Genomic DNA, 45,289 nt, shown 5'->3' with positions numbered 1-45,289 from the left:
GTGACGCTGCTGCACGAGATGGTCAAGCGCGACGCGAAGCGCGGGCTGGCGTCGCTGTGCATCGGCGGCGGGATGGGCGTGGCGCTCGCGGTCGAGCGCGGTTGAGCAGGGTCTGACGAGATTGCGCGTGTGCGGCGCCGGCCTGCGCCGCACACGCGCGAAGCAAACTTCGCGCAAAACAAGCTACCAACAACAAGCGTGATGTTCCGGTGCGCGCCGTGTCCGCCTTGCGGACGCCAGCGCACCGCAGCGGTGGGGCGGCAGCATGTGCGATGCCGCCGCCCCGCACCATTGACTACTTTATTTGTCTGTAACTTATAGGATGACTAAGCGAATTGCAGTTGTGACAGGTGGGATGGGCGGCCTCGGCGAAGCAATCAGCATCCGGTTGCACGATGCGGGCCACCGGGTCGTGGTCACGTATTCGCCGAACAATGCGGGCGCCGATCGCTGGCTGACCGAGATGCATGCGGCCGGCCGCGAATTCCACGCGTATCCGGTGGACGTGGCCGATCACGATTCGTGCCAGCAGTGCATCGAGAAGATCGTCCGGGACGTCGGCCCGGTCGACATCCTGGTGAACAATGCCGGCATCACGCGCGACATGACGCTGCGCAAGCTCGACAAGGTCAACTGGGATGCGGTGATCCGCACCAACCTCGATTCCGTGTTCAACATGACGAAGCCGGTTTGCGACGGCATGGTCGAGCGCGGCTGGGGGCGCATCGTCAACATCGCGTCGGTCAACGGCTCGAAGGGTTCGGTCGGCCAGACCAACTACGCGGCGGCGAAGGCCGGCATGCACGGCTTCACGAAATCGCTCGCGCTCGAGATCGCGCGCAAGGGCGTGACGGTGAACACGGTGTCGCCGGGCTATCTCGCGACGAAGATGGTGACGGCGATCCCGCAGGACATCCTCGATACGAAGATCCTTCCGCAGATTCCGGCGGGACGGCTCGGTCAACCCGAGGAAGTCGCGGCGCTGGTCGCGTATCTGTGCTCGGAGGAGGCCGGCTTCGTGACGGGCTCCAACATCGCGATCAACGGCGGCCAGCACATGCACTGACGCGCGGCGGCCCGGGCGGCGTTCGCGCGCGCGTCCGGGCCGTGCTCCCGCTGTATCCAGCGCCGGGGCGGCGCGCACGCGCGCGGTGACGGATCACGGACGCAGGCTCGCTGCGCGTGCGGCGGGCAGTGTGCGCCCGCGGTCCGGCCACCGTGTCGCGGCAGGCGCGCCGTACCGGCCTCGCATTCCGGAGGAGGCATGGGTGAGACCTGGATGGGACTCGCGATCGGCGGCTCGGCACTGGCCGTCGCGCTGACGATGGCGATCGCGCTTCACTGGCTCGAGCGGCGCCGCGCGCGGCTGCTGCGCAACTTCGATCATCGCGATTGCTGGCTCGTCGCGTACGGCAAGTGCCTCGCACGCAGGCCGGCGCGCCGCACGCGCGGCAGCGCGCGATGACGGTGGCGGTGCGGCATCGGCGCGCTCAACGGTCGTGCCGCATCCCGCGCATCCCGTCTGCGGTGCGCGGGCCGCCTACACTCAATCGTGGCTTTTCTCGGCGCCTGCGCCCGAATCGTTCTTGTGGAAGATCCGCTTCGTCGTGCGCTTGGTGGCATCCCAGCCCTCGCGCGACGCATGTGCGATGCCGTGGCCGACCGTCTTCGCGGCGCTCGCGGTCGCATGGCCGAAGCTGCGCGCGGCCTCGCCGGTCTTGTGCGCGGCTTCCTTCGAATCGCGCTTGATGTCCTGCTTCACTTCCGACATGTCCGCGTGCGCGATCGGGCTGATCAGCGCGAGAACGAACGCGGTGCAAATGAACTGACGTGCTTTCACGGCCTGGTTTCCTTGGGCAAATTCATCGAGGGTCCGCGCGGCCGGCAGGCGGCGGAACGAGTGGGCCGGCCGCCGATGCATCGAGCATCACCGCGGCGCGGCCGCTGAGCAGCACGCGCTCGCCGCAGCGCAGCGCGAAACCGTACAGCACGGAGCGGTCGTCGCCGCCGATGCGTTCGGCGTCGACGATCAGCGGCAGCGCGAACGTGTCGAGCCGATCGACGAACGCGTCGACGTTGCGCACGCTCGCGAGATAGCCGGCGCGCGGCCGCGCATGTTCCGTCCGCGCCGGTTGCGCACCGAGCAGCGCGCCGTGCACGGCCATCGCCTGCGCCGCGTATTCGATTCCGCAAACCGCCGCGAGCCGGCCGCGCGAACGCAGCGGGTTGTGCGGATCGCGGTGGCTCGTCGCGCTGCAGCGGATGCGCGCGGCATCCCATGCTTCGACGCGGTCGAGCACGCACATCGCGCCGTCGTGCGGAATGTGCGCGGCGATCCATGCGCGATCGAGCGTCGTCATCAGCGGCGGTGTCGGAGTCGGAGTCGAGACGGACGCAGTCATTGCGCGTGCTCCGCGGCGGCATCCGGCAGCGCGATATCGACCTGCACGCGCGCATCTTCCAGATAGTCGAGCACGACGCGCGTCGCACGCCGCGCGGCGAGCGCGTCGAGCAGCGGCAGCGCACGCGCGGCCGGATTGCCGGTGCGCAGCGCGTCGAGTTCGCGGTTCGCGAGCGTCGTCGCCGGCGCGTCGGTGAGCTGCACGTCGATGCGCGCGAGCGCGCGTTCGCTTGCGTCGGGCGCGAGCACGAGCGCGACGCCGAATGCGTCGACGATCGGCCGCACCGCGCGCAGCGGCTCCGGATAGTCGGTGTCGTAGGCGATCAGCAGGCTCGGCACGCGATCGACCGCGACCTGGCACAGGCTCTCGAGCAGGCCCGCGGCAAAGCTGCCGTCGTACGCGCACAGCACGTTCGACGTCGCCATCGCGCGGGTCGCGATGCTCCAGTAGCCCGCCGGCGCGTTGTGCACGGAGTTGTGAAAGCGCGTGGGCGACAGGTGGCGATCGTCGCCGGCGAGGGTCTCGCAGATCGCGTGGCAGTTCTGGCCGTCGCCGCCGGACGCGCTGAACACGGTCGCGAGCGTGGCGGCATCGCGCCCGCTCGCGGCGGCCGCTTCGAGCCCGACCGCGAGCGCGACGCGCACGACGGGCCCCGTGCGGCGGCGCTCGGCCGGCGGCAGGCCGGCCGGCGGCGGCAGCACGGTGCGCGCGCTGGCATAGGCCGCGCGGCCCGCGAGCACCTCGGCCGCGTGCGGCCAGTCGTTCAGTCCCGGCCCGACGAGGCCGACGCTTTCGATGAAGGCGGTGAGTGTCATGTCGGCTCCCGGCGGCGGGCGTGCTCGGCGCGGCCGAGGATCAGGCTGCAATTCGTGCCGCCGAAGCCGAACGAATTGGACAGGACCGCCCGCACGCGGGCGTCGCGGCTCGCGAGCACGTAGTCGGCGGCCAGCGTCGGGTCGGGTTGCGCCGTGTTGACGCCGGCCGGCACGAACTGCTCGCGCAGCGCGAGCGCGGCGACGACCGCTTCGAGCGCGCCGGCGGCGCCGAGCGTGTGGCCGGTCGCTCCCTTCGTCGAGCTGCACGGCGTGCGCGCGAGCAGCGTGCCCACGGCGCGGCTTTCGGCGGCGTCGTTGCTGGGCGTCGCGGTGCCGTGCAGGTTCACGTAGTCGATGTCGCTTGCATCGAGGCCGGCCGACGCGAGCGCCTGTTCGATCGCGATGCGCGCGCCGAGCCCTTCCGGATGCGGCGACGACATGTGATGCGCATCGCTCGATTCACCGAGGCCGAGCAGCAGGATCGCGTCGTCGTCGAGCGCGGCGGGCGCATCCGGCACGCGTTCGAGCAGCGCGAACGCCGCAGCTTCGCCGATCGAGATGCCGTCGCGCGAGACGTCGAACGGCCGGCACGGCCGGCGCGACAGCAGCTCGAGCGAATTGAAGCCGTACAGCGTCGTCAGGCACAGCGAATCGACGCCGCCGACGACGGCTGCATCGATCAGCCCCGCCTCGATCATCCGGCGCGCGGAGCCGAATACCTTCGCGCCGGACGAACACGCGGACGAGATCGCCATCGCTGGCCCGCGCAGCGCGAAATACGCGCGCACGAACGCGGCCGGCGAATACGGGTTGTGCGTATGCGCGTAGCGGAACCCGGCGGGCAGCGCGCCGCTCGCCGGATCGCGCTGCTCATACGCGCGTTCGGTCTCGAGGATGCCGGACGTGCTCGTGCCGACGAACACGCCGACGCGCGCAGCGCCGTGGCGCGACACGGCTGCCGCGACGCGCGCGGCGAAACCGTCCTGGACGAGGCCGAGCTGCGCGAGGCGGTTGTTGCGGCAGTCGAAGTCGGCGAGATCCGCGCGCACGGGCTGTGCGTCGACGCTGTCCACCGAGCCGATCCAGGTGTCGAGTTCGGCGCGCTCGAAGTCGCACGGCGTGAGTCCGCCGCGCGCGTGGCGCAGCGCGGTGAGGGTCGCGTCGAGGCCGCGGCCGATGCAGCTGGTGGCGGTGAAGTGCGAGAGCAGGAGAGGTTTCACGAGGGTCGCATCCGGTGGCCGGAACGGGCGCCGCAGCGGGGCTGGCGGGCGCGCCGGGCATGGTCAGATTTTATCAAACGGGGGTGCCGGCATGCCCGGCCGGCCGGGCGGTGCGGGCGGCTCCGGCGCGAGCGCGGCGCGCAGCGTGGTCCACTGCAACTGTGCATCGGCAGCCGCGCGCAGCAGCGCCGGCAGCACGTCGAGTACGACCGGTTCGCCGCGCGCATCGCGCGCCGCGTGACCGTCATGCACGAGCAGGATGTCGCGGGGCGCCAGGCCGTTCAGCAGGCGGCGCGTAACGATGCCCGCATCGTGCGCGCGCGTGTCGAAGCCGCGCCGCGTCCAGCTGGCGAGTTGCAGGCCGAGCTCGCAGAGCACCGGCTCGAGAAACGGATTGCGCAGGCCGGCCGGCGCGCGGAAGAAGCGCGGGCGCGTGCCGGCGATCTCGGTCAGCGTCTGCTGCGCCGCCGCGACTTCGCGCCGCAGTGCGGCGGGGCCCGACAGCGAGAACGTATGCCGGTGCCGCTGGCTGTGGTTCTCGACCGTGTGGCCGCGCGCGACGATCGCCTCGATCCACTGCGGATGGCGGCGCGCGAGATCGCCGATGCAGAAGAACGTGGCGCGCGTATCGTAACGATCGAGCAGGTCGAGCACGCGCGGCGTGACGTCGGGGTCCGGGCCGTCGTCGATCGTCAGCGCGATCCGGCGGCCGGCATCGGCCGGCAGGCGAGTCCAGTTCGGCCCGAGCAGCGCGCTGCGCGGCCACAGGCCCGCGGCGGTCAGCGCGAGATGCGACGCGACCACGCCGCCGGCGGCCCACGGCCAGGCGGCCGGTTGCGCGACGACGGCCGCGAGCGCACCTGCGTGCAGCGCGGCCGTGCCCGCGATCAGCGGCGTCGGTTTCCAGCGGCGCGTATCGCCGGGCTGGCGCGGCGGAACGGACGACGGTGCGTTCATGAGCGGGCTCCTGCCGGATCACGAGGACGGCTGCTGGCGGCCGCGGCACGCGGCGCGAGAATCGCCGCGAACGCAAGCGCGAGCATCGCGCCGGGGCCGACGGTCAGACCGAAGGTTTCGAGCAGCGGCACCCGCGACAGCGCGAGCAGGCCGAAGCCGGCGACCGTCGCAAGGTTCGCGATCAGCAGCGACACGAGCGTGTGCGGCGTGACCGGTTGCGCGTCGTCGCGCTTGCAGAAGAACAGCGCGTAGTTCGAGCCGACCGCCACGATCAGCAGCATCCCGACGAGGTGCAGGATCGTCAGCTGCACGCCGGCGAGCGCGAAGCCGGCCGTCACCACGAGCACGGCCGCGACCAGCGGCGCGAGCGCGCGCACGACGCGGCGCGGCGAGCGTAGCGCGATCAGCAGTAGCACGGCGATCGCGGCGAAACCCGCGAGCGACAGCCGGATGTCCTCATGCACGTAGTTCACGTACAGGCGATCGGCCTCGGCCTTCATGTCGACGAACAGCGCGTCGGGTACGCCGGCGCGCGCGACGGCCGCGCGGATCGGCGCGGCATCGAGCGCCGGCGCAGCCGCCGACGCGGTGCGTGCGACGTCCGGCGCGCGCAGCGGCAGCATCGCGCTCCAGCGGCCCGCGCGCTCGGTCAGCAGCGCGTCGACGGCGAGCGCCATCGACGTGCCGTGCAGGTCCGCGCGCGTGAGCAGCGGCGCGTGGCGTGCGGCCTCGACATCGGCGATGAACGGCGCGAACAACGCGGGCCTGACCGAGACCGGCTGGTCCGCGACGGCCGCGCGCATGCGCGCGGCAAGCACGTCCGCGTCCGGCAGGCTCGCCTGGCGCGCGTGCTGCGCGGCGTCGCTCGGCAGGTAGCGCGCGGGACTTTCGAAACCCGCGAGCGTGCCGCGATCGACGAGCGGCTGCAATTGCGCGGCGACCCGTTCCGCGCGTTCGAGCGCGGCCTGTTCGGTCGGTGCCGAAATCACGACGAGGTAGCGCACGTCCGGTGCGCCGATATCGGCGCGCAGGCGTGCGTCGAGTGCCTGCGCGCGGGCGGGAACCGGGCTCAGCGCCGCGAGCTCGCGGCTCCACAGACCGTCGCGATGCAGCACGAGCGTCGCGCACGCGACGAGCACGAGCACGGCGAGCGGCCAGCGCAGCCGCGGCGCCGCGCGGGCCGCCCGCGCGAGCCCCGCGCCGACGCGCGACACGTCGCGAATCGCGACGTGCTCGCCGCGCAGGTGCGGCAGCACGAAGCGCGTAACGAGCGCGGCGGCCGTCAGCCCGACGATCGAGTACAGCCCGAGCTGCACGAGGCCCGGAAAGCCGGAGAACAGCATCGACGCGAAACCGCATACGGACGTCTGCACGCCGAGCCGGATCGTCGGCCAGTACGCGGCGACCCACGCGCGCGTCGCGTCGGCGGGCCGTGCGGCGCCGCCGCGCGAGCCGGCCTGCGCCGATTGCACGAACAGGTAGATCGAATAGTCGACGGCTTCGCCGATCAGCGTCGTGCCGAAGCCGAGCGTCAGCCCGTGGACCGTGCCGAACGCGACACTGACCGCCGCGATGCCGGCCGCGATGCCCGTCAGCACCGGCAGCAGCCCCAGCGCGAGCGTGCGCGGCGAGCGGTACAGCGTCAGCAGCAGCGCGACGATCAGCACGACGCTCGCCGTCGACAGCCGCTCGACGTCATGCCGGATCGTGTCGCGCGTGTCGACCGAGAACACGCCGGGGCCGGTCATCGCGAGCGTGTATGCGCCCGGGTTCGGCAGCGTCTGCGCTGCGGCGGAGAATGCGCGGCGCACCGCGTCGATCGCGCGGGCCTGCGCGTCGGTGTCGGAGCCGGCAGCGGCTGTCTGCACGACGAGCACCGCGCGCGTGCCGTCGCGCGACGCCCACACGCCGTCGCGGACGGCGGGCTGCGCGCCGCTGTCGAGCTGGTCGACGAGGGCGGTCACTTCGCCGGTCGGGTCGTGCGGCAGCATCGCCTTCGCGACGAGGCCCGCCGACGAGCTCAGCAGGTCGAGGCTGTCGCCGAGCGCCTGGTGCAGGCCGTCCGCGCTGAAGCGCTGCGGCGTGACGGCCGGGCTCAGCAGGTAGCGATGGTCGAACACGAACTGCCGGTCGCGCGTGTCGTTGACGGCCTCGCCGTTGTTGACCGCCGCGAATTGCCGGTCGGCGCGCAGCGTGCCGGCGACGCGCTGCGACAGCGCGGCGCGCGTGGCCGCATCGCCGCCGTCGATCGCGACGAGGATCAGCCGCGACACGATGCCGTCGCGCAGCTGATCGACGAGCACGCGCTGGCCGGCGCTCGGCGCACTCGGCAGGAACGCGGACAGGTCGGCCGTGAAATTCGCGCGGGCGATCGCGATCCCGCATGCGACGAGCGCGACCAGCCACACGAGCACGGCGCGTTGCCGCAACGCGGGCAGGCGCTGCGTGACGGGGGCGGGCGGCCGGGTGCGTTCGTCCATCAGTTCGCCGGGACGGGTTGCAGGCGCATCATCGAATGGTCGCCGTCGGCCTGCCGGATCGCGACGCTGCGCAACACGTCGCGCGTGCCTTCGAGCGTGATCGTGCTGATGACCTTCAGCATCCGCGAATCGAGCGGCGTGAGCGTCAGCGTCCAGTCGTCGCCGCGACCGGCGAGCGCGACCTTGTAGACCTGCTCGAGCGCGTAGCGGTTGCCGGCGAGCGTCGCGCGAATGCTGTCGATGAACGCGCCGAGTTCCGGATAGCGTGCGAGCGCGAGCGTGTACTTGCGATTGGTGCGCTCGACGGTGAGCATGTCGCCGTCGACGACGAGATGTTCGGGCTTCGGGGTCAGCGTGTGCTTCTCGAGATGGTCGGGTGCGACGAACACGAGCTCGCCCGACGATTCGACCGGTTGCGTGGCGATCGACAGCGTCTTCGTCTCGGTGAAGGTCGCGCGCCCGGACTTGTGCTGCGCGAGCGTCGACATCAGCCGGTCGAGGGTCCACGCCGAACCGGTGTCGGCCGCATGCGCGGGCAGCGCGAGCGCGATGGCGGCCGCGACGGCGAACGCGCGCGCGGCGCGGCGCGGCACGCGCGCGCACCGCAACGGGAACAGCAGCAGCGGCAGGAAGCGGCGAACGGCGGTCATGCGTCGGAATTCCTCGTGGCGGGCAGGTCGGTGCAGGCGCGCGCATCGTCGCGGCGTGCGGCGGCCTCGCCGGTCTGCCAGAAATCGAAATAGTTGAACCAGTTGTACGGCGCCGCACGGCAATACGCGTCGAGCAGCGCGACGTAGCGCGCAAGTGCCGCATCGACGGCCGCCGCGCGCGTATCGCGGCGCACGTCGGAGAAATCGGCGATCGTCTCGAAGTGCACATCGTAGCGGTTGCCGTCGCGATAAAGGCCCGTCATGAACAGCACCGGACGCCGCAGCATCGCGGCCATGTACAGCGGCCCGAGCGGGAACGCGGCCGGCGTGCCGAGCAGCGGCAGCCGCCGCAGCGACGCGGCCGCGTCGTCGAGCAGCGTGCGGTCGGCCAGCATCCCGACCATGCAGTTCGCGTCGAGGCGCTCGCGCACCTTCAGCATCGAGTCGACCTGCCCGAGCGGAATGACTTCCGGCTTCGCGGCCGGATTCACGGCGGCGAGCGTCGCGTTGATCTTGCGTGCATTCTCTTCGAACATCGTGACGACGACGCGCAGGTCCGGACGCGTGCGGCCGATCGCCCGGACGACTTCGAAGCTGCCGAGGTGCGCGCCCATCAGGAATGCGCCGCGTCCGCCGGCGAGCGCGTCGTCGACCCGCGTTTCGCCGTGCAGCCGGATGTCGAACAGGTCGAAGCGGCCGTTCATCAGGTAGATGCGGTCATGGATCGTCGCCGCGAACGTGAACACGTGCCGGTACACGTCGCGCCAGCGCGCGGGACGGCCGAGCACGCGGCGCAGGTAGTCGCGCGACGCCGCGCAGGCGACCGGCGAGAACAGCACGAAATAGGTCGCGACGGCGTGCAGCACGACGCGCGACGGCCGCCGGCCGAAACGCAGCGAGATCCAGGCCATCGCGCGCAGCAACCCCGCGTTGCTGCGTTCCTGGCGCTCGGCCCACCCGGTGCGCTTCATGGCTGCGGGCCGTCCGGTGCGGCCGGCGGCGCGGCCAGCACGCCGGTCGCGACGTCGCGCGCGCCGGCGCGCAGCGTGAAGCGGATCGCACCGCCGGCCGCCGCATCGAACGCGAGATCGAGCGGTTCGCCGGGCGCGACCGGGCTCAGGAATTTCGCGGACGCCAGCCGCCACGTATCGAGCGGGCGGTTCAGCGACGCGCCGAGCGCGGTGATCGCGTGATCGAGCAGCACGACGCCCGGCACGATCGGATGACCAGGGAAATGGCCGGGCAGCGCCGGGTGATCGGCGGGAATCGTGAACGCGAGCGGCGCATCCGTTTCGCCGCGATCGCGCACGTCGGTCGCGGCGGCGCGCGTGTGCCGTGCGACGAGCGCGGCGAGCACGTCGCGCGGCAGCTTGCCCGTTTCGTTGCGCGGCAGTGCGTCGACGAACATGAGCGGACGCGGCATGAACGCGGGATCGATCCGCTCGCGCAGCGCGCGCTGCAGATCGGCTGCGGCGAGCGTCGGTGCGACCACGAGCGCCACGAGGCGCGTGACCGGTTCGCGGGTCGCATCGGCGTCGGCCGGCGCGGCTTCGTCCGGCATGAAGAACACGCCGTCGGCGACGCCGGCGATCGCGTTCAATTGATGATTCAGATAGGCGAGCGACGTGCGCTTGCCGGCGATGTTGACGAGGTCCGCCTTGCGGCCGTGCAGCAGGAACCGGCCGTCGCCGAGCAGCTCGAGCGCGTCGCCCATCGGCACGGGCGTCTCGACGTGTCCGCCCGACACCCACACGGTCGGGCCGCTGTCGTCGCCTGCGGCGTCGCGCTCCGACGCGTCATGCGCATCACTCGCGTCACGCGCGTCGAGCCGGATACCCGGGAACAGCTGCCACGTCGCGCCCTGCGACGTGCGGCGCGTCGCGATCTGGCCGGTCTCGGTGCTGCCGTAGATCTCGACGAGCGGCGCGTCGAGCGCGGCCTCGGCTTCGCACGCGAGTTTTTCCGACAGCGGCGCGGTGGCCGACAGCACGAGCGCGGCCGGCGGCAGCGCGTGGCCGGCCGACAACAGCGCGCGCAGGTGGATCGGCGACGTGACGAGCACGCGCGGCTGCGGGATCGCGTCGAGTTCGTCGCGAATGTCGACCGGATAGAACGGCTGGCGGTTGCTGAACGCGAGGCCGCCGATCAGCGCGAGCAGCACCGTCGATTCGAAGCCGTACATGTGCTGCGCGGGTACGGTGCCGATCAGCGTGGCCGCGCGGCCGTCGAGCAGGCCGAGGCGGTCGGCCGCCGCGCGCACGCAGCCGACCAGGAAGCCCCAGGTCTTGCGGTGCGGCACCGGCGCGCCGGTCGAGCCGGACGTGAACACGTACGCCATGATCCGCGCGGCGTCGATCTGCGGCACCACGCACGGCGCGTCGTCGGCGAGTTCGCCGGGTGCGGCGTCCGGATACGCGAAGCGCGGCAGGTCGATCGTGCAGTCCGGCGCGTCGTGCAGGCAGAACGCGTCCGGTGCGAACGACGCCAGCTGGCGCACCATCTCCGGCGTGTGCGTCGACGGCAGCAGGCTGATCTTGCCGGAGACGAGCGCCGCGCACAGGCTGACCGCGAAGCGGTAGCGGTCGCGGCACACGTTGAACACGTGGCCGCCGGCAGGCAGCGCGGCGGCCACGCGCGCGACGTCGGCGACGAACGCGCGCACGGTGACGGGCGTGGCGTCGCGCCAGGCGATCGTCTGGTCCGGCGAGGAATGGAATACCAGCGGGTGAGTCGGCATAAATCGGCAAAAGCGGGAAGCGGTTGCCGGCGCGGCCGCGATGCGGCGCGGCGCCGGCCATGAATTCATCGTGACGGCTGCGTCGACGCGCGATACGCGCGCACCGCGTCGACCATCCGCGGCCGCGCGTCGTGCGGCAGCGCGAAGCGCCGGCACGCGTGCTCGGCGGCGAACATCACGGCGACGAGCGGCAGCGACAGGTAGTTCGCGAACGTCGACCACGCCGCGATCGGCGCGGTCGCGAACATCAGCGTCGACGCGGCGGCGATCGCGACGAAGAACAGCGTCCACGCGAGCGTGATGCGCCGCGTGTAGCGCGCGACGGCCGGCGTGATCGCACCGTGGATCATCGTCGCGAAACGCGTGCACAGCGGCACCTGGCCGGCCGCCAGCGTGCGGCCGAACAGCAGCGCCATCGCGAGGTTGAAGCTCGCGTGCTCCAGATACAGGCCCCATTCGAAATGACGCGCGAGCGGGATGCGCGCGGTCCACAGCGCGGCGGCGGCCAGCAGCCACGCCGGCACGAGCCAGGCGCGCCGCGGCGAGCGCAATGCCGCGCCGAGCGCGAGCAGCAGCGGCGGCACGAGCGCCATCGCGAGGCCGAAGCCATGCGCGCCGGGCGTCGCGGCCGCGTAATGCGCGCCGATCTGGTACGCCGCCACCGCGGCGAGCGCGCCGACGCCGCGCGCGATGTCGAGCGGCGTGCTCATCGCGGCGCTCCGGGCGCGCGGCGCGCACGCACGTTGCCACAGGCCGCCGCGGCACGGTGGTGGCGGACGGGCGGGCAAACCGGGGCGAGACAAACGGACGGGCGCGGCATGGCTGCTGGAAACATCGGGCGGATCGGGGCCGGACGCATGCATCGGGCCGTCAAACATCATATGAATGGCGGCCGGGACGCTAGTCCGGGCCGGCTGTCGTGCACGCCCATTTTAGGGCCCCGGCGCGGCGGTTCGAGACGGGCGCAGCCAGGTTTTGTAACCGAATGTATGGCTGCGCACCGAAGCTTTCGCGGCGGCGATCCATTTCCATCCGAAGCGGCTCAAGCGTCTGCTGCGATCGGGTCCCGAAACCGGCCGTGGCCGGGGCCCTTCAGTCTGTAACCATTCGCGGTATACGCACCGATACCCATCGTCTAGAATCCGCGTAACTTTTACAAATGATCCCCAATAACGCAGGCGGGGAAGCCGGCAGACGCCGGAGGGACGGAGATTCGCGCGCGCTTCGCACGCGCCGGGCGTGCACGACGGTTGCCGTTTCCGGACGCCTCCCGCTGCCATGGGCCGCCTGCCCGCAAGCATGATGAACGCACTGGAACAAGAGCTCGCCACGCTGATCATCGGCGAACTGAATCTCGAGGACGTCCCGCTCGAAACGGTGACGGCCGGGACCCCGCTGTATGGCGAGGGCTTCGGGCTCGACTCCATCGACATCCTGGAAATCGCGCTGCTGATCTCGAAGAAATACGGCTTCGAGCTGCGCTCGGACAATCCGGACAACCAGAAGATCTTCGCGACGCTCGGCGCGCTTGCCGCGTACGTCGCCGCGCATCGCACGAAGTGACGGTGGCACGCAGATGATGACGGCACGCGGCGGCGGTCGCTGGACGATACGCCGCCGCGTCGATCGAGGTGAAACGCGATGAACGGAGCAATTCGATGCGGGCGCTCGTAACGGGCGGCAGCGGCGCACTCGGGCAGGCGATCTGCACGATGCTCGCGCAGGCCGGTCACGAAGTCTGGGTGCACGCGAACCGGAATCTCGCGCAGGCGGAGACGGTCGCGCGGCAGATCGTGGCGGCCGGCGGCACCGCACACGCGATCGCGTTCGACGTGACCGACGCCGACGCGACGCTCGCCGCGCTCGCGCCGTTCGTCGACGACGCGCCGGTGCAGATCCTCGTCAACAACGCGGGCATTCACGACGACGCGCCGATGGCCGGCATGTCGCGCCGGCAATGGCACAGCGTGATCGACGTGACGCTCAACGGTTTTTTCAACGTCACGCAGCCGCTGTTGCTGCCGATGATCCGCACGCGGCGCGGCCGGATCGTCAACATCGCGTCGGTCGCCGGCGTGACAGGCAACCGCGGGCAGGTCAATTACGCAGCCGCGAAGGCGGGGCTGATCGGCGCGACGAAGTCGCTGTCGCTGGAGCTCGCGTCGCGCGGCATCACGGTGAACGCGGTCGCGCCCGGCATCATCGAATCGCCGATGGCCGACCACGCGTTTCCCGCCGAACGGATCAAGCAGCTCGTGCCGGCGCAACGCGCGGGCCGGCCCGACGAAGTCGCGGCGATGGTCGCGTATCTGGTATCCGATGCGGCCGCCTATGTGACGGGACAGGTGCTGTCCGTCAACGGCGGGCTCGCATGACGACACGCGCCGCGTCGGCTTGACGCGAGGCAACGGCGCGCGGCCGCGGTGCCGCGGTGCCGCGAGCCTGCGCCGCATAGTGAGGAAATCGAAGTGTCAGTGCATCCAGTCGACGCCGAACGGCGAGCGTGTTCCCCGTCGTCCGCCACGACCGCGGTCGCGCGCGGCCACATGGCAGCCGGGCCCGCCGCATCGCGAGCGGGCATCTCGCCCGCAGCGCACGGCGGCAACCGTGCGCTGCGACTCGTCCAGGTCGATCATGCGCGGCTGGCCGCGCTGCTGCACGATGCGCAGCAGCGGGGCGACGCATTCGACCAGGTGTTCCCCGGCGCGCTGGGCGCGGTGTGCATCGGCGCGGCCGGATCGCCGGTCGATGCGATGGCACGCATGCTCGCCGTCGCCGCGCCCGGCCTGCCGATCGCACCGGTGCCGATGGCGCTGCTCGACGCCGGCGGCCACGCACGCGCCGGCGCGGTCTGCGAAATCTGGCAGTGCGGCGCGCACGACCTGCGCAGCGCGCGACGCGGCGCGCTGCAGTACCGCTACAGCGAAACGGCAGGGCTCGTGTTCGGCAGCATCGTCGTGCAGGAAGCGCAGGAAGCGACCGACGTGGATCGCGACGGCGGCACGCCGCTCGAACGCGCGACACACGCTGCCTACCGCGCGCTGTTCGACGTGCTCGACACGCTTGGTCTCCCGCATCCGCTGCGGATCTGGAACACGGTGCCGGCGATCAATGCGCAGCAGTTCGGGATCGAGCGCTATCGTCAGTTCAATATCGGCCGGCAGCGCGCGTTCGATGCGTGCCGCCGCGTGCTGACGGGCGGCGTGCCGGCCGCCTGCGCGCTCGGTTCGGTCGTGCCGGTCGCGGGCGACACACCGCCGGCCGCGCCGCTCGCGATCCATTTCATCGCGAGCCGCACGCCGGCCGATCCGGTCGAGAACCCGCGCCAGGTCAGCGCGTATCACTACCCGGCGGAGTACGGCCCGCGGGCGCCGACGTTCGCGCGCGCGGCCGCATGGGCCGACGGCGATGCGGCACCGCTGCTGTTCGTGTCGGGTACCGCCAGCATCGTCGGGCACCGCACCGTGCATCGCGGCGACGTCGTCGCGCAAACGCGCGAGACGATCGCGAACCTGGCGGCCGTGCTCGAGCAGGCCGCACGGCAGGGGCACGGCCCGTTCACGCTCGCCGACCTGAGCTATCGCGTCTACGTGCGCGACGCCGGCGATGCCGCGGCGCTCGCCGCGATCGAACGCGAGTTGCGCGCCGCGGCCGGCCCCGGCGTGCGGACGCTGTTCGTCCACGCGGACGTGTGCCGCGACGATCTGCTGGTCGAGATCGAGGCGAGTGCCGGCCATCCGCTGGAGCAGTTGTCGTGAAGCGCGCGGGCCTGTCGCTGCGCGAACCGGCGCCGCATGCGGGCGGTGTCGACGAAGCCTGTCGGCGGTCGCCCGCAGGTCATAAACTTTTGTCAGGATCATCGTCTTCGCAATCGGCCGTTCCCATGTCCAAGCCGCACGCCTCGTCCACCCATCTCGTGCTGATTCCGAGCTACAACCCGGGCGTCAAGGTCGACACGACCGTGCGCAACGCCCGCGCGCAGTGGAATCCGGTGTGGGTCATCGTCGACGGCAGCACCGACGGCAGCGCCGAGCGGCTGCAGGCGATGGCCGAGCGCGATCCGGGGCTGCGCGTGATCGTGCTGCCGGAGAACCGCGGCAAGGGCGCCGCGGTGCTGGCCGGCCTCGACGCGGCGGCCGCGAGCGGCTTCACGCACGTGCTGACGATGGATTCCGACGGCCAGCATCCGGCCGACCTGATTCCCGAATTCATGGCCGCCTCGCAGGCGAGCCCGGACGCGATGGTGCTGGGTCTGCCGAAGTTCGACGCGAGCGCGCCGCAGCTGCGCGTGCAGGGCCGGCGGCTGTCGAACGGATGGGCCGACCTCGAGACGCTGTGGGCCGGGATCGGCGATTCACTGTACGGCTTTCGCGTGTATCCGGTCGCGCCGCTCGCGGCGATCATGCATCGGCAGCCGTGGATGCGCGGCTTCGACTTCGATCCGGAAGCGGCCGTGCGGCTGTGCTGGGCCGGCGTGCGGCCGATCCGGATCGAAGCGCCGGTGCGCTACTTCGGCGCGCACGAGGGCGGCGTGTCGCATTTCCACTATGGCCGCGACAACGCGCTGCTCGCGTGGATGCACCTGCGGCTGTTCGCCGGCTTCGTGGTGCGCCTGCCGATGCTGGTCGCGCGGCGGCTGACGCGCCGGTCGCGTTCCGCGTTCGGCCGGTCGCCCGGCCGCGGCGATTGACGGCCTGTTTGTCGTCAGTTTGCTGAACAATCGCATCGTTCATTTCGAATGGCGCGGTAATCAAGCTGTCATTCGATGTAAACATCTGGTAATTTTCTGCCGGATTATGCAAAATCGCCGCTCCCAATACTAACTACCGAGGGATCCGGGATGCATATCAAGAAAGCGGCGGCAGCGTGTGGCATGGCGTTCCTGTTGAGCGCATGCGGCGGCGTGCAGAGTCTCGACGCAAACAGCCTGACGTCGGCGGGGACCAACCTGGTCAAGGCGGCGACGCTGTCGGACAGCGACATCGCGGCACTGTCGAACGACTCGTGCAAGGCGAGCGACGCCGAATCGAAGATCGCCGCGCCGAACAGCGCGTACGCGAAGCGCCTGACGAAGGTGATGAAGGGCTTTGGCGACATGACGCTGAACGGCCAGAAGATCAACTACAAGGTCTACATGACCAAGGACGTCAACGCGTGGGCGATGGGCAACGGCTGCGTGCGCGTATACAGCGGCCTGATGGACATGATGAACGACGACGAACTGCGCGGCGTGATCGGTCATGAAATGGGCCACGTCGCGCTGGGTCACTCGAAGAAGGCGATGCAGACCGCCTACGCGGTCAGCGCGGCGCGCAGCGCGGCCGGCGCGGCATCGCCGGGCGTCGCGGCCCTGACGAGCTCGCAACTCGGCGACATCACCGAGAAGTTCATCAACGCGCAGTTCTCGCAGACGCAGGAAAGCGCGGCCGACGACTACTCGTTCGACCTGATGAAGCAGAAGAGCATGAGCCAGAAGGGCCTCGTCACCGCGTTCCAGAAGCTCGCGCAGCTCGACGGCGGCAAGAGCTCGATGATGAGCTCGCACCCGTCCTCGGCGAGCCGTGCGCAGCACATCCAGGATCGCATCGCGAAGGGCAGCTGATCGAGGCTCGAGGCGCCGGATTCGTCCGGCGCCCGGGACGAAGAAAACCCCGCGCTCTTTCGAGCGCGGGGTTTTTGTTTTTCGCGAGCAGGAAAAACGGCCGCGCCGCTTACGGCACCATCCCCGGCAGCACGTAGGCCTGCACGAGCGTGATCAGGCCGACGACCACCGCGAACAGCAGGCTGTGGCGTACCGTGAAGCGGAACAATTCAGACTCCTTGCCGACGAGGCCGGTCGCCGCGCATGCCACGGCGATCGACTGCGGCGAGATCATCTTCGCGGTCACGCCGCCGGTGGTGTTCGCGGCGACCGCGAGTGTCTCGGGCACGCCGAGCTGGTGCGCGGTCGCTTGCTGCAGCGAGCAGAACAGCGCGTTCGACGACGTGTCCGAGCCGGTCAGGAACACGCCGAGCCAGCCGAGGAACGGCGAGAAGAACGGGAACGCGGCGCCGGTCGCGGCCAGCATCAGCGCGAGCGTCGACGACATCCCCGAGTAGTTCGCGACGAACGCGAATGCGAGCACGAGGCCGATCGACAGGATCGGGCGCGTGAGTTCCTTCAGCGTTTCGCCGAACGTGACGAGCGCGTCGCGCGGCTTCATCCGCAGCAGCGCCATCGAGATCAGCGCGGTCACGAGGATCGCGCTGCCCACCGCCGACACGAGGTCGATCTTGAGCACCGCTTCGAGTGCCTTCGGCGTCGCGGCGATCGGCGCGGTCTTCACGACGAGCTGGTCGAGCCCGGCCACATGGAACTTCAGGACGGTCGACGCGAGCGCGCCGTGCGCGGCGAACAGCGCCTTGAACGGCGCGATGCTCCACACCGTGACGACGGCCGTCAGGATCAGGAACGGCGACCACGCGCGCACGGTCTGCGCGAGCGTGTACGGCGACGCCTGGCGGCTCGTGGCCGACCCGTTGCCGCCCGCGCAGAACCCCGCGAGCGCCGCACCGCCGCCGGACGCGACGAGGCCGCCTGCCGCCTGCTTCGCGCTGCTCGGCTGCCAGACCTTCAGGAACGCGGCAAGCGACACGAGGCTCACGAGCGACGACGTGATGTCCGGCAGCTCGGGCCCGATATGGTTCGACGTGAAGTACTGCGTGATCGCGAAGCTGCCGCCGGCGACGAGCGCGGCCGGCCAGGTCTGCCGCACGCCGCGCAGCCCGTCCATCATGAACACGAGCCAGAACGGCACCGCGAGCGACAGCAGCGGCAACTGGCGGCCGGCCATCGCGCCGATGTGGAACGCGTCGATGCCCGTCACCTGCCCGGCGACGATGATCGGGATGCCCATCGCACCGAACGCGACCGGCGCGGTGTTTGCAATCAGACACAGTCCGGCCGCGTGCAGCGGCTTGAAGCCGAGGCCGACGAGTAGCGCGGCCGTGATCGCGACAGGCGCGCCGAAGCCGGCGGCGCCTTCGAGGAATGCGCCGAACGAGAAGCCGATCAGCAGCATCTGCAGCCGCTGGTCGTCGGTGATGGCCAGCACCGATGCGCGGATGATGTCGAACTGGCCGGTCTTCACGACGATCTTGTACAGGAACACGGCCGCGACGATGATCCACGCGATCGGCCACAGGCCGTATGCGAAGCCGAAGCCGGCCGCCGCGAGCGCTTGCGGCACGGGCATCCCGTACGCGAGGATCGCGACGCCGAGCGCCAGCAGCAGCGTGATCGCGGCCGCGACGTGCCCCTTCATCCGCAGGGCGGCGAGCGCGATGAAAAAGAAGATGATCGGAATTGCGGCGACGAGCGCCGACAGCCCGAGGCTGCCGAGCGGCGTGTAGATCTGATGCCAAACCTGCATGGGTGTCTCCTCCATGGATTTCTATCGGTACGGGTTTTAAAGCGAGGTGGTCTATTCGGGCTGGCCGCGTGCGCGCAGCAGGTCGGACAGGCTGCGCGGCGCCGGTTCGAGCGGTGTGCGGTGCTGCGTCCAGCCCATCTGCTTCGCCGGCGTCAGCGCGCGCAGCCGCGTCGCGGTCCAGCGGAACGCGCGATAGGCGCGCGGATGCGCGAATGCGCCCGACCAGAAGCGCCACACGAGGTCTTCCGCGCGGTTGTAGTTCGCGCCCTGGCCGCGCAGCGGATGCGCGACGGCTTCGTCGGGCTTGCGGTTCGCCTCGGTGCGCAGCCGCACGAGCAGTTGCGGGATCGGAATTCGCACGGGGCACACCTCGCCGCAGGCGCCGCACAGCGTCGACGCGGTCGGCAGGTCGGCCGTCGCGTCGAGGCCGAGCAGGTGCGGCGAGATGATCTTGCCGATCGGGCCGGGATAGGTCGTGCCGTATGCGTGGCCGCCGATGCGCGTATAGACGGGGCAGTGGTTCATGCACGCGCCGCAGCGGATGCATTGCAGCGTCGCGCGCAGCTGCTCGTCCGCATAGGCCTGCGTGCGGCCGTTGTCGAGCAGCACGAGATGCAGCTCGCGCGGGCCGTCGCGCTCGCCGTCGCGGCGCGGGCCCGAGATCAGGTTGAAGTAGGTCGTGATCGCCTGGCCGGTGGCCGAACGCGTCAGGAGGCTCGACAGCGGCACGATGTGCTCGAGCTTCTCGACGACCTTCTCGATGCCCATGATCGCGACGTGCGTGTCGGGTACGGTGGTCGACAGCCGGCCGTTGCCCTCGTTCTCGACGAGCCACAGCGTGCCCGTGTCGGCCGCTGCGAAGTTCACGCCGGACAGGCCGATGTCGGCTTGCGCGAACGCGCGGCGCAGCGCGCGCCGGCCGGTCTGGATCAGCTCGTCGACGTCCTCCGTGTAGCGCGTGCCGGGGATGTGCTCCTCGAAGAGTGCGGCGATGTCGCCGCGCGTCTTGTGGATCGCCGGCATCACGATGTGCGACGGCTTCTCGCCCGCGAGCTGCACGATGAACTCGCCCATGTCGGACTCGATGCAGTCGACGCCGTGATCCGCGAGGTAATGGTTCAGCTCGATTTCCTCGCTCGCCATCGACTTGCCCTTGATCACGCGGCGCGCCTTGTTCGCCTGCGCGATGCCGAGCACGATCGCGTTCGCGTCGGCGGCCGTCTCGGCCCAGTGCACGTGCACGCCGGCCGCGGTGAGCTTTGCCTCCAGCCGCACGAGCAGCGCGGGCAGTTGCGCGAGCGCGTGCCGCCGCACGGCTTCGCCGAGATCGCGCAGCTGCTGCAGCTCGGTATCGTCGGGGAACTGGGTCGCGCGCTTGCCCTGCAGGAAGTCCATCGCGCCGCGAAAGCTCCGGCGCAGCGCGGGATCGTCGAGCGCGGCGCGCGCGCGGGCCTTGAAGTCGCCGGGGGCGACGAATTGCAGTGGCTGGTCGCTCATTGCGGCAGGTCCTGGCAAGCGGTTGCGGTCGGTTCGGTGACGATCACGACCCAGAGGTTGCGCGGGCCGTGGGCGCCGTACGCGAGGGTCTGCTGGATATCCGACGTCTTCGACGGGCCCGACACCAGCACGACGTTGGTCGGCATGCCGGCGTGCCAGCGCTCCGCGTGCACGGCCGCGTGAAGGTCCGGATGCAGCGTGTTCGCATGAACGAGCGCGACGTGCAGCGGCGGCACCAGCGACACCGTGCGTGGCGTGCCGGCATCGGGCGCGAGCACGACGGTGCCGGTCGCCGCGATGCCCGAGCGCGCGACGGTGAAGCCCGCATCGATCGTGTCGAACAGCTCGGCTTTCCATGCGTCGATCGGCCGGTCGAACGGCACCGGCGCGACCGCGCCGGGCAGCGCGCGCGCGAGCGCCGCGGCTTCGGGGCGGGCCGGGTCGAGCAGCACCCGGCGCACGCCGGCGTCGGCCAGGCGCGCGGCAAGCTGTGCGGGCCATGCATCGGCGGTGGCGCACCAGACTTCGGCGTGCGACGCGGCGAGCGCGGCCTGCATCGTCTGCGCGAGCGCGTGAGGATCGGTGGCGACCGGCTCACGCCGCGCCGCGTAATGCGCGTCGATGCGCGTATCGAGTGCGGGCGCGGCGTGCGCGGCGACGCCGGGCGCGGCGGTGCGCAGGCGCGCGAGGATTGCGTCGCGCGCGCTCATTGCGCGTCTCCGCGCAGCGACGCGGCATCGGCCGTGCGGCGCCACAGGAAGCTCGCGAGATGCTCGACGGGTAGCGCCGCGCCGGCCTTGTCGGCAGCGTGACCGATGTTCAGCAGGCAGCCGCAGTCCGCGGACACGAGCCGGTCGCAGCCCGTCGCGCAGGCCGATGCGACCTTGTCGCGCACCATCGCGCCCGAGATGTCCGGATGTTTCAGCGAAAACGTGCCGCCGAAGCCGCAGCATTCCGATTCGCGTTCATGGTCGATGCGCGTGACGCCCGGCAGCGCGTCGACGAGCGCGACGCCGTGCATGCGGGTGCCCATCTCGCGGCGGGCCGCGCACGACGTGTGCAGCACCACGCGCTCGTCCGGGCCGGCGTTCGCGGTGACGGCGTCGAGCCGCACGTCGAGCACGTGGACGAGGAATTCGGCAAGTTCATAGGTGCGCTCCGCGATCGCGCGGGCCTTCGGGCCATGCACGGGATCGTCGGCGAACAGCGCCGGCCAATGGTGCCGGATCATGCCCGCGCACGAGCCGGACGGCACGATCACGGGCCAGGGCTGCGCGAACAGGTCGAGCTGCGCGGCCGCGACGCGGCGTGCTTCGTCGGGATTGCCGCTGCTGTAGGCCGGCTGCCCGCAGCAGCTCTGGCCGCGCGGATAGTGGACGGTCAGGCCTTCGCGTTCCAGCAGGCGGACCGCGTCGAGCCCGGCTTCGGGCACGAACAGGTCGACCAGGCAGGTCGCGAACAGATAGACGTGCGCGGGGGCGGCGGTGGGGTAGTGCCTTTCGTTCATGTCTCGCTCCAGGGGCGACGGCCCGGCATGCGCATGCGGGACGACGATTTCGCTGCATAATTCCCGCGACGGCGCCGCAGCTCAAATTGGTTGGGCCAATCGGTGCGACGGGTATTCCGGATGGAGAGACGGCGATGGCGGCGATGACGGCACGGGGCCGGACCGAAGTGGTGATGCGCAAGATCGAGATGGCGCTGCTCGACGGCACCTGGCCGGCCGGCGCGCGGCTGCCGGCCGAGCGCGTGCTCGCGCAGCAATACGGCGTCGCGCGCAATACGGTGCGCGAGGCGACCCAGCGGCTCGTCGCGCGCGGGCTGCTGCAGAGCCGGCGCGGCGCGGGCGTGTACGTGACGGACCAGTTGCGCGCCGGCATCGCGTCGCCATGGGGCCAGCTGGTCGCCGACCACCCGGCGCTGCGCGACGACATTCTCGAATTCCGCCGCGTGCTCGAAGGCGCGACCGCATATTTCGCCGCGCTGCGCGCCGACGCGAACGACCGGCGCCGGATCCGCGCGCTGCTGCGCGAACTCGAAACCGCGCACGCGAACGACGATGCGGCCGTCGAGGCGTCGACCGACGCGAAGCTGCACGAGGCGATCGCGCTCGCGTCGCACAACACGATGTTCCTGCACCTGCACACGAGCGTGATCGGGATGCTGCGCGAGCACATCTCGATCAACGTCGCGGGGATGACGACGCACGACGAGCAGGCGTCTGAGCTGCTGTTGCTGCAGCACCGGGTGGTTTGCGACGCGATCTGCGCGCATCGGCCCGAGGAGGCGCGCACCGCGATGCAGACCCATATCGACTATGTGCGAAGCCACTTCGAGCGAAGCGGCGATGCAGCGTGAGATTGGTTGGACCGTGGCCGCCGCAGGGCCGCCCGGCGGCCGGTCGCGAGCCGCAGGGCCTGGCGGTCTTCGCGGGCGGCGCGCGCAGCGGCAGCGCGGCGCCGGATGCGCCGGCCGCGCGATTGACCGGTTCGGCGGGCGCCCACTAGAATCGGCCGGAACCGCCCGTCAGCCGCGCGCCGCGGCGATTGCGGCCCATTGATCCGCCTGTCGAGGAAGCTTTCGTGCTCACGACCTTGATCCGGCGCGCGCCGGCCGCGCTGTCGTGGCGCGCCGCCGGCCGCCCGGCCCGCGCGCTTGCCGTGTGCGCGCTGCTGTCGCTGGGTGCCGCCTGCGCGACGCATCCGCCCGCCACCACGCTCGATCGCCCCGTCTCGCACGCGTTGCCGGCCGATACCGCGACGCCGTTGCGCGATGCACTGGTCGCGCCTGAAGCCGCGCATCGCGGCCAGTCGGGCTTCCGGCTGCTGCCCGACGGCGCGACCGCGCTGCAGATGCGCATCGCGCTCGCGCGCGCGGCGACGCAGACGCTCGACATGCAGTACTACATCGCGACCGAGGACACGACCGGCAAGCTGCTGCTCGCCGCGGCGCTGTACGCGGCCGATCGCGGCGTGCGCGTGCGGATGCTGGTCGACGACCTGAACTTCCGCGACATCGACCGCGTGATGGCCGCGCTGAATACGCACCCGAACATCGAGATCCGCGTGTTCAACCCGTTCGGCGCTTCGCAGTACAGGATGGTCGAGCGCACGGCCAACTTCTTCACGCGGATCGGCAGCTTTACGCGCCGGATGCACAACAAGGCGATGATCGCGGACAACCAGCTCGCGATCGTCGGCGGCCGCAATCTCGGCGACGAATACTTCAGCGCGAGCCCGACGCTGCAGTTCCGCGATCTTGACGTGCTCGCGGCCGGCCCCGTGACGAACGACATCTCGAAGAGCTTCGACGACTACTGGGCGAGCGCGAGCAGCTACCCGCTGCGGGTGCTGAATCATCAGACGTTCGATCCGAAGGATCTCGACGCGATGCGTGATGAGCTGCGCGACCACTGGCGCAAGAACGCCGACCCGTACAACGCGAAGCCGCTGAACGCGACGCCGCTCGCGCGGCAGATCGCGCGCGACGAGCTCGGGCTCGTCTGGGCGCCGGCCGAATTCAAGGTCGACGCGCCGGACAAGGTCGCGCGGCCGACCGACGCGTACGTGAGCCCGCCGATGCAGCGCCTCGTCGAGCTGACGCGCGGCGCGCAGAACGAATTCCTCGCGTTCTCGCCGTACTTCGTGCCGCACGACGCGGGCGTGAAGATTCTCGGCGACACGACCGCGCGTGGCGTGCGCGTGGCGATCCTGACCAATTCGCTTGCCGCGACCGACGCGGTTGCCGTGCAGGCCGGCTACGCGCCATACCGCGTGCCGCTGCTGCAGCACGGCGTCGAGCTGTACGAGTTCAAGGCGCAGCCGGAGCAGCCGGCTCCGCGACTGTTCGGCTCGCGCTCACGGGCGAGCCTGCATGCGAAGGCGTACGTGATCGACCGGAAGATCCTCGTGATCGGCTCGTTGAACCTCGATCCGCGTTCCGCGCACCTGAACACCGAGCTCGCGCTCGTGATCCACAGCCCGGCGATCGCGCAGCAGGCGGCAGCGATCTTCGCGCGCGTCACGCAGCCTGACGAAAGCTATCGCGTGAGCCTCGCGACGCCGGCGGGCGGCGGCACGCCCGAGCTCCAGTGGGCCGGCACGGACAACGGCGTGCCGACCACCTATCACGTCGACCCGCATGCCGGGCTGATGCGCAACCTGATGACCGGCATCTTCATGCTGCTGCCGGTCGATGACCAGTTGTAAGGGCCGGAACGGCTCGGGCCAAACCCGCGATACCGGTGCGCGGCGAAAGGTGATATGGTTGTGTGCGCAACGATATGCGTATCGTGCAGGTGCCGGCTGAAGGCGCGCGCAATGCGGGCCGCGGCGGCGCCATGCGCCACGCCGCACGAGCCGCGTGCGACGCCAGGAGACGATGGACGATGCGCGCAGCCGCCCCGCGCGGCCGCGCACGCCCGCAACCGGAGTGCCCCATGCAACGTGTACCGAACCAGCCGTTCACGCGTCCCGCCCGTTTCTCCGAAGCCGAGTGGCAGGCGCGCGTGCAGCTCGCGGCTGCCTACCGGATCTTCGACCATCTCGGCTGGACCGAGCTGATCTACAACCATATCTCGCTGCGCGTGCCGGGCGAGGACGGCCATTTCCTGATCAATCCGTTCGGGCTCCATTACCGTGAGGTCTGCGCGTCGAACCTCGTGAAGATCGACATCGACGGCAACGTGATCGGCCATTCCGACTGGCCGACCAACCCGGCGGGCTTCACGTTCCACAGCGCGATCCACGCGGCGCTGCCCGACGCGCACTGCGTGATGCACGTGCATACGACGCCCGCGATGGCCGTGTGCTGCTCGCGCGACGGGCTGTCGTTCTCGAACTTCTATTCGGCGCAGCTGTACGGGAAGATCGCGTATCACGATTTCGAGGGCATCACCGTGCATCTCGACGAAGGGCGGCGCATCGTCGAGAGCGCCGGCGGGCGGCCCGTGCTGCTGCTGCGCAACCACGGGCCCGTGACGATCGGCGCGACGCTCGCGCAGGCCTTCTCGCTGATGTGGCTGCTCAATCGCGCGTGCGAGGTGCAGGTCGCGACCCATGCGATCGGCGACGCACTGCCGATCGCGCCGCCCGTGCTGGAGGGCTGCGTGCGCGATTCGCTGAATTTCGACCCGAAGCACGGCGCGGGACAGGACGCGTTCGACGCGTTGCAGCGGATCGTCGATCGCGTCGACCCAGGCTATCGCGCGTGAGCGCGCGGTGCCGGCGCGATGTCGGGTTCGATTGCCACGGCGAAACTTGATTCGCGATGCCTGATGGCCGGCGAAGCCGAACTTGCCCGACGATGCCCGCTTGCCGTGCGGCGCAGGCAAAAAAAACGCGGCCGGATGGCCGCGTGAATACTCGCAGACTCCTTCGGACGAAGGAAACAAGCAACTGTGAGACGAAGTGTAGCGAAACGCCGCGCGCGGATTCAGGGCTCCCGCTGCAAAGGTCTCTTCCAGGTTCCGGCAGGCTGGCGGACGACGCGCAGGCTGCCGGATCGGCGGCGATCGACTACCATCATGGAACGTCCCCGTCCGGGTGGCGTACCCCGTCGTACAAGGAGGATTCATGCCGAAGCTGCGTTTGCTCCAGGTGGCGTTGCTCGCGGGCGTGCTGGCCGCCGGCAGTGTCGCTGCCGAAACGGTGCGCCTGTCCGCCAACCTGCAGCCGTCGAGCGAAGTGCCGCCTACCGCGACCAAGGGCTCCGGCGCCGTCGACGCGACCTACGACACGGCCACCCGCATGCTGCAGTGGACGGCGACTTACGAACACCTCACGGGGCCGGTGACCGCCGCGCACTTCCACGGGCCCGCGTCGGTCGGCCAGAATGCCGGCGTGCAGGTGCCGATCCCGAAGGACGGACTCGCGAGCCCGATCAAGGGTTCGAAGGAGCTGACCGACGCGCAGGTGACCGACCTGATGGGCGGCAAGTGGTACTTCAACGTTCATACGAAGGAGCATCCGGCCGGCGAGATCCGCGGTCAGCTGATGCCGGCGAGCTGATGCCGGCCAGCCGCGCACCGGCGTTTGATGTAGAGGCTCCCGTCGAGCGGCGCGGCAACGATCGCACGTACCATCGTCACACTGCGATGACGGAGTATGTTCGATGAGTTGGCAAAGCAAGTTCGCGTGCTGGCTGCTGCGCTGGCAGTTTCGTCCCGAGACCACGCGCCCGGTGCTCGATCCTGCCCGCGCGCGGCGCTTCACCGACCTGAGAATGGTCGTGCCGCGTCGCGCGCCGCCGGGCTACCGGCTGCGCCAATGCTACGGTCCCGGCGACGCGCCGCTGCGCGGCGAATGGCTCGAACGCACGGACACGGTCGCCGCTCGCGGGCCCGGCCGCACGCTGCTGTACTTCCACGGCGGCGGCTACTACTTCTGTTCGACGAAAACCCATCGGCCGCTCGTGTTCGGCCTCACGAAGCGCGCGGGCGTGCGCTCGTTCTCGCTCGACTACCGGCTCGCGCCCGAAAACCGCTTCCCGGCCGCGCTCGACGACGCGCTGGCCGCGTACCGGCAATTGCTGGCGCTCGGCACGCCGCCCGAGTCGATCGTGTTGGGCGGCGATTCGGCGGGCGGCGGCCTCGCGCTCGCGACGCTCGTCGCGCTGCGCGACCGCGGCGAGCCGTTGCCGGCCGGCGCGATCCTGTTCTCGCCGTGGACCGACCTGGCCGGCACCGGCGGCACGATGCGCAGCAACGACGGCCGCGATCCGATGTTCGCGGCCGCGGCGCTGCCGAAGGCGGCGAAGCTGTACCTGGGAGAAGCGTCGGCGACGCATCCGTACGCGTCGCCGCTTTATGCGGATTTCACCGGGCTGCCGCCGCTGTTCATCCAGGCTGGCAGCACCGAGGTGCTGCTCGACGATTCGCGCCGCGTCGCCGACAGCGCGAAGGCGGCCGGCGTACCGGTGCAGATCGAGGTGTGGCCCGGCATGCCGCACGTGTGGCAGCTCTACACGCCGATGGTGCCGGAGTCGCGCGACGCGCTCGACCGGGCGGCCGCGTTCCTGCGCAGCGTCGCGGTCGAGCGGGCGGTTCAGCGCGCGGGCGAGCCGTCGATCGCCTGATACGCGGCCTGCACGGCCACCGGTCCGTACTTGCGCTCGAGCCGGCGCACGGTGAAGTGGCCGTGCGCCATCTGCTGGAAGTGGTCGATGAACAGCGTGTTGACGGTCGCGCCGAGCACGGCTCCGATCGCCGGGATCGACTTCGCGGCCATCTGCTCGGTGACCTGCACCGAGAAGCGTGATGCCACCGTCTGCACGAGCTTGAACACCGCCGCCGAGCTGTGCGCGGCAATCCCTTTCGTCGTGATGTCCGACGACGCCTTCGAAATCGCCTGCGCGAGCGCGCCGCGCAGCACGAAATAGCCCAGATCGGCGTCCTCTTCCCGCTTGTCCGCGTTGCCGCCCATGCCGAGCACGGCCAGGCACTGCAGCTGCGTATCCACCGAGCCCAGGTCCTCGCCCTCGCTGCGCGCGATATCGCAGACCGAGCGGAAGATCAGCGTGGTCGTCACCGGCAGCTCGACCGGCAGCGCGAGGAAGCCGAACGCGCCACCCGCCGCGCCGGTCGTCGCGACCGCGAGCTTGTGCAGCAGGTTGCTCGGCTTGTCCGGCTCGGCGTCGGGCGTCTGAGGCCTGCCGAGCGTGCGCAGCGCGATGTTCAGGCACTTGCGCAGCGCGAGCTGCGTCGCGTCGTTGATCTTGCCGGTCGCGAAGTCCGGCAGCCGCGCGATCATCTTCTCGACCGGCGCGCCCAGCACGCCCGTCAGCTTCATCGTCAGCGACGGGCTTTCCAGCACCTGCTTCGCGCGCCGCAGCGCGTCCTGGTCTTCCCGCGACAGCGTCGCGGCAGGCGTGATTGAAATCGGTTCCATCGTTCTCCTTGGCGGCCGGGGCAGGTTAAACCGTCGCCAGCCTAGATTACTCCGGCATGCTAGAATTTTGAGATTGTTTGACTCGTCAAAAGTTGCATCAACAAAAAATGGCCGTCCATACTGCCGCCCACCATTCGAGCGGGCAAGTCCTGCCGTTCCGCGAATCGCTGCTGGCGATGATCGGGATTTCGTTCGTCACCATGCTCGTCGCGCTCGACCAGACGGTCGTCGGCACCGCGCTGCCGACCATCGTCGCCGAGTTGCGGGGCTTCGACCTGTACGCGTGGGTCGCGACCTCGTACCTGCTCAGTTCCGTGATCACCGTGCCGATCTTCGGCCGCCTCGGCGATTATTACGGGCGCAAGCCGTTCGTGATCGCATCGATCGTCGTGTTCACCGGCGCGTCGGTGCTGTGCGGGATGGCGAACGACATGCTGTTCCTGGTGCTCGCGCGCGGCCTGCAGGGGATCGGCGGCGGGATGCTGGTCGGCACCGCGTTCGCGTGCATTCCCGACCTGTTCCCCGATTCCGTCGTGCGGCTGCGCTGGCAGGTGCTGATGAGCTCCGCGTTCGGTATCGCGAACGCGGTCGGGCCGTCGCTCGGCGGGATCCTGACCCAGTCGTTCGGCTGGCGCTCGGTGTTCTACGTGAACCTGCCGGTCGGCCTGCTGTCGCTGTTCTTCGTGTGGCGCTACCTGCCGCACCTGCGGCATGTCGAGCACGACCGCAAGATGCGGCTCGACTGGCCGGGCGCGCTGCTGATCGCGCTGTCGCTCGGCGCGCTGCAGCTGTTCGTCGAATGGCTGCCGAAGTACGGCGTCGTGAGCTGGGCGTCGCTGCTGCTGGTCGTCGCGGTCGGCGCCGGCGTCGGTTTGTGGCATTGGGAAAAGCGCTGCGCGCAGCCGATTCTGCCGTTCGACATGTTCGGCAACCGCGCGCTGTCGGCGCTGTTCGTGCTTGCGATCCTCGCCGGCTTCTCGATGTTCTCGCTGCTGTTCTACGCGCCGCTGCTGTTCCAGGGCGGCTTCGGGATGTCGCCGAAGGAGGCGGGGCTCGTGATCACGCCGCTCGTCGTGTTCATCACGATCGGCAGCATCATGAACGGTCGCGTCGTCACGCGCATTCGCAATCCGAACGCGATGCTGCACGTCGGTTTCGTGCTGTTCGCGATCGCGTGCGCGGGCATCGTCGTGTCGACGCACACGACGCCGACCTGGGTGCTGATGGCGCTGATGGCCGCGGGCGGCATCGGCCTCGGTTTCGTGCTGCCGAACCTCACCGTGTTCGCGCAGCAGACGGCCGGCCGCGAACACCTTGGCATCGCGACCGCGCTGCTGCAGTCGCTGCGGATGGTCGGCGGGATGATCGGCACCGCGCTGACGGGCACGCTCGTCAACCAGCTGTATTCGAGCGGCGTGCGCGATGCGCTGTCGGGCGACCGCGCGCTGCAGTGGCACGCGCGGCTCGCCGATCCGCAGATCCTGATCGACCGCGCCGCGCAGGGCGGTCTCGTCGCGGAGCTGACCCGCGCCGGGCATAATGGCGCGCTGCTGCTCGAAGCGGCCCGCGAATCGCTGGTCGGCGCGATTCACCTGGGGGTCGCGATGGCGGCCGTCGTCGCCGTGGTGTCGGTGTGGCAGTGCCGCCGCGTGCCGCCGATCGCGCTGCGGCACAAGATCGAGCCGCATGTCGCGGCCGATTGACCGATTCACCGATTGAACGAACAGAACCGAGCGCATGGAAGAACAGGACCGCGTCGCGATCTTGCAGCAATTCGGACGCACGTATCGCGCGTTCATGACCGCCTTCGAAACGCACGTCGGGCAGCCGATGCCGCGCTGGCGGATCATGGTCGCGCTGCACACGATGGGCGGGCATTCGTCGCAGAAGAAGCTCGTCGAGGTGCTGCGCATCGATCCGGGCGCGCTCACGCGCCAGCTGAAATCGCTCGACGCGCTCGGCTGGATCGAGCGCGCGTCCGATGCCCGCGACAACCGCGTGACCAACGTCACGCTGACCGCCGATGGGCGCGCCGCGTTCGACGCGTGCCTGCCGCGCCGCAAGGCGTTTCTCGAACAGACGATGGCGCAACTGCCGGACGACGTGCTGACCGCGCTGTCGGGCGCGCTCGCGATGCTGGAGTCGCGGATCGCGGAGGTCGGCTCGACGCCGGCATCGCGCTGAAGGGCGGGAAGCAGCGCGCCGGCGCGCTCCCGCCGGCCGTTCGTGACCGGCGCGGCACACGGGTCGCACGAACCCGCCGCCGGCCGGCGTTTCATTTCATCTCATTCGACTTCGTTCACAGCTCGATGCGCGTGCCCAGCAGCGCGAGGAACTGGGCGAGCCACGCCGGATGCGCGGGCCATGCGGGCGCGGTGACGAACGGCGCGTCGGTCACGGCCGCATCGACCGGGATGTCCGCGTACTCGCCGCCCGCGAGCTTCACTTCGGGCGCGCAGGCCGGGTAGGCGGAGATGCGTTTGCCGCGGATCACGTCGGCGGCCGCGAGCAGCTGCGCCGCATGGCAGATCGCTGCGATCGGCTTGCCGGCTTCCGCGAACGCGCGCACCAGCGCGATCACCTTCGCATCGAGACGCAGGTATTCGGGTGCGCGGCCGCCCGCGATCGCGAGCGCGTCGTAGCCCGACGCATCGACGTCGTCGAACGTCGCATTGAGCGTGAACTGGTGGCCGGGTTTTTCGGTGTAGGTCTGGTCGCCCTCGAAATCGTGGATCGCGGTCTTGACCTTGTCGCCCGCGCGCTTGCCCGGGCAGACTGCATCGACGCGATGGCCGACGGCCTGCAGCGCCTGGAACGGCACCATCGTTTCGTAGTCTTCGGCGAAATCACCGGTCAGGAACAGGATCTTCTTCGCGGCCATGGCTTTCTCCATTGAACAGCGTTGAGGGTCCGTTCGCGCCGTGAGCAGCAGACGGGCGCTACGGCGGCGAAACGGCCCCGAGGACGAAAGCGCAGTGTACTCCGGCAGATTGAAGCGCGCGTGACGGCCGCCCCGCGCGGCGGCGGGGCGGTGCGCGCGGGGCGTCAGAAGAACGTTTCGACGACTTCCGTCACGCGGAACTGCGGATCGAGGACGAGCAGCTGGCGCCACTTGTCGAACGTCAGGCACGGGTGCGAGATGTCGAACGCGACCATGTCGCCGACCTTCACGTCCGCGCCCGGCGGGATCTGCAGGTACGCGTGCTGATCCATCATCCCGGTGACGGCCCAGCCCTCGCTCGCGGCGACGTCGCGCGGCGCGCTGTCGCGGCCCGGGCGGAAGTGGCGCGCCGGCTCGGGCATGCCCGCGTCGAACGCCGCGTCGCGCTTGCCGAGCGCGATGATCGCGCGATCGGGTTCCGGCACCGACTGCACGTACGCCCACAGCTGCAGCGCCGGCAGCAGCCCTTCGCCCATCCTGCGGGCGATCGGGTTGCGCGCGAACACGTCGGTCTGCGCCTTCTTGTAGATGCCGACGTCGTGCGTCAGGTAGCAGCCCGGACGCAGCACGACTTCCGCGAAGCCGGCGTCGGACGCCTTCGCGAATTCCTCCGCGACCACGTCGTACCATGCCGAGCCGGCACCCGACAGGATCGCCGGCGTGCGCGCGAAACGGCCGGCCTCGGCCAGCTCGCGCGTGAGCGCGACCGCGTCCTGCAGGAACGCGCGAATCTCGCCTTCCTCCTTCAGCACGCCTTCGTAGAGTTCGATGCCGGCCAGCTTCAGCGTGTCCGGGTAGCGCGCGATCGCGTCGAGCACGGCCTTGCGCTGCGCGGCGTCGCGCACGCCCGCGCGGCCGCCCGGCACGCCGAGCTCGATCAGCACGTTCAGCGTCTTTTTCGCGTCGCCGAAGAAGCGGCCGAGCTGGTCGACGCTGTCGGCCGAATCGACCAGGCAGAAGAATTCGAAGTCAGCGTCGGACAGCAGCTCCGCGATGATCGTCATGTTCTGGCGGCCGACCAGCTGGTTCGCGAGCAGCACGCGCCGCACGCCGCCGTGATAGGCCGCTTGCGTCTGGTGCGCGGTCGCCAGCGTGATGCCCCATGCGCCGGCCGCGAGCTGGCGGCGGAACAGTTGCGGCGCCATCGTCGTCTTGCCGTGCGGCGCGAACTGGGCGCCGTACTGCTGGACGAACGCCTGCATCCAGTTCAGATTGTGTTCGATGCGATCCGCGTACAGCACGGCGGCCGGCAGGCTGACGTCTTCCGCGAGCAGGCTCCACTCGAGGCGGCCTGCGTCGTCCAGCGGCACGCTCGCGCTCGGCAGGTTGCCGAGGCCCTTGCCCAACGGATTGATTGTCGGTTCCTGATAGTTTGTAACTTTCATGTCATCCCGCTCCATCATCACTATGCATTGCACTGAAGTTGACATGCAGATGGTACAGAAAGTAGCATCGGCGCGGTGATGTTATTTAGTATCATAAGGCGCCACACCCCTTTCAGCAGATGAATTCGCCCGCCACCCCGTCCGCTCCGTTCGCCGCCGCCCAACCGGCTCCGGTCGCCCAGCCGGTCCTCGACATCGTCGCGCGGATCGCCGAATGCGCGCCCGAGCTGCGCGAGGCCGAACGCAAGGTCGCCGCATTCATCCTCGCCGATCTCGCGCGCGCCGCCCATGCGAGCATCGGCGCGCTCGCGCGCGACGCGGAGGTCAGCGTCGCGACGGTCACGCGTTTCGCGAAGGCCGTCGGCTGCCGCGACGTGCGCGAACTGAAGGTGCTCGTCGCGCAGGCGGCGGCCGTCGGCCAGCGCTTTCTCGTGCCGTCCGACGAGCATGCCGAAGAAGACGCGAGCCCGGCATCGGTCGTCTACGACGAGATCCGCGTGGCGCTCGCGCACAACCACCAGCTGCTGCGCAACACGTCGTTCGACGCGGCGGCCGACCTGCTCGCCGGCGCGAAGATGATCTACGTGTACGGGCAGGGCGGCGGCTCGACCGCGCTCGCCGACGAATTGCGCTTCCGGCTCGTGCGCTTCGGCCGGCCGGTCGCGAGCTACCAGGACAGCCTGCTGCAGCGGATGGTGTCGGCGACGCTGTCGCGCGACGCGGTGGTCGTCGCGCTGTCGGTGAGCGGGCGCGTGCCCGAGCTGCTCGAGAGCTGCCGCCTCGCGAAGCGCTACGGCGCGAAGCTGATCGCGATCACCGCGCCGGCTTCGCCGCTCGCGAAGCTCGCCGACCACCTGATCCCGGTCGTCGCGTTCGAAACCGACTTCATTTACAAGCCTTCGACATCGCGCTACGCGATGATGATGGCGATCGACGTGCTCGTCACCGGAGTCGCGCTGCGGCTCGGCGATGCGGGCCGGGAATCGCTGCGCCGCATCAAGCATGCGCTCGACGCGCACCGCGGCGGCGGAGACCGTCAACCGGTAGGAGACTGACCATGCATTCGCATCCCGAAGCCGCCGATACGCTGATCGTCGGCGCGCAGCTGTACGACGGCACCGGCGCACCGCCCGTCACGCGCGACGTCGCGATCCGCAACGGCGTGATCGCGGCGATCGGCAACCTGTCGAACTGGCTCGCCGAGACGGTCGTCGATGCGAACGGCCGCGCGCTCGCGCCGGGCTTCGTCGACGTCCACACACACGACGACACGCACGTGATCCGCGCGCCGGAGATGCTGCCGAAGATCTCGCAGGGCGTGACGACCGTGATCGTCGGCAACTGCGGGATCAGCGCGTCGCCGGTGACGCTCGCGGGCGATCCGCCCGACCCGATGAACCTGCTCGGCGATCGCGACGCGTTCCGCTACCCGACCTTCGCCGCCTATGTCGCGGCCGTGAACGATGCGCGCCCGGCCGTGAACGTCGCGGCGCTCGTCGGGCACACCGCGCTGCGCAACAACCAGATGGACCGCCTCGACCGCGCGGCGACCGACGGCGAAATCGCCGGGATGCGCACGCAGCTCGAAGAGGCGCTCGCGAACGGCGCGCTCGGGCTGTCGTCGGGCCTTGCGTACGGCTCTGCATTCGCGGCGCCGGCCGAGGAGGTGATGGCGCTTGCCGAGCCGCTCGCGAATGCGGGCGCGCTGTACACGACCCACATGCGCACGGAGTTCGACGCGATCCTCGACGCGATGGACGAGGCCTACCGCGTCGGCCGTCACGCGCAGGTGCCGGTCGTGATCTCGCACCTGAAATGCGCGGGCCCGTCGAACTGGGGGCGCAGCACCGAGGTGCTCGCATCGCTCGAAGGCGCGCGCCGCTACCAGCCGGTCGGCTGCGACTGCTATCCGTACAGCCGCAGCTCGTCGACGCTCGACCTGAAGCAGGTGACGGGCGACATCGACATCACGATCACATGGTCGGAGCCGCATCCGGAAGTGGCGGGCAAGCTGCTGAAGGCGATCGCGGCGGAGTGGGGCGTGACCGAGCAGGAAGCCGCGCAGCGCATCCGCCCGGCCGGCGCCGTGTACCACAACATGTCCGAGGACGACGTGCGCCGGATCCTGTCGCACCCGGCGACGATGGTCGGCTCCGACGGCCTGCCGAACGATCCGCTGCCGCACCCGCGGCTGTGGGGCGCGTTCCCGCGCGTGCTCGGCCATTACGTGCGCGACACGAACCTGCTGCCGCTCGAGGAGGCGATCCGCAAGATGACGTCGCTGTCCGCGCGCCGCTACGGGATCGCGCGGCGCGGCGAAGTGCACGTCGGCTACCACGCGGATCTCGTGCTGTTCGATCCGGCGCGCGTGCTCGATGCCGCGACGTTCGAGCAGCCGCAGCAGCCCGCGCACGGGATCGACGCGGTATGGGTGAACGGCGTGCTGACCTACGAGAACGGCCAGCCGACCGGCGCGCGCGCCGGCGGCTTCGTCGCGCGCGGCGAGCGCGTGCCGGTGGGGGCCGACGCCGCGTTCTGAACGCGGTCCCGATCCGATTTGCCGCGTGCGCCATGTCGGTGCGCGCATCCGCAACCGTGCGTTGCATGGGACTGGTGCGGGCGCTGACGCTTGCGCGCCGATGCCGGTCGACAAACCAGGAGTGAAACGATGAAGCGATATGGCGTAGGCGAGGCGAAGGGTACCGGCGGCCAGGTGATGCCGTTTGCACGCGCGGTCGAGGCCGACGGCTGGCTGTACGTGTCGGGCCAGACGCCGATGGTGAACGGCGAGGTCGTCGAAGGCGGGATCGTCACGCAGTCGAAGCAGACGATCGAGAACGTGATCGCGATCCTGAAGGAAGCCGGCTACGGTCTCGAGCACGTCGTGCGCTGCGGCGTGTGGCTCGACGACGCACGCGATTTCGCGTCGTTCAACAAGGTGTTCGTGTCGTACTTCGGCGAGCATCCGCCGGCCCGCGCGTGCGTGCAGTCGAGCATGGTCATCGACTGCAAGGTCGAGGTCGACTGCATCGCTTACAAGGCGCCTGCGAAGTAACGCGCGCGCTTCCCGCGCACGGAAAAACAGCCCCGCCGGCGCGAGCCGGCGGGGCTGTTTCGTTTCGGGTGGGCCGCGACCGCTGGCCGCTATCGCCTGCCGGCGCGTGTCACTGCCGCGCAGTCCGCGCGTTGTCCGGCATCGGCTGGTTGTAGTTCGTGCGGAACGGGTTGATGTCGAGCCCGCCGCGGCGCGTATAGCGCGCGTACACCGCGAGCTTCACCGGTTTGCATGCGTGCAGGATGTCGAGGAAGATGCGCTCGACGCACTGCTCGTGAAAGCCCGTGTGATTGCGAAACGAGATGATGTAGCGCAGCAGGCCCGCATGGTCGATCTGCGGGCCGACGTAGTGGATCTGCACGCTGCCCCAGTCGGGCTGGCCGGTGACCGGGCAGTTCGAGCGCAGCAGGTCGGACACGAGCGTCTCCTCGACCGGCGCTTCGTCCTGGGCGGCCGACAGCAGCGACGGATCGGGTTCGTACACGTCGGTGTCGAGGTCGAGCCGGTCGAGCGACAGCCCGTCGAGCTCCTCCATCTCGAGCTTGCCGAAATCATGCGGCGACACGAGCTGTACCGACACGCTCGCGCCGCACGCGGCCGACACGTCGCGCTTCAACACGTCGCGCACCGCGTCGACCGAGTCGAACTTCGATTGCGCGAACGCGCCGAGATACAGCTTGAACGACTTCGATTCGACGATGTTCGGCGATTCGGCCGGCACGAAGAACGTCGCGACCGCGAGCTGCGGCTTGCCGCGCGCGTTGAGCCACGACAGCTCGTACGCATTCCAGATGTCGGTGCCGAAGAACGGCAGCGCCGACGTGATGCCGAGCTGCTCGCGCGCTCCGGCGCGCGGGATCGGAAACAGCAGCGACGCGTCGTACCGGGCTGCGTAGACGGTGGCCTTGCCGAGCGGGGAATGTTCGGGATTCATTGCGTGACGCCTTTACGACAGGAAGAGGCGGTAGGCCGGATTGGCGCTCTCTTCGACATACGGATAGCCGAGCGCGGCGAGGAAGCGTTCGAACTCGGCATGATCGGCCTGCGGCACCTGCAGCCCGACGAGGATCGAGCTGTAGTCCGCGCCCTGGTTGCGGTAGTGGAACAGGCTGATGTTCCAGTCCGGCGCCATCGACGACAGGAACTTCATCAGCGCGCCCGGCCGTTCCGGGAATTCGAAGCGGAACAGGCGTTCATCGAGCGCGAGCGGCGAGCGGCCGCCCACCATGTAGCGGATATGCTCCTTCGACAGCTCGTCGTGCGTCAGGTCGACGGTCTGGAAGCCGTGCGACTCGAAGTTCGCGGCGATCTCGGCCGATTCGCCGCGCCGCTTGATCTGCACGCCGACGAAGATGTGCGCGGATTGCGCATCGGCGATCCGGTAATTGAACTCGGTCACGTTGCGATCGCCGACGAGCGAGCAGAAGCGCTTGAAGCTGCCGCGTTCCTCGGGGATCGTGACCGCGAACACGGCCTCGCGTGCCTCGCCGACTTCCGCGCGCTCGGCAACGAAGCGCATCCGGTCGAAGTTCATGTTCGCGCCGGACGTGACCGCGACGAGCGTCTGGTTCTCGATCCCTTCGCGTTCGGCATAGCGTTTCGCGCCGGCGACCGCGAGCGCGCCGGACGGCTCGAGCACGCTGCGCGTGTCCTGGAACACGTCCTTGATCGCCGCGCACAGCGCGTCGGTGTCGACGGTCACGACGCCGTCGAGGAATTCGCGGCAGAGCCGGAAGGTTTCCTCGCCGACGAGCTTCACCGCGGTGCCGTCCGCGAACAGGCCGACCTCGGCCAGCTCGACGCGCTCGCCTTTTTGCAGCGATTGCGCCATCGCGCACGAATCCTCGGCCTGCACGCCGAACACCTTGATCTCCGGCCGCACCGCTTTTACATAGGCAGCCACGCCGGCCGCGAGCCCGCCGCCGCCGATCGGCACGAAGATCGCGTGAATCGGGCCCTGGTGCTGACGCAGGATTTCCATCGCGATGGTGCCCTGGCCGGCGATCACGTACGGATCGTCGAACGGGTGGACGAACGTGAGGTCGCGTTCCGCCTGCACCTTGACTGCATGCGCGTATGCATCGCTGTACGACTCGCCCGCCTGGATCACCTCGACGCTCGGGCCGCCGTGCGTGCGCACCGCATCGACCTTCACCTGCGGCGTCGTGACGGGCACGACGATCACGGCCTTGATGCCCATCCGGGCCGCCGAGAACGCGACGCCCTGCGCGTGGTTGCCTGCCGACGCCGTAATCACGCCGCGCGCGAGCGCATCGGCCGGAATGTGCGCCATCTTGTTGTACGCGCCGCGCAGCTTGAACGAGAACACCGGCTGGTTGTCCTCGCGCTTCAGGTAGACGGGGTTGCGCAGCCGGGCCGACAGGTTGCGGGCGGGTTCGAGTTCCGTCTCGAGCGCGACGTCGTAGACGCGCGCGGTGAGGATTTTCTTCAGGTAATCGTGGGATGCCATGGGCGCTCGCGTGCAGTGCGGAAGCAGACGGTAAAGGATCAATGATAGCGCCAAGGGTCCGCCCGCACGCAAGCGGCATGCCGGGCGCACCGTCGCGGAACCGGGGCGGCGGGCGTGTTTGCCGCGTGGCGCGCCCCTTTTTACCGGTTTAACCGCGCGGTTACCGACCGGACGGATGGCGAATCCCGGCGTAAAATCGTGCCGAACCAGGCCTGGCGCGGGTTGCGGCGATAGCCCCACGGCCTGTCCGGCGTGTCACGCATGGGCCGATCATGGGTTAGAATTCCGTTTTGAATCAAGGATCGGAAGATGCAGAGGCACCCTCGGATCGCTCCGTTGAAGCCGTCGCCGCGCGCAGCCAGCCCCGCGGCGCAGCGGCATGCGCGCCGCGCGCGATCGTGCTGATGGCCCCGAGTGCCGCCAGGCCCTGCCGGCCCGGAACGGTGAGTCCAGACCCGCTCCGGCCCCATGCGAGATAGTCGCGCGCCTGGCACCAGAACAGATTTCCCCAAGATTGCGCCTACGCGCTTGCCGACGCCCGTGCACGGTGTATCGGCCCTCCGAGTCGTCCGAACATGAACGCACCACAAGTTTTCGATCCGCATGGCGCGGCCGCCGCCGTCGCCGCCGACCCCGCGCCCCGACTGCGCGAGATCCCCTACAACTACACGTCCTTCTCCGACCGCGAGATCGTGATCCGCCTGCTCGGCGAGGAGGCGTGGTCGGTACTCGACGAGCTGCGCGCCGAACGCCGCACGGGCCGCTCGGCACGGATGCTGTATGAAGTGCTCGGCGACATCTGGGTCGTGCGCCGCAACCCGTACCTGCAGGACGACCTGCTCGACAACCCGAAGCGCCGCGCGCTCCTGATCGAGGCGCTGAACCACCGCCTGACCGAGATCGGCAAGCGCCGCCGCGCCGACCTGACCGCGCACCACGACGACGCGGGCCGCGAACGCGCCGGACGCGTCGAGATGCTCGAGGCCGCCGCGCAGCGCGCGGTCGACGAGTTCGCCGACGAATTCGACAAGATGGCCGACCTGCGCCGCCGCGCGACCAAGGCGCTCGGCCGCTGCACGCAGAAGGACAATATCCGCTTCGACGGGCTGTCGCGCGTGTCGCACGTGACCGACGCGACCGACTGGCGCGTCGAATACCCGTTCGTCGTGCTGACCCCCGATACCGAAGCCGAGATCGCGGGGCTGATCAAGGCCTGCTTCGAGCTCGGCCTGACCGTGATCCCGCGCGGCGGCGGCACCGGCTATACGGGCGGCGCGGTGCCGCTCACGCCGTTCTCCGCGGTGATCAACACCGAGAAGCTCGAACAGCTCGGCGCGGTCGAACTCACCGAGCTGCCGGGCGTCGCGCACAAGGTGCCGACGATCTTCTCCGGCGCGGGCGTCGTCACGCGCCGCGTGACCGAGGCGGCCGAGGCGGCCGGCTACGTGTTCGCGGTCGATCCGACCTCGCTCGACGCGTCGTGCATCGGCGGCAACGTCGCGATGAACGCCGGCGGCAAGAAGGCCGTGCTGTGGGGCACCGCGCTCGACAACCTGGCGTGGTGGCGGATGGTCGACCCGGACGGCAACTGGCTCGAAGTCACGCGCCACGAGCACAACCAGGGCAAGATCCACGACATCGCGGTCGCGCGTTTCGAGCTGAAGTGGTTCGACGGTGCGCATGCGCCGGGCGAGAAGCTGCTGAAGACCGAGATGCTCGAGATCGAAGGCCGCCGGTTCCGCAAGGAAGGCCTCGGCAAGGACGTGACCGACAAGTTCCTCGCGGGCCTGCCGGGCGTGCAGAAGGAAGGCTGCGACGGGCTGATCACGTCCGCGCGCTGGGTGCTGCACAAGATGCCCGCGCACACGCGCACCGTCTGCCTCGAGTTCTTCGGCCAGGCGCGCGAGGCGATCCCGAGCATCGTCGAGATCAAGGACTACCTGTTCGAGACGTCGAAGCAGGGCGGCGCGATCCTCGCGGGCCTCGAGCACCTCGACGAGCGCTACCTGCGCGCGGTCGGCTACGCGACCAAGAGCAAGCGCAACGCATTCCCCAAGATGGTGCTGATCGGCGACATCGTCGGCGATGACGCAGATGCGGTCGCGCACGCGACATCCGAAGTGATCCGGATGGCGAACGGCAAGAGCGGCGAAGGCTTCGTCGCGATCAGCGCGGAGGCGCGCAAGCGCTTCTGGCTCGACCGCAGCCGCACGGCCGCGATCGCGAAGCACACGAACGCGTTCAAGATCAACGAAGACGTCGTCATCCCGCTGAACCGGATGGGCGAGTACACCGACGGCATCGAGCGGATCAACATCGAGCTGTCGCTGAAGAACAAGCTGCAGCTCGTCGACGCGCTCGAGGCGTTTTTCCGCGCCGGCAACCTGCCGCTCGGCAAGACCGACGACGCGAACGAGATCCCGAGCGCCGAACTGCTCGAGGATCGTGTCCAGCAGGCGCTGGAGTTGCTCAAGCGCGTGCGCGCGCGCTGGGAATTCGTGCGCGACCGGCTCGACCAGCCGCTGCGCGAGGCGCAGCACTACCTCGTGCAGCTCGGTTACGAGGCGCTCGCCGAGAAGTTCGCCGACCGTGCGGACGAGCAGCCGGGCGCGACCGTGTTCCACATCACGCAGGACCGCACGGTCCGCATCTCGTGGAAGCAGGAGATCCGCGCGGAGCTGCGCGCGATCTTCAACGGCGGCGCGTTCAAGCAGATCCTCGACGAAGCGCAGGCGATCCACAAGCAGGTGCTGCGCGGCCGCGTGTTCGTCGCGCTGCACATGCACGCGGGCGACGGCAACGTCCACACCAACCTGCCGGTCAACTCCGACAACTACGAGATGCTGCAGGATGCGCACGCGGCGGTTGCGCGCATCATGACGCTCGCGCGCTCGCTCGACGGCGTGATCTCCGGCGAGCACGGGATCGGCATCACGAAGCTCGAGTTCCTGACCGACGACGAGATCGCCGAATTCCGCGCGTACAAGCAGCGCGTCGACCCGAACGGCCGCTTCAACAAGGGCAAGCTGCTCGACGGCGCCGATCTTCGCAACGCGTACACGCCGAGCTTCGGGCTGATGGGCTACGAGTCGCTGATCATGCAGCAGTCCGACATCGGCGCGATCGCCGATTCGGTGAAGGACTGCCTGCGCTGCGGCAAGTGCAAGCCGGTGTGCGCGACCCACGTGCCGCGCGCGAACCTGCTGTACAGCCCGCGCAACAAGATCCTCGCGACCTCGCTCTTGGTCGAGGCGTTCCTGTACGAGGAACAGACGCGCCGCGGCGTGTCGATCAAGCACTGGGACGAGTTCAACGACGTGGCCGACCACTGCACGGTGTGCCACAAGTGCGCGACGCCGTGCCCGGTGAAGATCGACTTCGGCGACGTCACGATGAACATGCGCAACCTGTTGCGCAAGATGGGCAAGAAGAAGTTCAACGCCGGCAATGCGGCGGGCATGTTCTTCCTGAACGCGACCAATCCGCAGACGATCAACGCCGCGCGCGGCGTGATGATGGGCGTCGGCTACAAGGTGCAGCGCTTCGCGAACGACATGCTGAAGAAGGTCGTGACGAAGCAGACGCAGCACCCGCCGGCAACGGTCGGCAAGCCGCCCGTCGTCGAGCAGGTGATCCACTTCGTCAACAAGAAGATGCCGGGCAACCTGCCGAAGAAGACGGCGCGCGCGCTGCTCGACATCGAGGACAACAAGATCGTGCCGATCATCCGCAACCCGAAGTCGACGACCGTCGATTCGGAAGCGGTGTTCTACTTCCCGGGCTGCGGCTCCGAGCGCCTGTTCTCGCAGGTCGGCCTCGCGACGCAGGCGATGCTGTGGGAAGCCGGCGTGCAGACCGTCTTGCCGCCGGGCTACCTGTGCTGCGGTTATCCGCAGCGCGGCTCGGGCCAGTACGACAAGGCCGAGAAGATCGTCACCGACAACCGCGTGCTGTTCCACCGCGTCGCGAACACGCTGAACTACCTCGACATCAAGACGGTGGTCGTGTCGTGCGGCACCTGCTACGACCAGCTCGCGGGCTATGAATTCGACAAGATCTTCCCGGGCTGCCGGATCATCGACATCCACGAGTTCCTGCTCGAGAAGGGGATGAAGCTCGACGGCGTGACGGGCACGCGCTACATGTATCACGACCCGTGCCACACGCCGATCAAGACGATGGACCCGGTGAAGCTCGTCAACGAACTGATGGGCGCGGAGAAGGACGGCTACCGGATCGAGAAGAACGAGCGCTGCTGCGGCGAATCGGGCACGCTCGCGGTCACGCGTCCGGACATCTCGACGCAGGTCCGCTTCCGCAAGGAAGAGGAGATCCGCAAGGGGGCCGCCAAGCTGCGCAGCATCCCGGTCGTGGCCGGCAGCGCGCCGGCGTCGGCCGCGGCCGCGAACGGCCCGGACGTGAAGATCCTGACGAGCTGCCCGTCGTGCCTGCAGGGCCTGTCGCGCTACAACGAGGATGCGAACATCGAGGCCGACTACATCGTCGTCGAAATCGCGCGCCAGGTGCTCGGCGAGAACTGGATGGCCGACTATGTCGCACACGCGAACAATGGCGGGATCGAGCGCGTGCTGGTCTAATGCGGGCATGATGACCGCCCGGCCGGGCTAGGGATGAGCGGGCGCCGGCGCATGAGCGCCGGCGCCCGCCCACATGGGAGCGACGATGGAATGTGTGTTTTGCCGTGAAGACGGCGGCGAGGTGCTCTGGCAGGACGACATGCTGCGCGTCGTCCTCGCGGCGGGCGAGCACGAGTACCCGGGCTTCTGCCGGGTGATCTGGGGCGCGCACGTGGCCGAGTTCTCCGATCTCGGCGAGCCCGAGCGGGCACACCTGATGCGCGTGGTGTACGCGGTGGAGCGGGCCGTGCGCCGCGTGATGCAGCCGAACAAGGTGAATCTCGCGAGCCTCGGCAACATGGTGCCGCACGTGCACTGGCACGTGATTCCGCGCTTCTCGAACGACGCCCATTTCCCGCAGCCCGTCTGGGCGCCACGCCAGCGCGGCGTGTCCGAGGCGCTGCTGCGCACGCGCGCGGCGCAGGCCTCGCTGCTGCACAATGCGGTGCGCGAGGAAATTCAACGAACGACCGATCCGAGGCAGCCATGAGCGGTTTGACTTCCACGACGCCGATTCCGTCCGGCGTCGTCGTGCACGCGGTGTCGCGCGTGCTCGAATTGCAGTACCCGAACGGCGAGAGTTACCGGATTCCGTTCGAGCTGATGCGCGTCTGTTCGCCGTCGGCCGAGGTGCGCGGCCACGGGCCCGGCCAGGAGACGCTGCAGACCGGCAAGCGCGAGGTGACGATCACCGCGCTCGAGGGCGTGGGCAACTACGCGCTGCAGCCGACGTTCTCCGACGGCCATTCGACCGGTATCTACTCGTGGGACCTGCTGTACGAACTGGCGACGCAGCAGGACGCGCTGTGGCGCGACTATTTCGACAAACTGAAGGCGGCGGGCGTCGAGCGCGACGCGCCGATGCCGGCGGCCTCCGCGCCGCACGGCCACTGCCACTGAAATCGACGGCGCCCGCTCGGCGCCGTCTTGCCATTTACTGAGGATCAACGCGATGAGCAAAACCCACTTCGGCTTCGAAAGCGTCGAGGAAAACGAAAAAGCGAAGAAAGTGGCGGGCGTGTTCCATTCGGTCGCGAGCAACTACGATCTGATGAACGACCTGATGTCGGCCGGCATGCACCGCGCGTGGAAGGCGTTCACGATCGCGCAGGCGAACGTGCGCCCCGGCTTCAAGGTGCTCGACCTTGCAGCCGGCACCGGCGACCTGACCAAGGCGTTCGCGAAGGCGGCCGGGCCGACCGGCGAGGTCTGGCACACGGACATCAACGAATCGATGCTGCGCGTCGGCCGCGACCGGCTGCTCGACAAGGGCATCGTGACGCCGTCGCTCCTGTGCGACGCGGAGAAAATTCCGTTTCCGGACAACTACTTCGACGTGGTCACGGTCGCGTTCGGGCTGCGCAACATGACGCACAAGGATGCCGCGCTGGCCGAGATGCGCCGCGTGACGAAGCCCGGCGGCCGCGTGATGGTGCTGGAATTCTCGAAAGTCTGGGATCCGCTGAAAAAAGCGTACGATCTGTATTCTTTCAAAGTATTACCGTGGCTTGGCGACAAGTTCGCGAAAGATGCTGAAAGTTACCGGTATCTTGCTGAATCTATCCGGATGCACCCCGATCAGGACACGCTGAAGACGATGATGGAACAAGCGGGCCTCGATGCCGTCAAATATTACAATTTGTCAGGTGGCGTGGTAGCTTTACACATGGGAGCCAAGTACTAAGGGGCTCTTCCCATACATTTGTCTTACATCTGGAGAAACTGATGTTCGAATCGCGTTCGTTGTTCAACCGTAGCAAGCCGTCGAAGCCGTGGGCTCGACGGGTCGGCACGCTGCTGATGGTCGGCCTGCTCACGGCCGGCACGTTCGCATCGCTCGACGCCGAGGCCAAGCGCATGGGCGGCGGCCGCAGCATCGGCCGCCAGAGTTCCACCGTCACGCAGCGCCAGGCCACGCCGCCCACGCAGCAGCCGATGCAGCAGGCTGCGCCGGCGCAGGCGCAGCGCACGAATCCGGCCGCGCCGGCACCCGCCGCGCAGCCCAACCGCTCGCGCTGGCTCGGGCCGATCGCCGGTCTCGCGGCCGGCCTCGGCATCGCGGCGCTGCTGTCGCACTTCGGCCTAGGCGGCGCGTTCGCGAGCATGATGGCGAACGTCATCGTGATCGCACTGCTCGCGATGGTCGGCATCTGGCTCATCCGCAAGTTCATGAACCGTCGCCGTTCGCAGGAGCCGGCGTACTCGGTCGGCGGCTCGGCATCGTCGTCGGGCAGCTACTCGCAAAGCCCGTCGTTCCAGCAGGGCAGCACCGGCAGCAACCATGCGGGCAGCGGCAGCAGCTATGCGAACGAAGCGCAGGGCGTGTTCGGCGGCGGCACACCGGCCGCCGGCGCGGTGGGCGCGATGGCGGCCGCACCGCTGCAGGTGCCGGCCGGCTTCGACACCGAAGCGTTCCTGCGCAGCGCGAAGGTCTACTTCGTGCGCCTGCAGGCGGCATGGGATCAGGGCAACCTGGCCGACATCCGCGAGTTCACGACGCCGGAAATGTTCGCCGAGATCAAGATCGATCTCGACTCGCGCGGCAACGAGGTGAACCAGACCGATGTCGTTCAGCTCGACGCGGAACTGGTCGCGATCGAGGATCGCGGCATCGAGCAGTCGGCGAGCGTGCGCTTCCACGGGCTGATCCGCGAGTCGGCGAGTGCGTCGGCGGCGCCGTTCGACGAGGTGTGGAACCTGTCGAAGTCGGGCAGCCAGGGCTGGCTGCTCGCGGGTATCCAGCAG

At 69.5% G+C, this 45,289-nt stretch carries 42 protein-coding genes (1 of these 42 cut by a window edge); 23 read left to right on the top strand and 19 right to left on the bottom strand.

All coding sequences use genetic code 11. The features are described 5' to 3' along the window. From DIE22_RS09835 to DIE22_RS09825, 3 genes are all read left to right on the top strand, one after another. Positions 1 to 105 (top strand): hypothetical protein (locus DIE22_RS09835; protein WP_133117963.1); only part of this gene is annotated, 105 nt, incomplete at its 5' end. Between the two features lie 217 nt (positions 106 to 322). Next, complete coding sequence (gene phbB, locus DIE22_RS09830; protein ID WP_124498928.1) at positions 323 to 1,066, top strand: acetoacetyl-CoA reductase; 744 nt, start codon at positions 323 to 325, stop codon at positions 1,064 to 1,066. Positions 1,067 to 1,264: 198 nt separating this feature from the next. Continuing rightward, the gene (locus DIE22_RS09825; protein ID WP_124498929.1) at positions 1,265 to 1,465 is read left to right on the top strand and encodes a hypothetical protein; all 201 of its coding nucleotides are present in this window, start codon (positions 1,265 to 1,267) and stop codon (positions 1,463 to 1,465) included. An 81-nt stretch (positions 1,466 to 1,546) separates the two neighbouring features. Here the strand turns inward: DIE22_RS09825 and DIE22_RS09820 are convergent, their stop codons facing one another. From DIE22_RS09820 to DIE22_RS09775, 10 genes are all read right to left on the bottom strand, one after another. After that, positions 1,547 to 1,840 carry a hypothetical protein gene (locus DIE22_RS09820; protein WP_124498930.1) on the bottom strand — a complete coding sequence of 98 codons (294 nt, stop codon included), beginning with the start codon at positions 1,838 to 1,840 and terminating at the stop codon, positions 1,547 to 1,549. Positions 1,841 to 1,862: 22 nt separating this feature from the next. After that, positions 1,863 to 2,402: a hotdog family protein gene (locus DIE22_RS09815; RefSeq protein WP_124604969.1), complete on the bottom strand. Its 540-nt coding sequence runs from the start codon at positions 2,400 to 2,402 to the stop codon at positions 1,863 to 1,865. Further along, on the bottom strand, positions 2,399 to 3,217 hold the full coding sequence (locus tag DIE22_RS09810; RefSeq protein WP_124604968.1) for a beta-ketoacyl synthase chain length factor: 819 nt from the start codon (positions 3,215 to 3,217) through the stop codon (positions 2,399 to 2,401). The genes DIE22_RS09815 and DIE22_RS09810 overlap by 4 nt, the downstream gene beginning before the upstream one ends. Further along, entirely contained in the window at positions 3,214 to 4,437 is a 1,224-nt protein-coding gene (locus DIE22_RS09805) for a beta-ketoacyl-[acyl-carrier-protein] synthase family protein (RefSeq protein WP_124604967.1), read from the bottom strand. The genes DIE22_RS09810 and DIE22_RS09805 overlap by 4 nt, the downstream gene beginning before the upstream one ends. 63 nt (positions 4,438 to 4,500) lie before the next feature. After that, a complete protein-coding gene (locus tag DIE22_RS09800) occupies positions 4,501 to 5,394 on the bottom strand; it encodes a polysaccharide deacetylase family protein (protein WP_124498934.1) in 894 nt (297 codons plus the stop codon). Next, entirely contained in the window at positions 5,391 to 7,874 is a 2,484-nt protein-coding gene (locus DIE22_RS09795) for an MMPL family transporter (RefSeq protein ID WP_124604966.1), read from the bottom strand. The genes DIE22_RS09800 and DIE22_RS09795 overlap by 4 nt, the downstream gene beginning before the upstream one ends. Further along, complete coding sequence (locus DIE22_RS09790) at positions 7,874 to 8,524, bottom strand: outer membrane lipoprotein carrier protein LolA (protein WP_124604965.1); 651 nt, start codon at positions 8,522 to 8,524, stop codon at positions 7,874 to 7,876. The genes DIE22_RS09795 and DIE22_RS09790 overlap by 1 nt, the downstream gene beginning before the upstream one ends. Beyond that, the gene (locus DIE22_RS09785) at positions 8,521 to 9,495 is read right to left on the bottom strand and encodes an acyl-CoA synthetase (protein ID WP_124498937.1); all 975 of its coding nucleotides are present in this window, start codon (positions 9,493 to 9,495) and stop codon (positions 8,521 to 8,523) included. Before DIE22_RS09785 ends, DIE22_RS09790 begins: the two co-directional genes overlap by 4 nt. Beyond that, on the bottom strand, positions 9,492 to 11,261 hold the full coding sequence (locus DIE22_RS09780) for an AMP-binding protein (protein ID WP_124498938.1): 1,770 nt from the start codon (positions 11,259 to 11,261) through the stop codon (positions 9,492 to 9,494). The genes DIE22_RS09785 and DIE22_RS09780 overlap by 4 nt, the downstream gene beginning before the upstream one ends. Positions 11,262 to 11,326: 65 nt before the next feature. Further along, the gene (locus DIE22_RS09775) at positions 11,327 to 11,971 is read right to left on the bottom strand and encodes a hypothetical protein (protein WP_124604964.1); all 645 of its coding nucleotides are present in this window, start codon (positions 11,969 to 11,971) and stop codon (positions 11,327 to 11,329) included. Between the two features lie 568 nt (positions 11,972 to 12,539). Here DIE22_RS09775 and DIE22_RS09770 point away from each other — a divergent pair. The 5 genes from DIE22_RS09770 (at position 12,540) to DIE22_RS09750 (ending at position 16,863) form a co-directional block, all read left to right on the top strand. Further along, positions 12,540 to 12,824, top strand: a complete 285-nt coding sequence (locus DIE22_RS09770) for a phosphopantetheine-binding protein (protein WP_014896047.1) — start codon at positions 12,540 to 12,542, stop codon at positions 12,822 to 12,824. A 95-nt stretch (positions 12,825 to 12,919) separates the two neighbouring features. Further along, positions 12,920 to 13,636, top strand: a complete 717-nt coding sequence (gene fabG / locus DIE22_RS09765; protein ID WP_124498940.1) for a 3-oxoacyl-ACP reductase FabG — start codon at positions 12,920 to 12,922, stop codon at positions 13,634 to 13,636. A 93-nt stretch (positions 13,637 to 13,729) separates the two neighbouring features. Beyond that, a complete protein-coding gene (locus DIE22_RS09760; protein ID WP_124604963.1) occupies positions 13,730 to 15,019 on the top strand; it encodes an endoribonuclease L-PSP in 1,290 nt (429 codons plus the stop codon). Positions 15,020 to 15,144: 125 nt separating this feature from the next. Next, positions 15,145 to 15,951, top strand: coding sequence for a glycosyltransferase family 2 protein (locus DIE22_RS09755; protein ID WP_124604962.1), 807 nt, complete (start codon positions 15,145 to 15,147; stop codon positions 15,949 to 15,951). A gap of 150 nt (positions 15,952 to 16,101) precedes the next feature. Further along, complete coding sequence (locus tag DIE22_RS09750) at positions 16,102 to 16,863, top strand: M48 family metalloprotease (RefSeq protein ID WP_124498943.1); 762 nt, start codon at positions 16,102 to 16,104, stop codon at positions 16,861 to 16,863. A gap of 109 nt (positions 16,864 to 16,972) precedes the next feature. Here the strand turns inward: DIE22_RS09750 and DIE22_RS09745 are convergent, their stop codons facing one another. The 4 genes from DIE22_RS09745 to DIE22_RS09730 are packed head-to-tail and all read right to left on the bottom strand — an operon-like array spanning position 16,973 to position 21,677. Continuing rightward, positions 16,973 to 18,673, bottom strand: a complete 1,701-nt coding sequence (locus DIE22_RS09745) for a lactate permease LctP family transporter (protein ID WP_124604961.1) — start codon at positions 18,671 to 18,673, stop codon at positions 16,973 to 16,975. Between the two features lie 51 nt (positions 18,674 to 18,724). Continuing rightward, the gene (locus tag DIE22_RS09740) at positions 18,725 to 20,170 is read right to left on the bottom strand and encodes a LutB/LldF family L-lactate oxidation iron-sulfur protein (RefSeq protein ID WP_124604960.1); all 1,446 of its coding nucleotides are present in this window, start codon (positions 20,168 to 20,170) and stop codon (positions 18,725 to 18,727) included. Next, on the bottom strand, positions 20,167 to 20,880 hold the full coding sequence (locus DIE22_RS09735) for a lactate utilization protein C (RefSeq protein ID WP_124604959.1): 714 nt from the start codon (positions 20,878 to 20,880) through the stop codon (positions 20,167 to 20,169). Before DIE22_RS09735 ends, DIE22_RS09740 begins: the two co-directional genes overlap by 4 nt. Then, positions 20,877 to 21,677, bottom strand: coding sequence for a (Fe-S)-binding protein (locus tag DIE22_RS09730; protein ID WP_124604958.1), 801 nt, complete (start codon positions 21,675 to 21,677; stop codon positions 20,877 to 20,879). Before DIE22_RS09730 ends, DIE22_RS09735 begins: the two co-directional genes overlap by 4 nt. Positions 21,678 to 21,811: 134 nt before the next feature. Here DIE22_RS09730 and DIE22_RS09725 point away from each other — a divergent pair, with 134 nt between their 5' ends. The 5 genes from DIE22_RS09725 (at position 21,812) to DIE22_RS09705 (ending at position 27,244) form a co-directional block, all read left to right on the top strand. Further along, complete coding sequence (locus DIE22_RS09725) at positions 21,812 to 22,528, top strand: FadR/GntR family transcriptional regulator (RefSeq protein WP_124498948.1); 717 nt, start codon at positions 21,812 to 21,814, stop codon at positions 22,526 to 22,528. 224 nt (positions 22,529 to 22,752) lie between these two features. Next, complete coding sequence (locus DIE22_RS09720; RefSeq protein WP_124498949.1) at positions 22,753 to 24,378, top strand: phospholipase D family protein; 1,626 nt, start codon at positions 22,753 to 22,755, stop codon at positions 24,376 to 24,378. 230 nt (positions 24,379 to 24,608) lie between these two features. Then, positions 24,609 to 25,382, top strand: a complete 774-nt coding sequence (locus tag DIE22_RS09715; RefSeq protein WP_124498950.1) for a class II aldolase/adducin family protein — start codon at positions 24,609 to 24,611, stop codon at positions 25,380 to 25,382. A 361-nt stretch (positions 25,383 to 25,743) separates the two neighbouring features. Further along, the gene (locus tag DIE22_RS09710; protein ID WP_124498951.1) at positions 25,744 to 26,178 is read left to right on the top strand and encodes a CHRD domain-containing protein; all 435 of its coding nucleotides are present in this window, start codon (positions 25,744 to 25,746) and stop codon (positions 26,176 to 26,178) included. Positions 26,179 to 26,281: 103 nt separating this feature from the next. Next, positions 26,282 to 27,244 (top strand): alpha/beta hydrolase, encoded by a 963-nt coding sequence (locus tag DIE22_RS09705; RefSeq protein ID WP_124604957.1) that lies wholly within the window; start codon positions 26,282 to 26,284, stop codon positions 27,242 to 27,244. Here DIE22_RS09705 and DIE22_RS09700 read toward each other — a convergent pair. Further along, positions 27,214 to 28,056, bottom strand: a complete 843-nt coding sequence (locus tag DIE22_RS09700; protein WP_124604956.1) for an EcsC family protein — start codon at positions 28,054 to 28,056, stop codon at positions 27,214 to 27,216. The two genes, DIE22_RS09705 and DIE22_RS09700, sit on opposite strands and share 31 nt — an antisense overlap. A 107-nt stretch (positions 28,057 to 28,163) precedes the next feature. Here DIE22_RS09700 and DIE22_RS09695 point away from each other — a divergent pair, with 107 nt between their 5' ends. Together DIE22_RS09695 and DIE22_RS09690 are read left to right on the top strand one after the other, a co-directional pair. Further along, complete coding sequence (locus tag DIE22_RS09695) at positions 28,164 to 29,759, top strand: MDR family MFS transporter (RefSeq protein ID WP_124498954.1); 1,596 nt, start codon at positions 28,164 to 28,166, stop codon at positions 29,757 to 29,759. A 34-nt stretch (positions 29,760 to 29,793) separates the two neighbouring features. Then, complete coding sequence (locus DIE22_RS09690; RefSeq protein ID WP_124498955.1) at positions 29,794 to 30,240, top strand: MarR family winged helix-turn-helix transcriptional regulator; 447 nt, start codon at positions 29,794 to 29,796, stop codon at positions 30,238 to 30,240. Positions 30,241 to 30,355: 115 nt separating this feature from the next. Here DIE22_RS09690 and DIE22_RS09685 read toward each other — a convergent pair whose 3' ends face one another. Beyond that, positions 30,356 to 30,937, bottom strand: coding sequence for a DJ-1/PfpI family protein (locus DIE22_RS09685; protein WP_124498956.1), 582 nt, complete (start codon positions 30,935 to 30,937; stop codon positions 30,356 to 30,358). A gap of 164 nt (positions 30,938 to 31,101) precedes the next feature. Then, a complete protein-coding gene (locus DIE22_RS09680) occupies positions 31,102 to 32,382 on the bottom strand; it encodes an amino acid deaminase (protein ID WP_124604955.1) in 1,281 nt (426 codons plus the stop codon). Between the two features lie 119 nt (positions 32,383 to 32,501). Between DIE22_RS09680 and DIE22_RS09675 the strand changes: the two genes are divergently transcribed. The 3 genes from DIE22_RS09675 (at position 32,502) to DIE22_RS09665 (ending at position 35,437) form a co-directional block, all read left to right on the top strand. Beyond that, the gene (locus tag DIE22_RS09675; protein WP_124604954.1) at positions 32,502 to 33,437 is read left to right on the top strand and encodes a MurR/RpiR family transcriptional regulator; all 936 of its coding nucleotides are present in this window, start codon (positions 32,502 to 32,504) and stop codon (positions 33,435 to 33,437) included. A 2-nt stretch (positions 33,438 to 33,439) separates the two neighbouring features. Further along, positions 33,440 to 34,921 carry an amidohydrolase family protein gene (locus DIE22_RS09670; protein ID WP_124604953.1) on the top strand — a complete coding sequence of 494 codons (1,482 nt, stop codon included), beginning with the start codon at positions 33,440 to 33,442 and terminating at the stop codon, positions 34,919 to 34,921. A 129-nt stretch (positions 34,922 to 35,050) separates the two neighbouring features. Then, positions 35,051 to 35,437: a RidA family protein gene (locus DIE22_RS09665; RefSeq protein WP_006751946.1), complete on the top strand. Its 387-nt coding sequence runs from the start codon at positions 35,051 to 35,053 to the stop codon at positions 35,435 to 35,437. A 109-nt stretch (positions 35,438 to 35,546) separates the two neighbouring features. On the opposite strand, the gene queF is transcribed toward DIE22_RS09665, so the two are convergent. Next, positions 35,547 to 36,371 carry an NADPH-dependent 7-cyano-7-deazaguanine reductase QueF gene (gene queF / locus DIE22_RS09660; protein WP_124498959.1) on the bottom strand — a complete coding sequence of 275 codons (825 nt, stop codon included), beginning with the start codon at positions 36,369 to 36,371 and terminating at the stop codon, positions 35,547 to 35,549. 12 nt (positions 36,372 to 36,383) lie between these two features. After that, entirely contained in the window at positions 36,384 to 37,907 is a 1,524-nt protein-coding gene (ilvA, locus tag DIE22_RS09655) for a threonine ammonia-lyase, biosynthetic (protein WP_124604952.1), read from the bottom strand. Positions 37,908 to 38,482: 575 nt separating this feature from the next. On the opposite strand from ilvA, the gene DIE22_RS09645 reads away from it, so the two are divergent. From DIE22_RS09645 to DIE22_RS09625, 5 genes are all read left to right on the top strand, one after another. After that, complete coding sequence (locus DIE22_RS09645; protein ID WP_124604951.1) at positions 38,483 to 42,505, top strand: DUF3683 domain-containing protein; 4,023 nt, start codon at positions 38,483 to 38,485, stop codon at positions 42,503 to 42,505. An 85-nt stretch (positions 42,506 to 42,590) separates the two neighbouring features. Next, on the top strand, positions 42,591 to 43,034 hold the full coding sequence (locus DIE22_RS09640; protein ID WP_124498962.1) for an HIT family protein: 444 nt from the start codon (positions 42,591 to 42,593) through the stop codon (positions 43,032 to 43,034). Next, positions 43,031 to 43,444 (top strand): gamma-butyrobetaine hydroxylase-like domain-containing protein, encoded by a 414-nt coding sequence (locus DIE22_RS09635; protein WP_124498963.1) that lies wholly within the window; start codon positions 43,031 to 43,033, stop codon positions 43,442 to 43,444. Before DIE22_RS09640 ends, DIE22_RS09635 begins: the two co-directional genes overlap by 4 nt. Positions 43,445 to 43,496: 52 nt before the next feature. Beyond that, positions 43,497 to 44,228 carry a bifunctional demethylmenaquinone methyltransferase/2-methoxy-6-polyprenyl-1,4-benzoquinol methylase UbiE gene (ubiE, locus tag DIE22_RS09630; RefSeq protein WP_124498964.1) on the top strand — a complete coding sequence of 244 codons (732 nt, stop codon included), beginning with the start codon at positions 43,497 to 43,499 and terminating at the stop codon, positions 44,226 to 44,228. 41 nt (positions 44,229 to 44,269) lie between these two features. Further along, positions 44,270 to 45,289, top strand: the 5' portion of a protein-coding gene (locus DIE22_RS09625; protein WP_124604950.1) for a Tim44 domain-containing protein. The gene runs 15 nt beyond the window's last position; 1,020 of the gene's 1,035 nt are visible here — the first part of the coding sequence; its start codon is at positions 44,270 to 44,272; its stop codon lies off the right edge, out of view.

Origin of the sequence: Burkholderia sp. Bp9142 (assembly GCF_003853415.1) — a bacterium.
In the GTDB taxonomy this organism is placed as follows: domain Bacteria; phylum Pseudomonadota; class Gammaproteobacteria; order Burkholderiales; family Burkholderiaceae; genus Burkholderia.
This window is presented reverse-complemented; position numbering and strand designations above follow the sequence as displayed.

What these genes read in the sequence shown, in the direction of transcription:
- phbB (WP_124498928.1), top strand. Translation starts at nt 323, where the DNA reads ATGACTAAGCGAATTGCAGTTGTGACAGGTGGGATGGGCGGCCTCGGC.
- DIE22_RS09825 (WP_124498929.1), top strand. Translation starts at nt 1,265, where the DNA reads ATGGGTGAGACCTGGATGGGACTCGCGATCGGCGGCTCGGCACTGGCC.
- DIE22_RS09815 (WP_124604969.1), bottom strand. Translation starts at nt 2,402, where the DNA reads ATGACTGCGTCCGTCTCGACTCCGACTCCGACACCGCCGCTGATGACG.
- DIE22_RS09810 (WP_124604968.1), bottom strand. Translation starts at nt 3,217, where the DNA reads ATGACACTCACCGCCTTCATCGAAAGCGTCGGCCTCGTCGGGCCGGGA.
- DIE22_RS09800 (WP_124498934.1), bottom strand. Translation starts at nt 5,394, where the DNA reads ATGAACGCACCGTCGTCCGTTCCGCCGCGCCAGCCCGGCGATACGCGC.
- DIE22_RS09795 (WP_124604966.1), bottom strand. Translation starts at nt 7,874, where the DNA reads ATGGACGAACGCACCCGGCCGCCCGCCCCCGTCACGCAGCGCCTGCCC.
- DIE22_RS09790 (WP_124604965.1), bottom strand. Translation starts at nt 8,524, where the DNA reads ATGACCGCCGTTCGCCGCTTCCTGCCGCTGCTGCTGTTCCCGTTGCGG.
- DIE22_RS09785 (WP_124498937.1), bottom strand. Translation starts at nt 9,495, where the DNA reads ATGAAGCGCACCGGGTGGGCCGAGCGCCAGGAACGCAGCAACGCGGGG.
- DIE22_RS09780 (WP_124498938.1), bottom strand. Translation starts at nt 11,261, where the DNA reads ATGCCGACTCACCCGCTGGTATTCCATTCCTCGCCGGACCAGACGATC.
- DIE22_RS09775 (WP_124604964.1), bottom strand. Translation starts at nt 11,971, where the DNA reads ATGAGCACGCCGCTCGACATCGCGCGCGGCGTCGGCGCGCTCGCCGCG.
- DIE22_RS09770 (WP_014896047.1), top strand. Translation starts at nt 12,540, where the DNA reads ATGGGCCGCCTGCCCGCAAGCATGATGAACGCACTGGAACAAGAGCTC.
- fabG (WP_124498940.1), top strand. Translation starts at nt 12,920, where the DNA reads ATGCGGGCGCTCGTAACGGGCGGCAGCGGCGCACTCGGGCAGGCGATC.
- DIE22_RS09755 (WP_124604962.1), top strand. Translation starts at nt 15,145, where the DNA reads ATGTCCAAGCCGCACGCCTCGTCCACCCATCTCGTGCTGATTCCGAGC.
- DIE22_RS09750 (WP_124498943.1), top strand. Translation starts at nt 16,102, where the DNA reads ATGCATATCAAGAAAGCGGCGGCAGCGTGTGGCATGGCGTTCCTGTTG.
- DIE22_RS09745 (WP_124604961.1), bottom strand. Translation starts at nt 18,673, where the DNA reads ATGCAGGTTTGGCATCAGATCTACACGCCGCTCGGCAGCCTCGGGCTG.
- DIE22_RS09740 (WP_124604960.1), bottom strand. Translation starts at nt 20,170, where the DNA reads ATGAGCGACCAGCCACTGCAATTCGTCGCCCCCGGCGACTTCAAGGCC.
- DIE22_RS09735 (WP_124604959.1), bottom strand. Translation starts at nt 20,880, where the DNA reads ATGAGCGCGCGCGACGCAATCCTCGCGCGCCTGCGCACCGCCGCGCCC.
- DIE22_RS09730 (WP_124604958.1), bottom strand. Translation starts at nt 21,677, where the DNA reads ATGAACGAAAGGCACTACCCCACCGCCGCCCCCGCGCACGTCTATCTG.
- DIE22_RS09725 (WP_124498948.1), top strand. Translation starts at nt 21,812, where the DNA reads ATGGCGGCGATGACGGCACGGGGCCGGACCGAAGTGGTGATGCGCAAG.
- DIE22_RS09715 (WP_124498950.1), top strand. Translation starts at nt 24,609, where the DNA reads ATGCAACGTGTACCGAACCAGCCGTTCACGCGTCCCGCCCGTTTCTCC.
- DIE22_RS09710 (WP_124498951.1), top strand. Translation starts at nt 25,744, where the DNA reads ATGCCGAAGCTGCGTTTGCTCCAGGTGGCGTTGCTCGCGGGCGTGCTG.
- DIE22_RS09705 (WP_124604957.1), top strand. Translation starts at nt 26,282, where the DNA reads ATGAGTTGGCAAAGCAAGTTCGCGTGCTGGCTGCTGCGCTGGCAGTTT.
- DIE22_RS09700 (WP_124604956.1), bottom strand. Translation starts at nt 28,056, where the DNA reads ATGGAACCGATTTCAATCACGCCTGCCGCGACGCTGTCGCGGGAAGAC.
- DIE22_RS09695 (WP_124498954.1), top strand. Translation starts at nt 28,164, where the DNA reads ATGGCCGTCCATACTGCCGCCCACCATTCGAGCGGGCAAGTCCTGCCG.
- DIE22_RS09690 (WP_124498955.1), top strand. Translation starts at nt 29,794, where the DNA reads ATGGAAGAACAGGACCGCGTCGCGATCTTGCAGCAATTCGGACGCACG.
- DIE22_RS09685 (WP_124498956.1), bottom strand. Translation starts at nt 30,937, where the DNA reads ATGGCCGCGAAGAAGATCCTGTTCCTGACCGGTGATTTCGCCGAAGAC.
- DIE22_RS09680 (WP_124604955.1), bottom strand. Translation starts at nt 32,382, where the DNA reads ATGAAAGTTACAAACTATCAGGAACCGACAATCAATCCGTTGGGCAAG.
- DIE22_RS09675 (WP_124604954.1), top strand. Translation starts at nt 32,502, where the DNA reads ATGAATTCGCCCGCCACCCCGTCCGCTCCGTTCGCCGCCGCCCAACCG.
- DIE22_RS09670 (WP_124604953.1), top strand. Translation starts at nt 33,440, where the DNA reads ATGCATTCGCATCCCGAAGCCGCCGATACGCTGATCGTCGGCGCGCAG.
- DIE22_RS09665 (WP_006751946.1), top strand. Translation starts at nt 35,051, where the DNA reads ATGAAGCGATATGGCGTAGGCGAGGCGAAGGGTACCGGCGGCCAGGTG.
- queF (WP_124498959.1), bottom strand. Translation starts at nt 36,371, where the DNA reads ATGAATCCCGAACATTCCCCGCTCGGCAAGGCCACCGTCTACGCAGCC.
- ilvA (WP_124604952.1), bottom strand. Translation starts at nt 37,907, where the DNA reads ATGGCATCCCACGATTACCTGAAGAAAATCCTCACCGCGCGCGTCTAC.
- DIE22_RS09645 (WP_124604951.1), top strand. Translation starts at nt 38,483, where the DNA reads ATGAACGCACCACAAGTTTTCGATCCGCATGGCGCGGCCGCCGCCGTC.
- DIE22_RS09640 (WP_124498962.1), top strand. Translation starts at nt 42,591, where the DNA reads ATGGAATGTGTGTTTTGCCGTGAAGACGGCGGCGAGGTGCTCTGGCAG.
- DIE22_RS09635 (WP_124498963.1), top strand. Translation starts at nt 43,031, where the DNA reads ATGAGCGGTTTGACTTCCACGACGCCGATTCCGTCCGGCGTCGTCGTG.
- ubiE (WP_124498964.1), top strand. Translation starts at nt 43,497, where the DNA reads ATGAGCAAAACCCACTTCGGCTTCGAAAGCGTCGAGGAAAACGAAAAA.